Origin of the sequence: Halostella salina (assembly GCF_003675855.1) — an archaeon.
Lineage (GTDB): Archaea > Halobacteriota > Halobacteria > Halobacteriales > Natronoarchaeaceae > Halostella > Halostella salina.
Map to the genome: position 1 here is coordinate 1 of NZ_RCIH01000001.1, position 55,206 is coordinate 55,206.

Genomic DNA, 55,206 nt, shown 5'->3' on the forward strand with positions numbered 1-55,206 from the left:
CGTCGCCGTGCGTGCGCGAACGTGGTACCGAGAATTTCGTGAACTTGTCTTGAAATGTGTTGTTTACAACATCAAGCGAGCAGTGAAATCGTGAAATCAAGCACAGTATGGCGATTCACCAGAGCCGTCTCGACCGAAAGTGTGTGGTCGGTTCCGCGATACGCGTCGAGGTCGGTGTACCGAAGCCGCGGCGTGTGCGTTCCCCGCGTCGTCGTCTCGACAGTCTCGTCGACGAGCAGTCGTGTCTCCGTGATCCCGTGAGAGGAAAGCGACCACTCGCTTTGCCGCTCCGACGAGGCCGTATCGTCCGGAACGTCGACGCGATAATCCGCGGTTGCGAGCACGCTCCCGTTCGGTGCGACGTAGTGGGGTTGGTCCGTCCGTGATATCCGCGCCCGCGTCGACGGCTGGACGGCAAAGACGTCCACGTAGGCGTCGTTCACGAATCTGCCGTCCGACAGCGAGGCGTTCGAGGGATGGATCGAGACACCGGGATCGGTCTCGGGAAACTCACGATGGTCGCCGCTGTTCCACTGCTCGACCGCCTGCGGTGGGGAATTGTACGGGATGTCCGTGAGCCCCGCGAGTTCGGCCATGTCGGAATCGGCGCTGTCGGGGAGCGTCTCTACACCGGCGTCGGTATCACCGGACCAGAGCGTGTGAAACGTCGACTCGTTCACCCCGTGGTCGGTCTCGTTTGGCGGGGCAGTTCCCTGGCCTGCACTCACAGGGGTCCCCATCATCGCAAGTCCGACGACTGCGACGCCGAGGGCAACGAGCGGAAGCACTACTCGCGGGCTTAGAACCCGCAACTCGTGCCACCGGCGACGACGTTGTTGAGCAGGAACTGTACGATCGCCGTCCCGAGCGGCGCGACGATGATCCCCCAGACGACTGCCTGATTCCGTGCCTCCTTCAGTTCGAGTTTCTGGTCCGACCGCCTGATCATGGGTGTGACAACTGTCGCCCCGAGGGCAATGACACCGCCAAGCAGTGGCCCGCCGAACTGAATGAGCGTAAAGAGATTCTTGATCGTCTCCGCCATGTCCGTGTCACAGAACGCGGTGCCTGCGGACTGGGCAAGGACTGGTTCGACGGCGACCAGACTGAACGCGACCGTGGCGAGTGCGAGCCGGCGAATGCGTCGGGAACGAGAAAGCGGTCTATCTGAGGATCGATCCGAACTATCGGTGATGGAGTTTCGGCCTGGCATGTTGTTTCGGAGATATCACTCACGGCAGGTCCAGAGCCGAACTACAGTCGACCGCAGACTTACCGCCGAGCGACGTCGTACACGTTGGACTGGTGTATCAGGACATAAGCATTACCATTCATTCGATTGTTCACGAATACAGTATCAAGGTCGCCGGAGTCGGGTGTTTTCCCCATCGATGTATACGGGTGATAGCTAGAGATAGTTACCACCAATTTACCGAGATGTTGTGCAAGTTGTCCCTGTCGATCCCCTTTCTATGTAGTGAAGTCCATAGGTTTATGGCTATGGAGCTAATCACATAGGATAGTGGATGGCGTCCTACACGACGATCGTGGACTGGCAGGATGTCGAAGACGGCTACGTCGTCGATGTGACCATCCGGCAGACGGAGGATGAACAGTACCCGAGCGGGTGGGACTACAGCCTACACCTCGGAGCAGTCGGCGGCGACACCATCCTCCGCTACGACAACGCCCACGAACTGACGAAAGGCCACGAGCGCCACACCCGGGACGATGTCACACTCATCGAATTCCCCGGGATGGTGACGCTCTACGACCGCTTCAAACGCGAGGTCGAGGAGTTGTCGCCCGTCTCGTGGGGTTGGCCGGAGTAGGACGCCGCCAGGAGGGACACACCATGCCCACGCTCAAAGTCACCGTCGGCGAACGCAACCGGCTCGACCAGCGTACGCGCAGCCGCATCAAGGCCGCTCAGGAGGGTGAAGACCTCGACGACGCCCAGCCGGTGCTGAACTTCGGGTCGTATGCTGAACTCAGTCGGCTCCTCAGTCCGAAGAACCTGGAACTGCTAGAGGCGATCTCCGAGCACGACCCCGAGAGTATCCGTGAAGCCGCGGAACTGGTGGACCGGGACTACAAACAGGTCCACCGAAATCTCTCCGAACTCGAAGACATCGGCGTTATCGAGTTCGAAGGCGGTGGATCCGGGCAGGCGAAGAAGCCGATACTGGCCTACGACGGCCTCGAAATCGACATCCCCTTTTCGGGGTCGAACGGGAACGTCGGCGAAGCAGCGCTTTGACACGCTCCCGATGCAGAACGCGGACCGCCTCCTTCGCGGTACTTCCGTCGTACCCGAAATCGCGCGTAGCGACGTGTTTGGCAAGATTTGAACTCGCTTGAATCGCGTTCTCGAACATCCGCTCTACGGCACGCTGTTCGGTCGTGCTCCGGAGGAAGTCCTCGCGCGAATAACGTTTCCCGTTTCTCAGCTAGTTCGCCGTGGTACTGCTCAATCTGTCCGAGTTTAGTTTGACTGAGACAACTCGCTCGTCAGCCACGCAATCCATCCTCCGCAACTCGGTCGATCACGCTACGCTGCTGGCGGCGAAGGTCATCACGTTGCTCGGCGAATCTCGCTTCGAGTTCCGTTTTGTACTGCTCGAACATCTCCTCGTCACCACAGACGAACGTTCCGCTGACGGCGTCGTGTGCGACATCGAGCGGAAGCGTATCGATATCCGAGATATCGATGAAAGGCGAATCGTCCCGCTGGAGGTCCCCCGACAGGAAACACCGCTTGTCGAACCGTTCGCTCTCGGAGAGTTCCTCGGAGAACTTGACGGCGAGGTCGATATCGGACGCCCGGGTCGCCTCACCCGTGATCCGGGAACCGAACACGACCGCGAACTCGACATCGGTGTCTGCGCACACCGATGCTTCGAGGGCGGCGAACAGCTCCGAATCCTCGTCGCCCGAGTTCATACGAGAATCGACGGTGTATCGCCACAAAAGAATTCCGCTGCATTGGACTCCCCGGCGACCCCGGGTTGACCTCATGACAATTCCGATTCGAGTTCGTAGTAGCGCTTCCGGAGCGTGTTTGCACTCACGCCACCCGCTTCGGCCAGTGCCGCCTGCGTGAGGCCCGCCCCGTATTCGACGCTGGCGTAGTACAGACAGCCTGCGGCGACGCCCGCGGGATGGCGTCCGTTCGCGAGGCCGCACTCTTCCGAACGCGCCGTCAGTTCGATCGCGCGATGGCGCACGCGTTCGGACACGGGCTCGCGACAGGCCGACGCACACGTCGCGACGAACGCCTGTGGTCTGCGAACCGGTGTTTCCAGTTCGAGTTCGGTGTTACAGACGCCGTACGCCCGCCAGATGTCCGCGGTCGAACACGGCGAGACTGTTGCGATCGTCCTGACGGTTCGCACGGTACCTCGACACCGACACGCTGCGTACACGCTTGCGGCCGCCATCGATTCTATCGACCGGCCGACGAGCAGGCCCTCGTTCTGGACTTCCCTGAACACCTGACTCGCCTCTTCGCGGCAGGCAAACGAGAGGTCGAGGCTGCTGGTCAGCCGGGCGATCTCCCCGCAGGCGTGTGCAAGGTTTCGGTCCGCCGTGCTGTCGAACTGCCCGCGGCGCTGCTGGATCCGCAACCGGTTGAACGTCCGTCGTTTGCGTTGGCTCAGGCTTTTTCCGTGTCCGTCCTGTCGGTACCCGATCGTCGTCACGAGCCCGCGGTCGTGTCTCGACGGCGTTAACGGCGCGCCAGTCTGTTCGCGGGCGTCCGTTTCGTCGCGGTTTCGCGGCGTCGCCGCGTGGTCCAGCCGGTACTCGTCAGTGACGAGTCCACACTCCAGACAGGCCGTTTCGCCGTCCGTTGTGACGAGCGTCCCGGTGCATTCGGGACAGGTCGTCTCGGTCGTTGCGCTCGGTACTCGTTCCGTTTCCGGGTCCTCGTCGAAGCCACTGTCGTAGGTGTCTCTGAGCGACATTGTTCGTATCGAGACGGACGATTCCGTCCGCCCCGCACCCCCTCGGGGGCGATAAACAACTGCGGAGAGCGTCATCCGGTTTTGCGTGAGACCGTTCCTCGTTCAACTGAGTACGAACTTGAATCCCGTCAACTACCCCACGCTACGTGCTTTCGGCGCTTTGCGAGTGGGATTTGTCTATGAGCCCTACCGTTGTCTTTCTGGGAAAACGGTCACTCCGCTATCTTTTTTCAAGGCGAGAACCCCATCCTTTAGGGCGGGCGTGAAGCCGACAACTCCTACACGAACTACCGTCGGTTGCAGGCTGAGTACCCTACGACTGCATACCTTTATTAGAATTGGGTATATAAAAATTAGCACGGCCAAGTGAAGTACAACCTCGAAACCGGGTCGCACACGGTCTATGCGCTCCAATATCACTTCGTGACCGTCACGAAGTACCGCACAGACCTCCTCACCGACGAGATCGCAGAACGCGTCGGGGAGATTGCCAGCGATGTCTCAGAGGACTTCGGCGTGAACATCCAGAACGTCAACGGCGGTTCCGACCACGTTCATATCTTGTTCACGGCGAAGCCAACGACCGACCTCACCAAGTTCATCAACTCGCTCAAAGGCGTCACGTCCCGCAAGATCCGTGACGAGAATCCCGAGGTTCGGCAGGCGCTCGACAAGGGGTTCTGGCAACCGGGGTACTTCCTCGCCACCACTGGCTAGGTAAGCATCGACGTGCTGATGGAGTACGTGGAGGACCAGTAGCGATGTCCACGACCGTCACGAAAACGTTGCAGGCGACGTTCGCGCCACCCACCGCACAACAAGCAGTCGAAACTCAATGACCTGCTCGAAACCTACCGTGACGGTCTGCAAGAGGCGTTCGACGCCGGGGCGAGTACCATGTCGGCGGTGAGCGACATCGTGACGCCCTACGACCTGCCGTATCAGGCCAAAGCCGCGCTCTGCAACTACGTCCCCAAACTCCGCAAGACGTACAACGCACAAGAATTGGACGACGACCATCCGATACGGCTCACGAACCAAGCCGCCAAGTTCGACCACTCCGATGAACGCGACTACGAGTTCACGTGGTGGGTACCACAGCCCGGTCGGGGAACGAACTTCTGGATTCCGCTTCGTATCAACCCCGAACAGGAAGGCCTCTGGCACGACCTCGTGTCGGAGGACGCGAAGGCAGGCGAGATTCGGCTTCAGAACCACCGGAAGAACTGGGTACTACACGTCACCGTCGAGTACCCGGTCGAAGAACCAGCGACGGACGGTGACGCCACGCACATCGGCTTAGACATCGGAGAAACCGTCCTCATCACGGGCTGTGCCCTCAAGGACGGTTCTCCGGCTGACCCGTTTGTGTGTAGCGGAAGCAGAGCGAAGCATCTCCGCAAAGAGATGCACACCACCCTGAAACGACTCCAAGAGCGTGAGGCATCCGAGTGGCGGATTGAAGACCGCTTCTCGCACTACCAGAACGCGCTCACTGACATCGTGGAGAAGGCGTCTCGGGAAGCCGTCGAGTACGCCAGACAGTTCGAGAACCCGGTGTTGGTGATGGAGGACTTGACGTACATCCGTGAGCGCCTCGACTACGGGACGTACATGAACCGTCGGCTTCACTCGTGGGCGTTCGCCCGTCTCCAAGGGCGAATCGAGGACAAGGCGACGGAAGCAGGCATCCCGGTCGAGTACGTGAATCCGGCGTACACCTCACAGACGTGCCACTCGTGCCACCGTATCGGTCGGCGGAACTCACAAGCCGAGTTCCGGTGTCCGAACGACGACTGCCACGTTTCGACGTTTCAGGCCGACATCAACGCTTCCGCGAATATCGCACGAGGGGTTGACCCGTGGGGAGAGAGCGTCCCGTTTGACAAGGCGGAACGCGATGACTCGCCTCGGGATGGGAGCGGTTGTGACACCGCCACGACTCACCGTGAGAAGAGCGTACCAGCGCAGATGACGCTCACGGCGTTCCAAGAGTCGGAACCCTCTGCCAGCGACGACTGACTGGTATTCCCCATGCGTGGGAAGCCTCGCCGTTTACGGCGAGGAGGATGTCACTCGGCGGCACAATCTGAATCAACGCTCTGAGTCAGCCACACGGGGTTCTGCAGGTGGGTGATCCGTGGTGTTGGAACGCACGGAACTGTTCCCAATCCCTCTCAAATCTCGGTGAGGCCGAGACTGTATTCGAGTGCGGTATCGACCTCGTCCATCCGCTCTTGCGGAATCGAGCCGAGATTCTCGGTGATACGGTGTTCGATAGAGATGGTTCGAATCTGGCTACAGAGCGCGACTGAGTCTTCCCGAAGTGCACATTCCTCGGCGGGCACGAGCACTTCGAATGGGTAGAGCTGCTCGTCAAACGTGGTAGTGAATGGAACAACGATTGTTGTCGGTGCGTTTGCATTCCCGACATCGTTCTGCACGACGAGACACGGGCGCGTTCCCCGTTGTTCGGATCCCTGCGTCGGATCGAGTTCGACGATAACGACATCCCCTCGACGGGTAGACAGAGACATCCGCTACCACTCTGGGGCATCGCCTAGGTGTTCAGTTGCCTCTGCCGAGACGCCCTCCAGTTCCTCAGCGAGTTCGCTGGTCCGTTGGGCACGCTGGCGGTACCCCTCAGCCAACTCCTCACGGGTGACTGGCCGTTCGATAACGAGCTTCCCCTCCTCTTCGTGAATCACGACGTCGTCCCCTCCCTTTATTCCGAACCGTTCTCGGAGCTCTTTGGGGATCGTCACTTGGCCTCGCTCCCCGATTTTCCGGCGTTCACCTTCACTCATGCATATTCATATCATATTCCTACTTATAAGCTCTTTGCACGGAGCAGCTAGTATGTGCCCTGTCAGGAACAGATCGAACTCGACGAAATCGGTATCGTCGACACGTTGTGTTTTTGCCCGTCCGTTCACGGGTAATGTAAACTACCCTACCCTACTCCCTCGGCGCTACGCGCCTCGGTCCTTGAGGGTAGGGCCACCGATAGAGCTTCGCTCTATCGAGGCCTCGAAAGGCTTCGCCTTTCGGTGGCTTTGATGTGGACTCCTGGCAATCAGTCGCCAGCAACAGGCTGGTGACTCTCACCGTTCAACGTCCCACCATTCACACGCACGTCTACTTGTGCGTCTCCGCTCCCCGACTTGGGCGAGGAACGGAGTTTGTGTTGTCGCATCCGAGCGTACCGCACGCCAATATTCTTTGCGGCGTTGTAATCCGCGTTCACTTCATACCCACACTTCTGGCACTCGAACTGTTCACCGTGGCGGTTGCCGTCGTGTGTAAAGCCACAGTCCGTCCGAGAACAGCGTTGAGATGTGTGGTTCGGCTCGACCGTTTCCACGGAGACACCTTCCTCAGGTGCCTTGTAGGAGACGTACTCGTACAGGCGTCGGAACGCCCAGACGTGGTGCCACTTCGCGTGTGGAAGCCGCTCTCGAATGTCGCTCAAGTCCTCGAACGCGATTACGTCGCAGTCGTGTTCGACAGCTTCCGAGACGAGTTCGTTGGCGATCGTGTGGATGTACTGTTTGCGCTAGGCTTCTTCACGCTTTCCGAGGCGAAGCAGCGCGTTGTGTGCGGCCTGCGTGCCGCGTTGTTGTATACCACCACGCCGCTTCTCGAACTCACGACACCAGTGGTCGTAGTCGTCCCCCTGCCAAAACGTGCCGGTTGAGGACACAGCGAGGCTGTTAACGCCGAGGTCGATACCGAGGACCGTTTGGTTGGAGTGCCCGGTATCTTCCGAAACCTCATCGTCACTGTCTGTCCGCCGCGTCGAAATGTTGAGGTAGAACTCGTCAGTGGCCGCGTCGTACCGAAGCGTACTCTCGCGGAACTCGTAGTTCTCGGAGAGTACGTATTGCTCGTAGGGCGTCGGACTGTCTGCCGGGAGAACGAACGACGGTTCGACTCGGCCCTCAACAGTTGCCAGCGACACCTTGTTCCGGTAGAACGTCGCGCTTCGCGTGTCGTAGTCCATCGTTTCAGCGGTGAACGTCGGTTGAGAGACGCGCTGTCCCTTTTTCCACCGTTCGACACACGCTTTGACGGCTTCGACAGCGCGTTTGATAGCGGCTTGGACAAGTTGTGCTTGTAGGTCCGTCTCCTCCCGAAGTTCGGAATAGAGCGCGTCACGAACCTCTCGCTTGTTGGTCTCACACTCAGTGTAGGAGGTGTCGGACCAACAGTAGTCGGCGGTTCGGTTCGCGCAGTACAGGTATTGCTCTGCGGTTCGGTGGAGTGCGTCGCGTTGCTCGTCGGAAACAGCGAGTTTCACGACGGCGGTTCGACGCACGCCCATAGTTTCAGAGAGTACCCGACGGTACTTATACGCTTGGGAGTCAGTCGGTCGCTGTGTGGCGGTTGTGTCGTCCCATGTCGGTTTCCTCCCCGACCTACTCGCACACTCCGTTCGCTCCTTGAGGTCGGGGGCTCCACCTCGAAAATGCTGAACAGGACGTACAGGGGTTCTGCATCCGGTGGCATCTCTGACCACTGTACTTCCGCTGTCGTTCGTTCGAGATCGGAGTGGACGCCCTCACTCACGGGTGCGGAAGTGAAGTTCGAACTTCTGATTATGGAACTCATAATTATGGAAATGCAGATTTCTTTTTTGAGCCCGCTATGGATAGTATCCTGCCGAGGCGGATAGGGGAGAAGTATTCGTCCTGGGTCATCTCCTGCGCAACCGCTGATGTCACCGACCCCACCCTACTTCGCTCACCCTGAAAGGTGGGGTCGGTGACCGGGCCAGTTCTTTGTACTGACCACGAGAACTCAATATGTATCAGCTATTGAGGATTTCAACAGACTCTGCGAGATACAGAACGTATAGTCAGCAGTCTACCGTGCCGAAATAAGTTTTCTCACACTACCCCGGTGATAGTGGTCACAAAAGCCGTCACGCCAATACTACTGAGTAGTAGCCCAATAATCAGCAGAAAAAGAGCCCGTACACCTGTTTTCAACGTGGTGGTTCCTGGGTCATCATTCATCACTGTCAGATCTTCCACTTCAGGTGTCATGACTGCGTCTGCATCTACGGATACACTCTCCGGCGTCGTGTTGGGTTTCCCAACAACAGTTATATTCTCGCCAATGCTGATCGTTCCTTCCATCAGCTCAATGCGATCCTTGATCACGCCTGAGTCCCCTGTGTGGACCGAAGGCTCCAAATCAAGCTTCTCTTCAGCAACCTGTTCCAGCATTTCCTCCCCTCCCGTCACTGTCTTCCTTTCGTGTTGCAGTGAAAGACTATCCGCGGTAGGATCAATCAAGATCTCTGCTGTCTCATCAGAAATAATGAATGGGGTAGACTCGATGCCAGCGTCAATCGAAGGGTCACCGGGACCCTGTACTATCTGATTGATCTTGTAGTCGTATGCTACGCACTCTTTGTCTTGGATTGGTGATCTGATGGTATTATTCGGGTGGGACGGACGGACATGTCCTTGAACCTGAACCAGTTCATTGGCTACGACAGCCTCATCCATTGGAACAGAATCCGTGATCGATAGTCTCCACCAATCGTTCACACCCCTGACCCCGCCAATCGTCGCGGCCAACCCTACCCCAGTCGCAATAATTCCACCGAACAACCCAGGTAGCAGTCCATCGACAGACAGTATGAAGACTCCCAACAGACTAAGAAACCCGGGAGAATCACAGACAAACATATCTTCGTCTCGCTACCTCGTTAGTAGATACCGCAGGCCTAAGTCAGTATTATTATCGATTTCTTCTGCTTTGTTGGATCCGATGACTGCGTCGGATCACTGTTTGAGAGCCTGTTCGAGGTTATGACTGCGACGGTTAACGCGAGTTCGTGGGACTCACGGTACCAGAGAATGGTTTTTGGCCTCCTAACCAACAAACCATCCCAACACTCCCCTGACTGTTGGTTAAGACTGGGTGCGCATTCGATCGGTGATCTGGTAAATGGAGAGGCCTTAGTTGACGGAGTGGCAGGCGCTGGCAACTCCGTCGAACATCTATCGGGAGAACAGTTAGCGCACCGCCCGATTTCCAGCGCCACCTCACAAATCGAGTTTACGGATGCTTTCACGAGCGATTATACCCACTATTGTCTGGTCTGGAGTGCGTTAGACCCATCATCCAACTCGGCACTTGAACTCCACGCGTCAGAGGACGGTGGAGACACGTATGCGACGGGCACGGCTGATTATGCATACGTCAACGACTTCTTGGGAGAGACAGGGAACAGTGAGCGGACTGGGACCGAATCGTCACGAATCCGGTTGGCTGATGAGATTGGGGGGGGGGGGGAGACAGAGCGGACTGGGAGTGGCCATCTATTCATCCACGACCCATTAAACACCGAATCAAGGCTCGTCGTCGGTGGCCAATCTCGGTATATCGACAATAACCGGAATTTGTTTGCCGGGGATATTGGCGGACACTACAAGTCGACAAACGCCGTCGATTCAGTCCGCGTGCGGTTTGCATCAGCAGACATCGAATCAGGTGTCGTCAGTCTCCACGGAGTGATCTGATCATGCCAAAACACAGCATCAGCATCACGGATGGTGGAGGGATTAGCATCACAGTGACAGATGAGGATGATGTGGAACGCGAAATCATCCTTGAACCCAACGACGACGGGACCATCGACATTCAGGGGAGAGGACTAAATGGGAAAAGTCAGCGGGGGACCATTGCCCCCGGCAAAGGTGATCACCCACTTGGTAAGTAAGCCGTCTCATTCAACCTCGATTTACCGAGACGATGAGGGCAACGCTGTCGGCGTCAAGATCAACGTCACCGAGGGCGGTGACGAGCGAACCGTGCAGATAGCCGCTGACGAGAAGGGAAACCTTCAACTCGGTGGTGTCGGCCCGAACGGCGAGAAACGCGGAAAGGCAGACCCAAGCGGGAACGGCAACAACCCACTCGGGAAATAGATTACATCATCTTCACACCCGATTTTGGGTAGAACATTATTGGTGACGAGCTGCCGGGCTATTTTTGTTGTAACTCTGCTCCGTGATCGGGATCACCAATTCGGGGGCGAGCTGAGTGAACGAAGAGATCTACCGAGTTGACTCATACCGGAGAATCCTCACCGCCAATCTGTTTCACAAAAGCAATTATATTGGTGAGGTGAATGAGAACGATGTAACTGTGCTCGAATTTGGTAGCAAGTTGGCTACGAAAACGGGAGAAAGGATCTCTCAGGATGGTTTTGCATCAGCGATTGCTGGAGGGTTGCATTTTATTGGCAATAGAGTACAACCTGCCCCCGCAAAAAAGCTCGGCGAAAGTATATTTCCCTTCTCCGCACCGGACACTACAATCCAGGTACACGCTTACGGTTTGGGTGACTTAATGATCGTTCGTCAATTCGGGCGTGCAGTACAGCGATACTACGCTGAGTGTGGGGACCCAGAACTCGGCGATGTTGTTCTCGCATGTGGCTCTGGGACCGTGGCTGAGAACCCGGACCGCGGCGACATCAATTTGTGGTGGTGGTGGAGCTTTGGAGATTTCGACGGTTGTCCCGAACAGTACCTCAATCATTATATAAACGAAACTAAAGTCGAACCAGATGCGATCCTTTGTCCGTCGCAACGGTGCGTCAAAGAGACGGAACAAGCGGGGTACAATGCCCTCTACTTCCCGTTGGGGACGCAGGCATTCGAGCCGCTTGGATTTGATCGGAGCGGGATGGGATATGCAGGTTCAAAGAACCATAAACGATCGGAAAAGCGAGACAAAGTACTCGGCCCATATCGAGGTTCGGAGACTTTTGAGTGGGTCTCTCATTTTGTCTACCCGGAGCAGTTAAATCAATGGTACAATCAAAAAATGGTCACGTTTGGGCTGCACAAAGAAGGACAGCGCCAATATGGGATGGTCAACAATCGAGTCTTCGAAACGCTCGCTTCGGGGACGCCCTTCGTGTTAGAGAGCCATCCCACCGTCAACGACGTATTAGGGTTTGAGTTCCCCTATCAAACGAGTTCGGTTGAGGAAACCAGATCGCTTGTCGATCAGATTAGAAATAACCCTGAAGAGACGGTCGCGGAGTTTCAAGACTATGCCGAACTTGTGCGTGAAAACCACTCCTACGATGCTCGCGTGTCGGAGCTCATTGAGTTTCTCAGTTGAGCTTCAGCGGCCGATAGCTCAATACTGTGAGGCAGTTATATTCGGTGAAATTCAGGATAGGAGTAAGATTCTGACTCAATTGGTGAGAAATACCCGAACTATCGCTGTTTGTACCAGTCGACAAACCGCTCGACGCCTTCCTCAAAGTCGATATCGGGTTCCCAGTCGAGTTCTTCGCGTGCCCGCGAAATGTCCGTTACGTATACTTTTTGGTCGCTTTCCCGCCACTCGTCAAAGGAGATGTCGGGACGGTTATCGATCTCCTCTTCGAGCAAATCGAGGAATTCGAGCAGACTCGTCGTATTTTCGGGGGAGCCACCGATGTTGTATACTGCCGATTTGCCCTCGGGGTCGGAGAGGAACGCGTCGTAGGCTCGAATCAAGTCCTTCACGTTGAGGACGTCACGGACTTGTTTCCCGTCGCCAAAAATGGTCAGCGGTTCGTCCCGGAGTGTGCTGATGGCAAAGTGCGCCACCCATCCCTGGTCTTCGTTGCCGAATTGGCGTGTCCCGTAAATGCAACTCATCCGGAACGCCGCCGCGTCCACTTCACCTCGGTCGGCGTAGTCCTGTACATAGAGGTCCGCTGCCAACTTCGAGACACCGTACGGACTGTGCTCGCAGTCGTCGATAGACAATGATTCCGGGACGCCGTCTTGATACTCGGGGTCATCGTACCAGTACCGGGTTTCCTCCTCGCGGACGGGGATCTGGTTGACGTTGTCACCGTACACTTTGTTTGTCGAGGCCAGCACAACTGCAGGGTCGCTGTCTGCCTTCCGTGCGGCTTCGAGGACGTTGAACGTTCCAAGGGCATTCACTTCGAAGTCCGTCCGCGGGTTCTGAATCGACGCCGTGACCGCGACCTGTCCCGCTGTGTGGACGATCGCGTCGTGGCCTTCTACGACTTCCTCCAGAAGCTCCACGTCTCGGACATCACCCTCTATGAGATCGACGCCCGGATACTCTTCAGCGATATATTCCCAGTTGTACGCCGCCGTGTTGCGAGTCTCGTCAGCCGTCTCGAGCGTATCGACACGGCTGAGGTTATCGAGCGCAGTGACGTTAGCACCTTGTTCGGCGTAGTACTCGACGGCGTGGCTGCCCACGAATCCGGCTCCTCCAGTAACAAGCACCCGGTCTAACGAAGACATACGCTCACAGAATTGACAACTGTATTAATTTGTTATCCTTCTCATCGCATAGAGGCCAGCGAGGGCGGCCGTGACTGCGAGGTACTAACACACAGTTACCACCCAATTCAATCGTAGATCCGTGAAATAATCTCATCTATCTAATAGGTGATTCAGCGGTGATAGCTTGGAATCTGTCGGAGACTCCGGTCTTCCCCGACACTGGTAGATACAGAGGAACTACTGCACAAATTTCCGTCGGGCCAAGTCGAATCGCTTGAACCCCTGATTGCAACAAGTGATGACGATGACACGACCTCGCTAAATATGGATATCTCTGTTGGCGACTATGACGAGTATTGGGTTGGTTTAACTCTATATCCGACAGAGGACACGGGCAGTCCTCAGGAGATGCACGTTACTATCAACAGCGCTACTGGCGGCAACTACGAGCAAAATGAGTTAACCAATACGGGGCCCAACTTCCGCCAGTCGGACAATTGGGAATTGGGTACTACGATAGTGCTGGACACCCGTACAGAGTAACCTTCCGAATCGGAAACGGCGACGGGACGGGCTCGAACTTCCCGAGTATCGCGTCATATCTCGTCCCCGACCCGAGACAGCCCGCTCCGATTAACGGCTACTATAGCCCCGACAATGACGAAGCAAATGGTATCTCTTCAATCCAGATCACGTCAACCAGCCACGCAACCGCCGAGGTGACGATCAAAGGAGTGACCAAGCCATGACGTGGGGGCTCGATGAAGAAACGGGGGTGGTCTGGGAGGACGACTCCGAATTTTCTGGTGTCGTGAGAACCATCGATGTGTCAGATGGATACTCTCTCCCCGATGACGTAAAAACAGTCATGCGGGACACGTGGGAAGAAAACGCCAATCTCGGGAATAGCCCAGTGATGGATGTGCGAGCGGGCTATATCCTCATGGATATGGCGACGGAAGACATCGAACTTGGTCCTTCCCCCGAATAGCTGTTATTCGCAATTTACCCGTTGAATGGTCCGATAATCTCCCTATGGATTTAAGCTACACTCACTTATTCATAATACTATGAATATGCGGAATGCTGTGGGTAAGTTTCGGGATAATTGGACTCGTCCTGAATGGTGGTTACACGCTTATAGCTACCTTGCCAAGGAAATCAATACGGAAGTACACCAAAATCTCCCACGTTCGTCTTGGGACATTTTTGATGAATCTTGGGACACACTCTGCTTGCTTGACGCATGTCGATACGATCTTTGGACCGATGCTGACACGAAGTGGGAAGCTGACCGCCGCCGATCCCCTGCATCAGCTACAAAAGAATTTCTTGAAGAGACGATTGCCGGCCGAGACTTATCAGACACAGTCTATGTGACGGCAAACCCCAATATAGGCGGTGGTTGTCAGATAACCCATTTCACGATGCAATTGATGTTTGGAAATTAGATTGGGATTCCAAGCACAGTACTGTGGTTCCAAGTGCTGTTGCTGATAGAACGATAGAAGCCCACGAGGAATACCCAAACAAGCGGTTACTGGTCCACTTCATGCAGCCTCACTATCCGTTCATTGGAGACAGGGGAGAGTCACTGTCTGATCATAGTGGCATCGAATTAACCCGAAGGGCTGTGGAGGGTCAATCCCCCACCCGCGATGCACCAACTGTTTGGGACCAATTACGGAATGGTGAAGTTGGAAAAAATGCGGTTTGGGGAGCTTATCGAGAAAACTTGGAGATTGCGATTGACGAAATCAATCGGGTTCATGAGTCCGTTGATGGTTGGACAGCGATTTCTTCCGATCACGGCAATTATGTCGGGGAAATGCAATACCCTCTACCAGTCAGGCGATATGGACATACACCAAATTCACGATCCCGTCCCGTAACTGAAGTTCCTTGGACGGTCCTTGGGAAAGATAGAAAACGACGGGAGATCAAAGCAAGCGAGTCATCATCCGGTGAGAGCCAAACAACGCAGGAGGTAGAGGACCGTCTCAAACAACTCGGATACCGATAGGTTTTGCATAGTGGCTTACTGATCTGTAGCAGAACTTGAGCTTCAATGTTCTGTGAAGTCAGCACCCAAAACAGCTATCATCGCTATCAATACGACAATACCGGCGCGTTGCAGTGCATGGTAGACATATGCCCAGGTAGCGGTTCGTGCTCCTGGATGTGTCACGCCCCAGTTAATGAGTGTTACACCGAATCCGAAGAGAAGGCCAGCAACAAGGAGACCAGTCATGGTCTCCCTGAATGAGGCGTCCGACTGCTTCACAAGGTAAATCGCAACGGCGGCGGCAAGCAGGGGAACTCCGATGATTTCGATTTGGCTGGAAATTGTTGCCGTCGGTTCCATCCACGTCTCCAAATATGGCTGTCGCTGGTCTGGAGCGAGGACAAACCGGGGAATGAGATAGATAATAGTTGTCGCAAGCAGACTGATAGCGATCCCGGTAGCACCGATACCAACCCCGGCTCTGATGGGTTTGGATGAATATGACATAATATATCCTCATCAGGTGAGAACAAATAATTTATCCGTATCTACCAGTGTCGGGGAACGACGGAGTCCCCGACTGGTTCCAAGTTCTCCCATTCTGAATTCCCTGTTGGATACAACGTGTACGGAGAGCGTCCGCTCGGCGTGGAACCGTTCGAAAAATCGAGAGTGTTGTCCATCGCTGTGAGCGACAGGCGTGTCGCAGTATTACTGCCGGACGACGTTCGTCGCGCGCGGGCCCTTGTCGGCCTGCTCGATATCGAACTCGACTTCCTGACCTTCCTCCAGGTCAGGACCGCCGACGTCCTCCATGTGGAAGAACACGTCTTCGTCATCGTCGAGGTCGCCGTCGTCAGTCGAAATGAAACCGTAGCCGCCCGTGTCGTTGAAGAAATCAACTGTACCGTTTGCCATTACAACAAAACGGAAGGCCGTCCGGGAGATAACCCTTCCGAGGGGCAAGGTACCACGACACCCGATACACTGAGAAGTGGTACGCCCGCAGCTCGGTTTCCCGATCCGAGTACGGCAACTCGTTGGTACCGAGCCGCCAGGTGACCCGCTCGCGCTATCTTTCCCACCTCACCGATTTTCGTTCGAAAGCGTACGATACCCCGTTCGCACGCACTCCCAGCACGGAAACTCGGTGGTGAGTTCGTCACAGTCACAGTCAGTCGGTGGCTCCGTATTCTTCGCTGTCACCGAGGATGTGTCGGCTGCATTCCGCTGTTTTCGTGGCGTGCCCCCGTCCGCAGCGACCTGCCTGTCTAACGCAGCGTCGAGTACGGGTCTTCGAATCGCGACGGCAACGCGGTGTTTGCACGCGCCGTCGTATGTGGCATTGGCAGGACACTCACAGTCACTGGGAAGTCCATCCGCCACCGTCACGAGGTACTCGTGATTCTCGGGGTTGGCGTGGCTGCCGTTTCGAACGCGAACGCCGGTATCTTCGATCGAAAATTCGAAGGCTTCGTACTGGGCGCGTTTGACGACTCGCTTCGTAACGTCCAATCTGGCTAGTGGGGCTGTCATTGTACTGTGCAGGCGAGGCGTCGCCCGCACCCCGTAGGGGGCAGAAAACATCGCGTGCTGTCGCGTCCGAAGCCAGCGAGCCAGTTTCTCAGCCGCCTTCCGACTCGGTGATTGAACCGGTATCGGAACCACTCGAACCCGTTTCCACCGATTCTTGAACCGGCACAGATGTTACCTGGTGTCGGCTCTGTCCGCGAGCGCTTATCCGATTCGGAACCGAACTTAGAGCAAACACAGGAGAAACCCCACGGCTTCAGCCGTGGGATGAGTCAGTAAGCTGCGTGTCACAAACCAAACAATCACTGCCCATCATCCACCGTGCTCACAGATACACCCGGAATCCACCACATCACAGGCATCGTCCGTCGCGCACAGGCGAACGTCGACTTCTACAGAGACGTCCTCGGGCTCCGCCTCGTCAAGCAGACGGTGAACTTCAACGAGAAGTTCACGCGGCACCTCTTCTACGGTGACGCAACTGGATCGCCGGGCACCGCCCTGACGTTCTTTCCGTATCCCGCGGAGGACGAGGGCCGTCCCGGGAAGCCACAGATCAGCACCGCTGCGGTGACGATCCCACGTGACTCGGTGCCCTACTGGCAGGATCGACTCGCCGACCACGACATCTCCGTCGATGGCCCGTTCGACCGATTCGACGAGACGGTCCTCCGGATTTCGGATCCGGACGGGACGCAACTCGAACTCGTCACTGGCGAGTCGGACGTCGAACCGTGGGTGGATGGCACGGTGCCAACCGAGCACGCGATCCGCGGTATTCACGGGGTGACGCTGCTCTCGACGAGCGTCTACGTCACTGCGAGCATGCTAGAGACGCTGGGATTCGAACTCGTCGACCAGGCGGGCGACCGGGTTCGATATCGGGCCGCGGGCGACCGTGCAACAGTCGTCGATCTGCTCGACCGGGACGCCGAGTTCGGCCGTGAGGGTGCTGGATCCATCCATCACGTCGCCGTGCGCGTCCCCGAAAAGGACCAGCTCTTCGAGTGGCACGACCTGTTTCGGGAGCGCGACTACGACGTCTCGCGAGTGAAAGACCGGCATTTCTTTCACTCGCTGTACGTCCGGGAGCCCGGCGGGATCCTGTTCGAACTCGCCACGGAGACGCCGGGGCTCGCTGCCGACGAGGACCCCGACGAACTCGGGGAGTCGCTGTTCCTGCCGCCGTGGCTCGAAGAAGACCGGGAGATGATAGAGAGCCAACTGCCGCCACTCGACCTCTCGCGTGCTGGCGAGACAGAATGAACGGGAACCCGGATTCGTCCGGCCCGAACGAGCGTCCGCATCACGGACAGCCGATCGAAACGGCCGGCGCACCGCCACAGGCCGCAGAGACAGCGGTCGTCATGCTACATGGTCGCGGCTCGACCGCCCAGAACATGCTCACGCTCATCGACGAGTTTCTCCACCACGGCGTGATGTATCTCGCCCCGCAGGCGGCACACAGCTCCTGGTATCCCTGGTCGGGGGAGGCACCGCGTGAAGACAACGAACCGTGGGTCTCCTCGGCGCTCGCCAGTATCGAACGCGCGATCACGATCGCCGCCGATGCTGACATTCCACCCGAACGGACGGTGTTTCTCGGCTTCTCACAGGGCGGCTGTCTCGCCAGCGAGTACGTCGCGCGAAATCCCCGTCGGTACGGTGGTCTCATCGTCCTATCGGGGAGCCTGCTGGGACCGGAAACGAGCGCCGAGTACGACGGCTCTCTCGATGGGACGCCCGTGTTCTTCGGCTGTAGTTCCGAGGATCCCTACATCGCCGCCGAACGCGTTCGCGAGTCCGCGGACGTGTTCGACCGGCTGGGCGGTGACGTGGAGAGCAGACTCTACGACGATCTGGGCCACGCGATCAACGACGACGAGATCCACGAGATCAACGCGATCATCGAACGACTGGGCTGAACGAGTGACGCTGCCGACGGAGGGAACTCGCCGGGTCTGCTATTTCCGCTGCAATCGCCACCAGAAGCGCGGTTCGACAGCGCTGCCGGCCTCTATCCCGGACCGTCCGGTAATTCACGTGAGATGGTATCTATGAACACTCTAATCTACAGCCGGCGCGTATCGCGACTATGCCAACCGAAGACGCCGACGAACTCCGTCGGATCCTCGAGTACGACCGCGTTGCAGTGATCGGAGCGTCGACGTCACACGAGAAGGCAGCGCACATCGTACCCGCGTATCTCCAGCGACACGGGTACGAACTCCAGCCCGTCAACCCAACCGCCGAGGAGATCTTCGGCAATCAGGCGTACGACTCGCTGGCTGATGTCCCGGAACCCATCGACGTCGTCGAGATCTTCCGGCCGAGCGAGGAGGTCCCCGAGATCGTCGAACAGGCACTAGATCGTGGGGACGTACAGGCGATCTGGATGCAACAGGGGATTCAACACGACGAGGCAGCCAGAAAGGCCGAAGCAGCCGGCCTGGACGTCGTGCAGGACCACTGTATGAAGGTCGAACACGGCCAACTGATCCGGAACCCCATGGACTGATCCGGAAGCGCAGGCAGTCTCCTCGCCCCACGAGTGTCTGGACCCACTCGAATCCCGGCGTGAAGTCGCCCCTTTCGAACTCGGATGGGCGTCTTCTCAGCGTCCATACGGGAGTCGATGGAGTACGGCGAGTTCATGAACCGGGTCTCAACGGGCGGGGATCGCCAAACTCCACGCGCAGATCCGCTACAAGGCCGTCGAGAAGGGTATCCCCGTCGAGACGGTGACAGCAGCAATGATGTGAAGGTCTCTCACAGGCTGGCAAGCTTGAAATGTTGCGCCTGCGACCAGTAAGCCGAGATGGATGCCGCACTCGACCATGTGATGTTCGCGTGCGAGGACCTGGACGCGATGCGGGACACGTTCGACCGTATCGGACTCCCGGCCACTTACGGAGGCGTTCACGACGAGGTCCCGACGGAGATGGCGATGCTCGGCTTCGATAACGGGACGTATCTCGAACTCATCGCGCCGGTCGAGTCGGACCATCCCCCGGACGACTGGCCGGACGCGATGTTCACTGCCGGCCCCTGTCGGTGGTGTCTCCGTACGGACGAGATCCACCGCGAACTCGACGGCCTGGAAGCAGCCGGTGCGACCGTCCACGGGCCGACGGACGCCGCCCGTGAACGTCCGGACGGGACTGTGGTGGAGTACGAGGAGGCCGTCTATGGTGCCGACGAATCGTTCTGGCAGTTTCCGTTTCTCGTCTCGGATATCACGCCCCGCGACCAGCGGATCGTCCAGTCCGACTGGGCTGCCGAGAGCCCGTTGAGTGGCATCACAGAAGTGGTGATCGCAGTCGCCGACCTCGACGACGCAATCGACCAGTTCCGCCGCCTCCACGGGTACCAAGCACCGAAACGATCGGAGCACGTCCCGTTAGACGCAACGATCGCATCATTCCCCGAGACGCCAGTGACGCTCGCCGAACCGCTCAGCGACGACACACGACTATCGGCTCGGCTTGAGAACTTCGAGGAGGGACCGTGCGCTGTCCTGCTCGGTGCCCGGGACTTCACTGCAGCGACTGCGACGTTCCCGACGACTCCCGCCGAAGAGTGGAACAACTCACGGATCGCATGGTTCGATGTCCCGGAACTCGAACAGCGCGTTGGTATCCTCGAACAGTAACTGTAAACGAGATATCCCTCGTTATCGGGTCTGGGAATCCTTGGCACTCGGGGCTTCGATGAGGCGGTCGAACACTTCCGTTCGGAGGAGGGTTCTCACATCGTCCGTGAGTCCCTCTATCTCTCCGGTCGTCTCGTGTTCGCTTGCTCCCATTACAGCAAGGAGGATGAACTCCGCGTACGCGTCACTGTCGATGTCCGCTCGGAAGACGCCTTGCTCGATGCCATCGTCGAGGATGCCAGCGAGGAGGGCGAAGTTCTTGCGGTCGTGGTCAGCTACTTTTCTCCGGAGCTCCTCGTTCCGGAGCGCCATCATCTGCAGTTCGAGGAATGCGACTTGCAGACTCTCCGGGTAGACCTCAGTCCCGACCGTGAAGTAGTCGAGAAATTCGTCGAGGCGCTCTCGGGGATGAACACCTTCTGTGTCCTCGATAGCGTCATGTAAGAGGCCGATGAGGAAATCCAGATAGGACTCGATCAGTTCGTCCTTGGTATCGTAGTGATAGGCGAGGAGTGAGTGGCTTTTCGATGACTCCGCGGCGATTTTCCGCATCGTCAGATCAGCGTACCCATGTGTGCAGAGTGCCTGGTGGGTCGCCCACATGATCTCCTCGTGGCTCTCTGGACGGTCTGGATCGTCTGTCATCTACACTCAGGGCCGGTCAGGGGTGGTCATGTGATAGAGGAACTCCACGTCGGCGACGAAGGGCTCCCCGGTAACCACGTCCTGGAACTCCGCCAAGAAGTCCTCCATCCCCTCTGTTTCACCCTGCGGGTCGGCCATGATATCCTGGTAGACGTCGTAGACCTCTTTGCCGTCTTCGGCTTCGATGTAGTAGAGAACGTGATCTCCATCCTCCGCTCGCTGGAGGAACGCGGATTCAGTGTACACTCCCTCTTTTTCCAACACCTCTACTGCTGCGTCGGTGTTTTTGAACTCTCCAACGGCTCGAAACACGTCTTTTGCCTGTTCTGTCTTCCCGGGCTCGATCTCCTGTTTCACGAGGATTGTCTCAGCCATACGACTGAACAGTTGGTTAGTAACAAAATAAATATTTTGCTTGTAGGTCTCGACGAGGGTGGCGCGGGCCGGGATGCGCTATCACTTCCTGTCTCTATGTAGTACTGAAGGAGCGTCTGAGTACACCTGCCGCCAATCGGAGAAGAATCACGTTGCGATGGGTAGAGAGGGCGTAAGACCCATCTCGATCTGGTTTTATTAATGACACGTATGGACGTTACTGACCCCCGAGAACAGTATGATGACCTCATTCAGGACCACATCGAAGAAGCGGTTGACGCAGAGACGTTCGCGGAACTTGGAGAGAACGAAGCGTTTAGTGCTGGGTGGGTTGTCGCAGCAGTCGTCTTGGATGCGACTGATCGAGTCCTGCTTGCCTACCATCGTGACGACGGCGCGTGGCTCGTACCTGGTGGGAGCGTTCAACCAGGAGAATCACTCCGCGAAGCCGTCATCAGGGAGGTTCATGAAGAAACTGGCGTCTCGGTCACGCCTGACCGACCCTACGCTATTGTGGAGAATATCGTTCAACACAGCGGGGATTCGCGCTCGTTCCGCTTTGTGATGTTTTCAGCACAGGCAAAATCACCTGAGATCGGAAACAAACTGGGAGAGCCCGGGGAACCGATTGCGGATGCAGATTGGTTCGACAGCCTTCCCGACGAGATCTTCAAGCGAGAACTCGCAGAACAGGTACTGGAGCGGGTTCGAGAGCGAAACTAATCCCCTGAAGTGATGGTGTTTTCGTCCCGGCAGTCAAAACGAACCCGTCGGAACAGACGACAGGTACCCATCGTGGACAATGTGACGTGCAGAGTACGTCCCTCTCAGCGTGGTCGGTAGTATACGACTTCGGTAAATTCGTCTCCAGCGTGCGTCGTGGTGGTTGTCCCCGTTTGCTCGAATCCTCGGCGCTTGTAGAAGGCCCGTGCCTGCTCGTTCTCCTTGAGGACACAGAGCGAGAGACCAGTCACATCCGGTGGTAACGTAGCAACCGCTTCGTCAAGGAGTTTCGTGCCGATGCCTTCGTTCCAATCGGCAGGTCGAACGTGAATGGCTTTCAGCTCCGCATCGGATTCTTCGACGAAGTCATCGGTAGCCTTCGGCTGCCAGATGAGTTCTGCGAAGCCAACGACTGTGCCATCACTGACGGCGACCAACATGGCTTTCTCCTCGTGGGCGATGGTCGCCTGAATGAACTCGTGGAAGCCTTCAGGAGCTTCGGCCTCCCAGTCGAGGGCCGGCGGCGGGAGTATTCCACCAAATGCTTCCCCTCGACTCTGACGCATCACCGCATAAACCTGGGTTGCATCGGAAGGGGTAGCACGTCGTATGGTACTATCCAGTGGCACAAAGTGCGGGTCAGTCGCTGCTCACAAAGAGTTACTGGGATGATCAATCCGAGTACAGACGAAGCAGTCTATAGACCGTGCTATTGATGGAGAGTGTTGCCATGTCTGCTTCTCAGTATGGTGCTCCGCGTTGCCAGCACGTCTACTCGAGGAGGGGAACGGCTTCATCCCACAGTTCCTGAAACTGGCGTTCGAATTCGTCAACGATGTCGCTGTCGGTTACCGCAACAACACCGATACGGTCTGTGCCCATCTGTGGATGAGGAATATCGATAGTCGTTACTGTCTGGTCGATTACGTCAAAAGAAACTGGAATCTCAGGAAGGACTTTGATTCGCACCTCTGCTGCTTGTTCCTCTGGTACTTCAAAGAGCGTCTCGGGATTCGTTTCAAGAACCTGCTCGCTGACCAGTATCGAGACGGAAATATCCGGCTGCGCGCCAGCAAAAAACGCATCAACCTCCTGTTTGAGGGATTCCCACGAAGCAGACTCGTAGGGCGGCCCAACTGTGGCACGAACTGACTCTGTTGCGGTCCGTATATGCTCTTCAAGCGCCGTTTGCATCTCCTGACTTCCGAGTGTTCCCAGCCAGATGCTCCCCTCAGATGGCAATGCTGGGAGGAGATTCGAACGAACAGAGCCAGCTACGTCACGATATCGGGCCAATTCCTGTTGTAGTTCAGCAATGCGCTCGGCGAGGAGCCTGTCAACGACGGTATCGGGTTGTTCTGCGACATATCGGGTGGGGTCAGTCGTCTGTGTTCGGATGAGTTGACGAGCGTTGAGGCTGTTGAGGACATCATAGATTCGGCCTTTAGGGACGCCACTGGCATCGGACAGGTCAGTTGCCGTCGCTGCACCAGTCACCAGGAGCGTCCGGTAGACCTGCTCTTCGTAGCTTGAGAGTCCAAGTTCACCGAGGTTGGTCATTGTCGACCGCTACTGAGTTCCAACAGTTAGAATGTACGTGAAATCGCCCCGCGAAACTGCCGCTACGTGTCCGTTCTCCCTGGCGTGTTGAAATCGGCGGGTGAGAAATGGACCGCAAGTGGCAGTTAGTTTCAGAATCATCATATCCGGTATCGAAGTAGTGGCACCTATGAATCCGTACGTGTTGCTCGGAGGTGCAATCGTGTCCGAACTCGTCGGAACGACCGCGCTCAAACTTTCAGACGGGTTTTCAAACCCGATTCCGAGCCTCGGTGTAGTCATCGGATACGGCGTCGCGTTCTATCTGGTCTCATTGACCCTGGAAGAACTCCCAATCGGTGTTGTGTATGGTACGTGGGCTGCTCTCGGCATCGTCGGCGTTGCAGCTATCGGTGTCGTTGTATTCGACGAACCCCTCGACCTAGCTGGTGCTCTCGGTATCCTTCTCATCATTGCCGGCGTGTACTGTGTGAATATCCTCTCTAAGGTATCAGCACATTAGATGGACCCGGTAAAGGGTACTGGTTAGCTGGCTACGCTTCCCACCATCGACCCCGCTCGGGGAAATGCACGGTGCTCCACCCAGTCAAGGCTACGGAGACGCGCCCGTGATACCAGTTCTTCGCAGCCCCGTGAATTCGAACGCGCTCACCGTCTTCGATCCACGGAGCATCTGATGCTTTCCAGCTAGTGAACTTCGTTTTCCCACTGTCGTCTTCGATGAGGCCGACTTGAGAAATGGCTGGACTCGACGGCTCCCACAGCACCGTCACGCGACCTTCGATGCTCACCTCCTTGCGGTCGATGTTTTCGAGTTTCCCGATGGGAACCACCTGTCCGGGTGCTTGCGCTAACTCCTCGTACACCCCGACGACCGCGCTCATGAGCCCCGTCCCGCCCGCAACCCGCTCGGCCAGCCGCCGACTGATCGCCGCCCGTGACCATCCGTCCAGTCGCCCATCTAACCGCATCGCCTGCTCGTTCACCGCCCCGAGTTCTTCTTGTGACAGTTCCTCTCTGGGGTCCGGCCGCTCCGGGTCTAACCACGGGTCCACGCTCCCTGCTCGCCGTTCGAACGACTCACGCCACCCTGCGCTCTCACGTCCCATCGCCTGCCTGCTCTGCACCTCTCTGTCCGACTCCTGATCCCTGTCGGCCCGCGTTCTCGTCCGCTCGACCTCCCACTCACGCGCTTCCAGCCGTTCCTGTGCTTCCAACGTCTGTCCGAACAGCCGCCCCTCGACCGCCCGTTCGTCCGCGTAGTCGACTTTCGCCTGGATGTCCTGCTCGACGCTCGCTCGCAGTTCCAGCCGCACCTCGGTGTCCGCACCGTCTCCAACGCCCGCTTCGTGTTCACTCGCCTGTGCCTGATCCGCACGTTCATTACCGCGTAGATTCGTACTTGACATTGGAATCTCACTGATTCCGAAGGCGCTCACCGCGCCGACGACCGCGACCCTAATCGCGGTTGTTCGACACGACCCCGACAGACACGTCTTCAGCTCCAACGGCGTGCGCGCCGCTCGCGCCTTCGCGAGCGCCCCTGGGCGCGAGCGGCGCGCTCCCGGGACAGACCCAACCAGCACCGCGAGCCGGGTGCCCGCCGCGAGCGGCCAGCACACAAGCCGGTTTCCGGTCGAGTCCCGTGGCGTTCTGCGCCACGGTCAGTTCGAGCGCAGCGAGAACGGACGAGACCGACAGCGCGCTTGGTGCTGGCGTCGAAGCCACACGCCCGGACCGTGGCCGAGCGACGCGAGGCCGCGAAAGCCCGGACTGGTCGGTCGCGAGCGTCCCGAGTCACGGCGGTCGTGACTCGGCTGCGAACGGCGACTCGTCGCCGTGAGCAGTCGGCGGGCACAGGAGGCGCGCGGGGCGGGCGAAATACAGAAGCAAACTGTTCACCGAGCACTCGCAGTCGACATTCTCGGTGTCCAGTGAGGGGTCTTCCGACGCTGGCAATGATATTCCCCCGCCACTGGAAAGCGGGGCAGTCGAATTTCTCGGGAAACTATTCCTTGAGACAAGAACTATATCCTTAGAGCTACAATGTCGAGTATGTCCGGGACAGACGCCGCCGGTGGGCCACCCCCCTTCGAGGACGCGTTCGACAGTGACGACGTTGAACAGCGCATCTACGGCACCATCCTCCAGACCCGTGAGCCGACGACTGCGAGTGCGATCGCCGATGCCGTCGACTGTGATCCAAAGACAGCCCGGAAGTACCTCGGGTGGTTCACAGAGTTGGGCATCGTGTCCCGGCATGACGGCCATCCGGCCACCTACGAACGGAATGACGCGTATTTCGAGTGGCGACGCATCAATCAACTCGCAGCCGACCACTCCGTCGAGGCACTCCAGGAACGTGTTCGTGAGCTGACGACGCGCATCGCCGGGTATGAAGACAGGTACGACGCTGCGTCACCGGCCGCCGTCGATGCCGTTGTCGTCGCGGAGGCCAGCGACGAACGAACTATCGACGACGTGTACAGCGACCTCGCCGACTGGGTGACCGCTCGTGAGGAGCGTGAGCGCTACGAACGGGCTCGCCAGCAGCGCACAGGTGGCGAACGCGAACAGGCCTCCGGGTAGTCCGCTCGATGGTACCGCCGTCAGGCGATGGTGGGAGCCCTGCCCCCATCGATCGCCCCATCCTCAAGTTTCTCCAGACGCGGCTCCAAGCGACGAGGCAGGTCTCCCGAGCGACCGTCACGGACGCCAGTGGTCATCTGGAACTTCAAATCGTCTTTGGCCCGTCGTACTACCCGGCGACCGTCGACGAGGCACAGTTGACGGTTCGCTGGTACACGAACGACGACTTCAAACTCCATTATCGAGAGCAGCATGAGGACCACGCTTGGGAGTGCCGATGGGACTGTCACCCGAATCCGCACAATACGCGGGAGCATTTCCACCCCCCGCCTACTGCCCCGACACCCGGGGAAGATACATCGTGGCCAGACGACCACCGTGATGTCGTTGCGCTCGTCCTCGACGAGCTTGAAGAACGGATCGCAGCCCTCTGGGACGAGTCGGAGGTCCGTTGAGTTTCTGGGACTATCGAATACAGGATATACTCATTCAGATCTGGCCACTAGTTCTGGATCGAGGCGTTGGTAAATACCGTCGAAATCGTCGTCGAAGCTCGCGATTCGGTCAATGGAACGCAACTGGCAATGAGCAACGGACACAGCATCGGTGAAACTCAGTGACTGGTCGGCGTAGGTTTCGAACACATCGAGTGCAGCGTCGAAGACGTCGGGTTCGACGAACTCAAACTGGAACACGTCCGGAAAGCCATTCCTTCCGAGGATCCGATCACCAACTGTGCGTGCCGCCTCAAACTCACCAGTTCGTTTTCGGGTGAGTGTGGTGACTTCGTCGAAGACGTAATCGTTCGTGTAGGGCTGGCCGAATTCCCCAGCAAGTAGCCGCTCGAAAAACCCATGTGCTTCGTCATGTCGGGCCGCGTCCGCATCGTGGTGTGCATACAACACCCCTGTATCGATGAAAACACTCATTCGTAGAGGATATCGTCGATATCCGATTCGTCAGTTTCTTTTCCTGACTCGACTGTCCCCTCGTGAAACGTCGCTTTCGCTGCTTCCGAAACCGGCACGCGTTCCTCGCGAAACGACTCGATCAAGTCCGTCTTCGAGGCGACTGCTTCGTTGACGAGTCGTTCAAGTAATTCCTGCTGGGTGACTTTGGTCCCCGTCTTTACCCGGATCTCCGCCTGTAATCGTTCAAGACGGGATTTCGTTTCTTCGTCCATCTTCACGGAGGTCGCCATGTTCTACGGTAGTACGTTCTACCAAGTAACGTTTTCTACCAGCACCTGTTCCGCCGACCGTGGACGAGCTCAGGACTAGTTCTTTGTTGACTCCTTCAGGATCGTTGCCTGTCCCTTCTGAGACACTCGTACGACTTTTGGATCCCGGATACTACTAGCCATTCGTAGTAAGATCTAACCCTCTCTGTATTACTAAAGCTATCACAATCAAAAATCACCAGTCGTCGCCGATGCGCTCCCGAGCGGATTCGTATTCCCCATTCGTCTCCCAGTACTCGCCCGTTTCGACGTGTTCGACGACGTAGCGTGCTCGGCAGGCACCACACCGCCGTTTCTGGGGTTCGGTCACGGCTTTTGATGCTTGATGCCGATCAGCACTCCACGAACACGCTGGATCCGTACACCGAAGCACCACCCTCGCATCGCTGAACGTCCGGCAGTGTCTCGGTACGTCGAGTTCGGCTGCTTTCGTCCGGAATCGGTCGCCGTGACTCGACTCGCCGTAGTGCTGGAACTCCCAGGCATGGACGAGTTCGTGCCGTATCACGTCGGTGAACTCTGCCCAGCCGTATTTCTCGTAGGCCGCCCACGTGAGTCGGATCGTCACCGTCTCTGTCTGCCGGTCGTACAGACACACGCCCGCCCGGCGCTTGGCGCGTTCGGAGAGTTCCCACTGAATCGAGTCAGTGTCGACCTCGATATCTACCGTCTTCGCATACGTCCGGACTCGGTCGAGGAACCGTTCTCGGGTCGCAGGTGCTGTCTCGTCAGCCTGCATCTCTGAGTCCACAGTATCGGTCGTGTCCGGGTCCATCCGAAATCGGTCACTCGTCAGTGTCGTCTGCGTTGTCCCTGTTAGATCTATCGGTCGCCCCGTCGAGGGTCGCGTCATTCGTCCGTCCGCCCCGGGTCCGTGAGTTCCGCCGCCCGGCGTGCAAGTTGCTCCAGGACGGCCAGGCGATTCTCGGTGGCATTCTCGTATGCGACACACGCCCGCAGCGTGGCCATATCGTTGATCGTTTCGATCCCTGCTCTACAAAGCCGCGGGTTCGATGCCAGTCGCTTCGCGGGTGAGAGTGTCTCGTCCGGCTCCGCCTTGCTCGATGTAGTCGGCATGTCTGTTGTGCCTCGCCACGTGAGGCACAGATAGAATTGGCACGCGAGTTTCGAGGCACACTCTGAGATTGTGAGTACAAACCCACGGCGCTGGTTCCAGAGATGCCCAACCGGCGTTGCTTGGGGCTACCTCTTACCTCTGTTGGCCAATCGCTAGTGTCTTTTCTCGATGGTTTCGACTGTCTCCTTTGGTAGCTCGGAGAATAGGAACCGTCGGAACGCATAAGTCATTACCGCAGTAATGATTATCTAAAGAATGACCTTCTACGATAGAACCGACGAACTAGCAGCACTCGAAACAGCATTCGAGTCACACAGCAACGAGTTTTACGTGGTCTATGGACGGCGGCGGGTTGGCAAGACCGAACTACTCAAGGAATTCTGTGCAGACCGCCCGCATATCTACTTTCTCGCGGCACAGGAGGCGGAATCCCGCCAGCGAGCAAAGTTCGTCGAACAGATCGCCGATCACTTCAATGATCGCGTTCCGCGTATCGACGGCTGGGACGATGCCTTTGCGTACCTCGGTGAAAAGATCGCGGGCGAGCGGCTCATAATTACCATTGACGAGTTCCCCTACTTAGTCGACGAAAACGATTCGCTACCATCATACGTCCAGTCGTTCGTCGACGAACGTCTGTCAGACACTGAATCGATGCTCGTCCTCTGCGGGTCAAGCATCAGTACGATGGAATCAGAGGTCCTCGGCCATGAGAGCCCTCTGTATGGCCGTCGCACTGGACAAATCGATCTGCAACCGTTTTCGTTCACCCAGTCTCGTAATGTCATCGAGTACGACCTTGTAGATGCGATCCGGTCGTACGCGGTAACGGGGGGGTCCCCGATGTATCTCACACTCTTCGAATATTCCCAGGATCTTGCAAGCAACATCCAGGCGAAGATACTCTCGCCGACGGCTGTCCTCTACAACGAGCCTGAGTTCCTGTTGCGTACCGAGTTACGGAGCCCCGCTCGATACATGAGTATTCTCGAAGCGATCGCGACGGGCCACACGACCCCGAACGAGATCGCTGGTGCAACTGGGATCGATTCGGGCCCGTTGTCGAAGTACCTCCAGACGCTTCGTCGACTGAGGCTCATCGAGCGAACGGTGCCGGTGACTGCATCCGCCAAGCAATCGAAGCGCTCGCGGTACGGTGTCGCCGACGAATTCCTGCGCTTTTGGTTTCGCTTCGTCGAACCGAACCGATCCAGCATCGAAGAAGCACCAAATATCGTGTACGACGGCACGATCGAGCCGAACCTGCCAGACCACGTCGCAGTGACGTTTGAGGATGTCTGCCGCGAAGCTGTGTGGGAAGCGATTAGACGTGGCGACCTCGGTCCCTATTCCGAGGTCGGCCACTGGTGGTACGGAGAAGACGAGATCGATATCGTTGGTCTCTCGCCAAATGACGAACGGGTACTGCTCGCGGAATGCAAGTGGACGACAGACCCCGTTGGCCACGGACTTGCCGAGTCGCTTCGGGAGAAAGCTGAACGTGTGCAATGGGGGCCTGCAACACGAGACGAGGAGTTCGCCCTGTTTTCGAAAAGTGGGTTCGTTGACGGTCTCGCTGCGGACCTCGGCGATGACTGGTCATTGTTCGGTCCAGAAGAGCTTGACCAGCTGCTTTCATCCACTGGAAGCATCGGGGCTTAACCCCGAGGCAATTCGTGTTAAAATAATGGATAACCTCCGTTTGCGTGGGCCACTTCGACGCATGCTCAAATATATTTGACCGATCCGAAGATATATTGAGAGTACTCACCTACAGATAGATATGACCGAGTTCGATCCGGCCCCACCGTCCGACGATACCGAGCGACGGTGGCAGACGGGAACAGACACGTTTGGACGCGTCTATGACGTTGTCCTCGGAATCACGTCTCCGACTGCGTACACCGAGATCGCCGAGCTTGCGGACTGTTCGCCAAACAGCGCGAAAAAGCACCTCGACCGCCTGGCGGAGATGGGGATCGCCCGGGCCGATAGAGACACCCGTCCGGCGACGTACGAACGAAACGAAGGGTATCTCGAATGGCAGGACGCCAGTCGAATCGCAACGGAGCTCTCCACCGAATCGATCATCGACCGCGTCGAGGCGCTTGAAGCACAGCGGACCGAATACGAAGCGGAGTTCGGGACGACAGATCCGACGGCTGTCAACGTGTTCGAGCACGGCGATCACGAAACCATCCACGAGCGGATGACCGCAGTCAGCGAGTGGCAGGGCGTGATTCGAGATATCAGGCTGTACGAACTTGCCCGCCAGCTCTCCCAGAACGACGGCCATCTGATACCGGTATAGATGAGTCCGCCACCGGAAGATAACGCCGCACATTCGACAGGTCCACCGGATCGACAGACGTTGCGCCTGTTAGAGCGACACCTATCGTCGGATTCGCTCATCGCTGAGGCTGCTTTTGACCCGGATTCCTATGAACCTCGATTGCTTCAAGGATTGCTTGCGGCTGAGCGATACCCGGACTCGGTGACAGCGGCCCGACTCGATATCCGATGGTTCACAACGGGCGATTTCTCGGTCCACTATGTCGAAGAACACGAGGACGGGGTACGTTGGGAGTGTCGCTGGGACCGACACCCGAACACGCACAACACTCGGTTGCACTTCAATGAGCCACCATCTGCTACCGAAATCACCGACCTCGAACTCCCGTCACTTCACCCACTCGAAGTCTATGCAACTGTGCTCACGGCGGTTGAGGAGCGTATCGAGACACTGTGGTCTTAATCCAGCTGTCGGTGCTGCACCAGATTCTCTCGGAGGCAGTAACCGTCGCAGGTTGACGCATTGACCTCCTCCCACCCCTGAAGGGGTGGGATTCCCGGGCGTTGGGATATTAGGGTTTGCAGTCTCCCTGTTCTCTCGGTGTGAACCATCCGCTCTCGCGGTCGAACAGGAAGACTCCGGGCTGGGCCAACCAGCCGTTACTCATATCCTCGGTTGGGGGACTCTGAGTTATCTTTCGTCGGATGTTCACCGCACCGTTCACGTCCGCATTCATCGTCGTCTCGCACGACGAACAGACGTACAACCCACGCTCCACGCGGTTACTCTCTCGAATCTGCCCGCAACGCGAACACGTCTTCGAGGTGTTCTCCTCGTCTACACGGTCAACAAGGATGCCGTATTTTTCGGCCTTGTATTCAAGCAATCGAGTGAATCGATCGAACTCCCACCCGTGCAACTTCTTGTTCCCCGACCGGCCCCAGTTCCGCGAATCACCGTGCTCGTCTTCGCGGATGTCGCTGAGGTCGCCAACCGCGATCTTCTCCACACTTTCTTCGACACACCGTTGTACGATGTGTTTCGAGAGAGTGTGGAGGAAATGGTCTTTGCGCCGGGAGAGTTTTCGACGAGCCTTCCGCGCACGGTTCGACGGGCCGTTCTCGCCTTCAGTCTGGTACTCCTCACGAGTGAAGTAGTGCTTGTCCTCTTTCAGTACGTTCCCCGGATACAACTCCGAGGGGCCGTCCTCGTAGTCGATGGCGAGGTAGTTGCTGATCCCGAGGTCAATGCCCGCCGTCGTGTCGCCGGGCGCATCCTCGACTGGAATTTCTTTCTTGCAGACGAGGTGGAGTTCCCACTCGTCGCCGTTCCGGACGGCACGCACCTGTTGGATGTTCTCCACCTGCACGTCCGGCCGAGTTTCGTATTCCGCGAGGATGAAGTCCGACCGCCCGTCTTTCAGGTTCCACCCTTTCGAGAGGCGGACACGGTTGTGTTTGGCGTCGTGTCTGATGCCTTTCTGCTTCCACGTCACGGTGGAGCGCGGGTGTCGGTCGCCACGTTTCCGGTAGCCCGGTGGGTTGTTGCCGTCGTCGGAGTTGTACCAGCCGGTGAACGCCTCAGCAAGCTCTTCGAGAACTCGCTGACTTGACTGCGAATGCAGGTCACTGTAGCGTTCGTGGTCTTTCAACTCCGACTTCAGTTCGGCTTCATCGGGTATCTCGCCGTCGTCATCCCACCGCTGTTGGATGTAGTAGCGTCCGACGTTCCACAGCTTGGATGCCGAGAACCCGCACTGGTCGAGGTCGTCACGAACCTGCTGGTGGTTCGTGATACGTGCGACGTAGGTGCGGGTCGTCTCCAGCATCGTACTGCTTCCATAACTAGTTATGAATAAGAGAATATTAAAGACTATGTTTGACGTGGAATATCCGGGCGACTGTTTGAGTGTGGTAAATCACCCAGTTGTCGGCTTCATCCCACGGCTAAAGCCGTGGGTTTTCGCCTCGCACTTTCGATAACACTGTAGAGCGACACATCACCGTTCGGGAGATTTATGCGATACTCCGCGAAGGGAGATGTACTCGCCGCCGTCCGCCGCGTCGGTAGGTGACCCACGTTGCAATGTCAAAACGGAACTCACCACCCAACTCACCCGAGCAGTATCGAGACGTTCTCCGCGACCCTGACCGAGTCCCATCGTCCGACCCGTCTGAAGTGACCGACGACGATTCCACAGACGTGTCCGACCAGCCACCAGCCACGGACGAGGCGACGCCGACCGACGCAGAGACTGTGGACGACACGGACCAGTACATCCGGGTGATTCCGACGGACGCTGCCGTCTCCCCAAGCACGGTCGTCACACACCTGAAGCGACTGCACGCGCTCGCGACGAACGAGACCGACGCCGGCGGCCTTCGTCGGTTCTTCGGCGCTGTTGACCCGGAGACGATAGAATGTCTGCTCGTTGCAGACGGCGCTGCGGACTCGCCGGTCTCGTATTACTTCGGGATCTCTGATCCTGCTCGGCTTGACGCGCTCGAAGGGATCCTCGCTGGGCTCTTTCCGGACACGTACGAACTGCGCCGTGACAACCGCATCGCTACCGCGATTCCTGGCCTTTTGGGCTTCTCTGATGCCGAGGACACCGCAAATCCCGACCCCAGCCCCGCCACTGCGGACGGAAAACACGACGGGACGATCGAGCCGCCCGAACGGACACAAACGGCAGTCGAATTCCAGGCTTCGCTCGAACGGCGGGCGGACTGGCAGACGCAGTTAACGTCGTTCGAGACGGTGGGCGAGACCGAGGAGGGGCGGATTCCGCTCGCGAGCGTCGTCGAGACCATGGCCAGCCATTCGGGGACGATGGTGTATCAGACGCTCCTCCGGCCGAAGTCGGACTGGACCCCCGCGGCCGAACAGCGCCGCGAGGCACTCCGGACGTTCCGTGACACCTACCGTGATCAGTTGAGTTCTGCCGTGTTCGGGTCGCCGGACCTTGACGACGAGGACGTTCGTCTCTCCGATACTGACGAAGCCCGGCGCGAGGAGATCGCTGCCCGGGAGACGGCCCATTGCTTCGAACTCACCGCTCGCGCGGTTGCAGTCTCTCAGGGTGCTACTTCCCAGTCACTCGATGCCAGTGCCCTTGAAACGGTGCTGTCGCCGGTCAGCGGGCAGCACCACAGGATTCGATCCCGTGTCTCAACCGACGAGAATGCACGCGCCGTCGCCGAAGCGATCCGGATGCGGACGGTTTCCCCGCACTCGGGGTCACTTCGGTCACGCCTGCCCGGCATGCGAACTCGGACCGACGCGATCGTCACCGACCCGAGCGAGGTCGGCAACTTCGCGCTTCTCGATGGCAGCAAGCTGACCACGGACGCGAGACGTGCCCTCGCTGGCCCCCCGACCGAACGCACGGCCATCCCGCGGCCGCCGGGCAGTGAACTCACGCCTTATCGGACGGAGGGGATGACGCTCGGCGTCCCGCTCTCGGAGAACGGGACTGCGAGTGCCTCGCCCGTTTCGTTGCCCCCGGAACTGCAGGCGTTACATCTCGCGTGGTTCGGCAAAACAGGGTCGGGAAAGAGCATCGCGCTGGTGAACGCCATACTCGACAATCACGCCGCCTCAGACGGGGCGACAATTCTGGTCGACCGGAAGGGAGACGGCATGCCCGAGACGTACATGCGAGCTCACAAGCGCCGCTACGGCTCGCTCGACGACGTGTATTACTTCGACTGTACGAAGCTCCTGCCCGCGATCTCGTTTTTCGACGTTCGGGATCAGCTGGCGGCGGGCATCAGCCGGACGACGGCGGTCGCCGACGTGGTCGACCACCACATCGAGGTCTTACAGGCGCTCATGGGTCGCGAACAGTTCGAGCGGGCGGTCCGCTCGCCCGACATCATCCGCTATCTCGTGAAGGCGCTGTTCGACCCGGTCCACGGCTCGGACGCGTACACGTACGACGACCTGCTGGCTGCCACGGACCGGATGCGAACCACGCGTGACCCGCCGACGGTGAGCGACCCGAACCTCGACGCGATGCTGGCTGGCGTCACCACGGGTGACCAGCGCTCCTACGACGCGGTCATGAAAGGTGTCTCGAACCGCATCGAGAAGGTCCCCGTCGACGACCGCCTGGCACAGCTGTTCAATCACGTCCCTCGCGGTGACGATCCCAGCTTCGACCTCCGGCGGCTGCTCGATGCGGACGTCGTCATCGTCTTCGACACCGGCGGACTCCGAACCGAGAGCCAGCGGGCGATCACGCTTGTGTTGCTCTCACAGCTCTTTACGGCGCTCAAGCGGCGGGACACGGAGGCACGCGGACACGACTTCGAACGGGTAGCGGATCTGGAAGGGAGGGACACCGATACGGACGGCGACGCGGATCTCTCACTCGTGAACCTCGTCGTCGAGGAAGCCGCGGGCGTCGCCACGACCGGCCTGATGGCCGACCTGCTGGCACAGTCCCGGAGCTTCGGCCTCTCGGTGACGCTTGCGATGCAGTTCCCCGGGCAGCTCCGAGAGCGCGACCCGCAGGCGTACGCCGAACTGCTGAACAACGTCTCGACGGTCGTCACGGGCAACGTCGCCGTCGACCGCGACCTGGCCGAACGGCTGGCGACTGCGGACATCGACGCCGCGGAGATGGGCACACGACTGCGAGCGGTCAGACGCGGCCAGTGGCTCGTGAGCCTGCCCGCGGCCTTCGGCGAACCCGAACCCCGGCCGTTTCTGGTGGAGTCGGTTCCGCTCCCGCCCGGTCATCCGGAGGGTGCGGATCCCTACTCGTCGGCAGACGAGCGAGCGTTCGAGGCGGCGCTCACCGTCGTCGAGAGCCGGACGAAACTTGAGTGTGGTATCGACGTTACCGGCCCGACTCGCAACGTGGCGACTGGGTCGGGGACTGAGTCCACCACAGCGACGGCTGGCGACCAGTCCACGGCGCGTGCTCCCGCCGACAGTCGGGTTGACGGTGCCGATACCGAGCCGCCGGTCGCCGCTCCGAGCAACTCGACGCTGCCGTACACGAAACGCTTCCCCGGCTGTCTCGAATACGACCGGGCGGCCCACGCCATCTGCTGTGGGGCCTGTGAACGGCGATACGACGCGACACTGGAGGGGCTCGTCTGGGCGGTCGAATGCTGTCACTCCCTGGATACCGTCGACCGTGACGACATCCCGATCCTCACCTCGAACGTGACGCTCACGCCCGGCGAACGAACCGACCGCGGCCTCACCGGCCGCAAACCGTACTTCTTGCAGGCGGTCTATGCTGCCCAACACGGCCAGTACGACGCCGATCTGGAGTACGACCTCGTCGCCGACAGCATGGTGCGACTGCAGGAGTACGTCGGCATCGACGACGAGGCAGTCCAGGAACTCATCGACGACGGCCTGCTCTCACAGGACGGCAACTACCCCCACCGGCTGTACACGGTCACGCCTGAGGGCAGAGACGCGATGGGCATCAGCCACCGTGAGGGGATCGCGTACGGCGACGGCAAGGGCGACCTGAGCGAGTCGAGCCTGCACGTCCTGATGGTCGAAGTCGGCCGGCGCTACATCGAGCAGGCGTTCGCCGAGGACGAGCACTCGGACGTGGTTGAGGCCGTCTCGTACTACGAGGTCGGCGAACACCGCCTCGACGCCGCGGGCATCGACGAGCACGGCAACGTGATCGTCACGCTCGAAGCCGAACGCATGAACAACGACCGGGCTCGGGCGGTCCCCGACGACTACGACAAGATGGCCACGCTGGCACCCGAGGAAGCCATCTGGATCGTCAGGAACCGCGACGCCGCCCACGATATCCTCGAGGCACTGAACGACCCGCTCGATGGCCCGCCACGCGTCGAGAAGACGTACTCCAGGAACAGCCCGCCACAGCGATTTACCATCGACACGCACGGATTGACCGATATTCACACGGTACAGTACGTCCGGGACTCGTTGCTGTCCAAGTAGAACTACTATCGCAATCTACAGGTGGTACGAGGCGAGTGCCTCGGGGCTTGACCCCGAGGGTGAAGCCGACAGTGGCCGACCAGCCGCCGGGTTGTCTCTCCCGGCCCACAGGCTCACGGTATCGAAACGTTTACTTCGAGCGGATCAGAATAAGTGTGTATGGATCAGACAGAGATGGAATGTTATCCGACTGTCCGTGACCGGGGACAGGTCACGATTCCCGAAGATGTGCGCGAACCGCTCGGTATCGAACCGGGCGACCGAATCAAACTCACTGTCGAACGACTGGACTAACTCGCATGGACGTAACGCTTCGCTGTCGTGCATATCCCGACGAGGAAACTGCCAGCGAAGCGTGGCGTCACATCGAAATCCCTCGGCAGATGCGGAACCACGCCATCCGCGACTACTACTCACACGACTATGGAAACCGGCCAACCGCCTACGACCAGCACCGCAAACTCACCGACTGGAAACAGCGGTGGCCGCTCTTTTCGGAAGTCTCGGCACACGCCGCTCAACAGACCGTTTCGGAGATTCACAAGAACGTCGAGACGCAGAAGGGGCGGCGGGAAAACGGCCACAAGACAGGGCAGTTGAAGTGGCAGGGAAGCGGCGAACGTCGGTCAGTCGCGTATCAGTCCGAAGGCTTCGACGTGAATCACACCACGGGCCAAGACGGATACGCAACACTCCGACTCTCGAAAATCGGGTACATCCCGATTCGAGCGCACCGAGAGCTTCCCGCGACAGAGAACATCAAGCGCGTCGTGTTGAAGAAGGAGCGAACCGGCGACTGGTTCGTTTGTCTCGTCACGGAACGCCCGGACGAGAACCTTCCGAAAAAGCCCGACCCCAGTACGCTCAACCCTGCCGACTGCGTGGGTGTAGACCTCGGGATTCTCTCGTACATCCACACCAGCGACGATACGGCGGTGGATATGCTCGACCTGTCCGACGAGTACGACCGCTACGGGCGCGAACAACGGAAACTCGACCGGAAAGAACACGGGTCGAACAACTGGGAGAAACAACGACAGACCGTCACCAGGGCGAAGCGGCAAGTCAAACGGAAAGTGCTGGACTATCAGCACAAACTTACGACGTGGCTGGTCCGAGAGTACGATTTGGTGGCCGTCGAGGATTTGGACGTAAAGCCGATGCTGGAAACCAGCCAGAACGCCAAGAACAAGCAGGACGCCGCATGGTCACGGTTTCTGGATCTCTTGGAGTACAAAGCCGACCTGCATGGGACTCACGTCGTTCGAGTCGAACCAGCCGGGACAACCAAGGAGTGTTCGGAGTGCGGTGTGGAAACGTCGAAACCACTCTGGATTCGAGAACATTCCTGTCCGGCGTGCGGTCACACCGAGGACAGGGACCTAAACGCGGCGAAGAACATCCTTTCTCGCGGTCGCTCACAGATAGGGGCGGGACGCTCCGAATCAACGCCTGTGCAGACTGCGCTCCCTACGGGAACCCGCTCGGTTCCTGCAAAGCGCGTCGTGGAAGCAGGAAGCCCCGAGGCTTGACCTCGGGGTGTGTTCACATCTCGAATGTTCTAGGCTCTTCTATTGCTGGGAAACCGATCGACTTCACGGGCCAGTTCCCCGATAGTCCCATCAGTCGAGCGAATGATCTCGTCGACACCGATGCGATCACCCTGCCTCTACCCAGAGTGGTCCGACCCAGGCGGTCCCGGGATAGCGACGGTCACTCGCCTGGCGAACCCGGACTGTGTAGACGTCGCCTTCGGGACCGGAGGCGTCGCCCCCATCCGTCCCCGTCAGTGATGTCTCGTCGGTCCACTCGGCAGCGGCGGTATATGCGTCGAGACCGGCATCGGCATCCGTTGTTCCCTCGAGTGTCCGCCACGGTTCGGTATTCTTGACCACGGTGATACGCTCGATCGGTTCCGTCCCGGCGACGTGCACCTCGACCGTTCGTGGTGTCTCACGCGAGTCGACCGTGATACCTTCGGACTGGCTTGCGACGTCGACGCCGTCGATGCGAAAGTCGACGAGTATCCGATGCGGTTGGGTTGTCGCGTAGACAGACCGGGAACGGAGTGCGTCGAAGATAGCGGATCGCGAGAGTTCGGGCGCGAGAAACGCCGTGAGGCCACCCGGGTAACTCTGTTCGTCCCAGACGCGCCAGATGTTGCCCCACCCGACGCCGTCCCTGCGCCACTCGTGTATCGACGGGAGGTGTGGCTCGGTGTGGATGAGCGAGTGGCCCGGGTGTGGACCGTGGTAGTCCGACCCGCCCACCATCCCGACGCGGTACCCTAGTTGATGCGCGTCCTGGACGTAGTGGCCGTCCTCTCCGATCTCGCCCTGTCCCATCGCGAGTGGGAACCGGTTGTTCTCGCCGCCAGGTTGTTCGCTGGACCCCCACTGGGAGTACACCTCGACTAGCGGAGCGAGCTCGTCGTCGTAGTCGACGGCCGCGAAGTCGAACGGATACATCGCCTCGGCGGGGTGATGCGGAATCGTCACGACGCCCGAATCGTGACCGTCGTCCCATTCCCGGAGTCGTGACCAGAGTTGCTCGTACGTCCGTGATTCCGAAGCGATGGAGTCGAACAGTTGAGCGTCCTCCGGGTCCTCGAAGTAGACGTTGATGTGGCCACCCTGGTTTGGCTGTTTGGTCCATTCGTAGCCGGGGAGCGAGACGAACTCATCCTCGTCCGTGAACTCCTGTGAACGCTCGAGGAGGCGGTCAAAGAAGCCCCCGTGCATCCGGGACCGCTGCCACGACGGCGGGATGAAAAACCCCATCGTGTCGTGGTCAGTGTAGGCCACGACGTCGAGGTCCATGACATCGCGTCCGTACCGATACCCCCACCCAAGGCTTCCCGTCCCGTCTGAGAGGCGCGAGTGGAGGTGAATATCACCCCAGTAGACCTGCTGGTCGTGGTCGGAATCGACGCGGATCGGGTTCGAGATGAACTGTTCGCCCGTCCGGTCGACGGTCAACGTGAGGTAGTGGATGCCCGGTGATGCAAACTGAATGCCGGTCTGTCGGACGACACCGTCGCTGGCATCGGCGAAGGAGAGCGTATCAGGATGCACCGCTTCCGGGTCAGTCGTCTCGAGCGTCACGGTCCCATCGAAGTCGCCGTACAGTCGCTCACACTGGTCCCAGACCTGGACAGTCACCGACAGCGATTCTCCCGGTTCGACGGTCGACGGGCAGATGGCGTGGAGACGGTCGAACTGCTGTCGCCGGTTGCGGAGAAGCGTTCGCGGTGACGGTGCATTCTTTGCAAACACCTTCACCGTCTCTTTCGCTTTCAGGAGCGGGCCGAACGATGGCATCACTGCCGGCGACCTGGCTCCCACGGACTCTTTGCGGACCCAGTCGGACGGCCATCGTCGAATGCAACGCGTGCCCGGGAGCCGGTATACCCATCGTCACACAGGAGTATGTCGGGGGAGACGACCGGGTCCGGCCCGTCCGATACTGACCCGGCGTCCGAAACTACAGTATCCATTCGACAGACAGCAATCGCCCGTGACTAATCAGGGTTTCGTCCAATGCTATCACGTCCCATGACCCATGTCAGTGGGCGTTCTCTGTCGGAGTACCCCAGAGAGGTTCGACACTGCCCCCCAGATACGCCGATCACGTGCGTTCGAGAAGTTTCGTCTCAGAGACTTCGTTGAAATGGGTGATTGTGACGGAGTCAGTCGTAATGTAGATGCTGTGTCCCCGACGACCCGTCCGAGGAATCCATTCTCGAATGCCGGATCGTGTACTGAAATTCGCTGTGGTCGGACCACCCATACGCCTGTTGCGATTTCAGTCCCTCTCGCTCGCTGTTGCGGAACGTGAGCGAATCCTCTGCGTTCTAACTTGAATTGCAACAGGCCCAACCATCGTTTCGATTGCGTCCCTTACCGGCGGCTGATCACCCGTCGGAGGACGTTCCACACTCGTGACTGGCGTCGTCCGCTCGACTGGTCGGCTTCGAGTTCGTCACACCGGTCGCGTGCGGCCTGTCGCTCCCTCGCGAGCCGTTCGTTCTGCCGTTCGAGTTCGGTGAGACGTGCTTCTAATTCCGCTATCGTTTCCAGATGCGCTGCGTTTCGTTCCTGGAGGTCGATGAGTGACGCCTCCCCCGCGGTCACATCACCGCCGATACCACTGGACTCGTCCGGTGGCTCACTGGCGTTCGTCGAATCGGGTTGGGGCTCCGACTCAGACTGGGATCGACGAGCGTCTGTCTCCGCTCTCTCGCCTTGGGTCCCCGACTTCTGCCGTCCTGCCGGCTGGTAGTACTCGCTGGTGCCCGAGATCGCGCGTTCGACGGTCTTCTCGCCGTAGGTCGACCCGTCGCTGAAGTGCACGTCGTCCCACTTCGTACGGTGCAGTCCAGAACTCGTGAACAGGCGGTTCATCCGGGTCGCGTCCCCACCGGTCCAGAAGGCAAGCAACGAACACAGCGCCATGTCGGCCTCGGAGTGGCTGTCGTAGCCGCTCGTGTCGCCGCGCCACAGTCGATCGAACTTCGCGCCGTTTTTCGCCGCCTGAGCCCGTTCAAGCAGGGCCGCATCGGAGAGAGTCACTGCTGTCGATGGCTGTGGCTGTGCTGGTGACGTCGACTCGGGGTCGACGTTTGTCTCTTCGTCATCGGGCGCGATATGGTCCGTGTACACCGCCTCGAGTTCGCCGTCTCGCGCCTCGATGGATTCGGGCGTCCCCGCGACGTGGTCGCCGGTGACGGTGAAAAACCGTGCATCCTCGTATATCTCGACGCCCCCGCGTCGGTTTCGCTCCCCCGGGAGCGTCCCCCGGAGGAGGACGTGATACCCCGTTCCGGAGGGGCTGACTTCGGTGTAGGACGCAAGCGTCGAAATCACGGTCTTTGCCCACGCCTCGGGCCGACCGGTGTCGGAGTCACGACAGCTATCGAGGTCGACGCCGACGAACGGGTCAGCGTCGGTGAACACGAATCCCAGGCCGTCTGCGATATCGGTTTCGAGGGCTGTCCGTGCGCTCTGGTATGTCCCCCAGGTTTCGGGGTCAGTTGCCGAGGCGTACTGGCCGGTCGCGGGATCGATCGGAATCTTGGTCTCGGTGCCGTCGCGGGGCTGTGTACGCCAGCAGAGCCACTGGTCTCGGTCTCGCAGCACTTCGGGAATCGGTTCGGACGGGGAGGCTGGCTGTGTCGAGGTCATTGTCGGTGGGCACACTCGCCCGTCGGGTGGGCGACAAACTGGCTTCTCCATCGACGCCTTCCTGCTGATCTAGTCACGATCGTGGGGGTGTACATCGAGGCGATACGGGTCGATTCGCGCGGTGGCGCTTGACTGTTTCTACACCCCGCTTCTGTGGCGATAGCGCGGTTGTACGGGCCGTATCAGCTGTCTAGCGTTCGCTCCATCGATGTACATCTCCAGTATTCTCCGGACAGAAGCCCGCTGTAGGGTGATCGTATGGACTGGGTCGGGTTTGCGTTCGTCTGTCCGATACTGGACGGGATCCAGCCATCCTGAACCGCGCTGAGACGCCCCTACACTGCCAGTTTCAGGACCCGACCGTTTGTTATCTCGGGATTAGACAGGTTCGAGAGCGGATCCGAAATCGCCAGACAGAATCAGATTGTACAAGGTTCGAGTGCCGCCAGCTGGGGGTACCTCTCCAGATTAGTACATTTCGGGGGATCGGCGGTGATCCGCTATTCGGACGACAGGGTGGCGAGTGAGACCGTTTTCGGCTGTGTTGGACGTGCTGTCGGTTCGAATGACATATGGGAGAATCTGCGGATATCGGCCGTCTCAGGCCGATCGTACGGTGCATATTCGGTTTTTGGGGTGCTGTGTGTTGGTGCTATCGTTCGATAGTAACTGCGTGCTCTGATCGTCGTCTCCTATTCGAAGAGTGAGGTGCTGTTTCGGCGAATTTAGGGCGTTTCGCGGTTCGCGATCGATTTTGCAATCTGGCCGAGTTGGGATGCGAATACAGTCGAGTACACGGGGTGAGGCGTTAGATTAGTGCGGATGAGCAGGTTCTGTGTACGATACACACCGCGTCCGCACCTGACCTCGTACTCGGTAACGCCAGCCTGTCCGCAGCACGGACTTGCGTTGCCGATATCGCCACCCAACCACTTCCACCCCGGTACCCGGAGCTATATGCCGGATGCCGGCGTATCCATCCGTACACACGGACAAGCGACGCTTTCGGTGATCCCCGATGAACACGAACACGGATTCGCTCGGCGACTGCCCGCGCTGCGAAACGACGCTGACCAGCCGGCACGTCCTCGTGGAGTACGAGACCGCCGCCGAAACGCGTCACTACGCCGAGTGCCCGCAGTGTCGGGATGTTGTCCGGCCACAGACGGGGTAACGGACGTGCCTACCTTCGATGTCGACCGCGATCGGATCAACCTGTTTCACGTCGGTCCCGAGTACATCTTTTCGGAGTACTTCGAGGGGGACGAACTCTTCAGCGACCTCGAACCGTACTACGACGCTGACGAGTATCGATTCGCCGTGCCCGAGGCGGACATCGACGATGTCACGTCCCGACTCGAGGACGCCTACTACGACCCGGTCCTCGTCGAGGACCTCGAACCATACTGCGTCGTGAAGGAGAAGTACACGAAACACGCGGACATCCTCCGGGAGTCGGTCGCAACCTGGGAGCGGCGCGGGAACCTGTTTTTCCTGCTTCCGGACGAACTCACGGTGAAGGAAGCGCTCGAAGACGGTGCCACACTGCTCGCAGACACGGAGTACGTCGTCGGACTGTAACTGTGCTGATGAGCTGACACGCGAAGAGTTCCCTGTACGCACTGCTACCAGTCGTCGCCGATGCGTTCCGATGGATTCGATTCCTCGCTCGTTTACCCGGCTGAACGGCGCTAGAACGGCTTTACTCGGTGCGGACCGTACCCAGTCCAATGCCGATCAGGCCGAACGTCGTCGAACGACTGGTCTTGCTCCGCCTCAACCGGGGCCCGGCACCGATGCTCGACCTGTTCGGCGCGGCGGCCTTCGAATCGGTGTCCCTCGCGCTGGACCTGAACCGCTTCGAAGCGCTCGCGGCCGCCGAGGGTCCACTCGCCGCCGAAGCCCTCGCCGACCGCATCGACGCCCACCCCGAGGGGACCACGGTACTGTGTGAGTTCCTGGTGGCCGAAGGATATCTGGCCACAGCGGGTGATGGCTACCGGCTCACCGGGATGACCGAAAAGTGGCTCCTCGACGACGTCAGGACGAACATGGGTCCGTGGCTCGCCTTCTGGAACGAACTCGTCTTCCCGTTCTGGGAGCGCGAACTCGAACCCGCGGTCAGAACCGGCGAGCCCAGCCTGTCGATCTACGACTGGTTCGACGAGGAACCGGGTCGCTGGGCGGTCGCACAGGCGGGGTTCCGGGCGAGCGCGTCCCTGCTCGTCGAGGACGTAACGGAGGCGGTAACCGTTCCCGACGGGGCGACGCGGGTCCTCGATGTCGGGGGTGGCCACGGGCTGTACGCGATGGAGCACTGCCGACGCCATCCGGTGCTCTCGGCGACGATATGCGACCTGCAGGGGGCCGTCGATGCCGTCCGCGACGAGATCCCCGCGGATATCTCGGACCGCGTTCGGACGCGAGTGGGGGACTACCGAACCGACGACCTCGGTGACGGCTACGACCTCGCGCTGGTGTTCATTTTCATTCACGGGATGGCGATGAACGTTCCCCATATTCCCGGTTCGATATCCGATCGCTTCGGGGTGAACATCCGCGCTCTCCTACCCTGCCCGCCGGTGGAGCCACGCGGCACAGACGAGCGCGACGAGTCCGCTCACGGCGGCGACGGCGAACGCGACGCGATAGCCAAGCAGCGTGTACACGCGACTGCCAGCGACCGTCTCGCCCGTCCAGAAGACGTCAAGTGTCCATCCCATGACGCCCGGTAGGACGGCCGCGCCGAGGAAGCTCATCCCGTTTATCGTCCCCGTCGCGGTCCCGGACCGCGCCGCCGTGTGGCGCTCCTTGATCACGGTGTAGGAGAGCGTGAACCCGCCCAGCAGGAACATGACGGCGAAAAAGACCACGCCGACGTACCACAGCGGCGGCGTCCCGAGGACGACGATGCTCGTGTACGCGACGAAGTAGATCACGGCGGCGACGAGGATGATCCCGGTTCGCTCCTCCAGTCGGTCGGAGAGCCATCCGAGGATCGGCGACCCGAAGACGAGGCCGGCGTTGCCGACGAGCGTGTACAGCGACGCCGTCTGGACGGACACGTCGTAGGCCTGGACGACGTAGGGGACGCCCCACAGGCCCATGACGGTGAAGTTCATCCCCGCGGCGAAAAACAGCATCGCGCCCATGATCCAGGTGTCCCGTCTGTCGAACACCGCTTTGACGCCCTCAAACACCTCCGAGAAGGTCTGCTCGGCGGACTCGGGCGTTCCCTCGACGGCCGATAGCCCGGCGTCGGACGGCGTGTCCCGCACGAGGACAAACACCGCCGCGGTGAGCGCGAACCCGGTCACACCGACGCCCAGTAGTCCGTCGCGCCAGCCGACGGCCGCGACGAGGATGGCCAGCGGCGTCGCCGCGAGAAGCCCGCCGACCGCCGACGCCGAGAGCGTCAGCCCAGTCACGGTCGCGAACTCGTCGCGCCGGTACCAGTTCGCGCAGTAGCGCAGCGTCGCGATGTAGATGACGCCGCCGCCGAGTCCGATGAGCAAGCGGGCGAGAAATCCGGTGGCGTACGTGCCGGCGAACGAGAACCAGACGACGCCAAGCCCCATCACGGCCGAGCCGACCGTCGCGACACGACGCGTGCCCCATCGGTCGGCGAGGATCCCTGCAAACAGCTGCATCGGCGCGTAAACGTAGAAGAACGCCGAGTGGAGCAACCCGAGCTCCGCGCCCGTGGTGTCGAACACCCGGCTGAGGGTGTCCGCGAGGACGGCCGTCGAGACGCGGTGGAAGTTGACGAGGACGAACGCGCCGGCGAGCGCCGCCCAGCCGATCCACCGGCGCTTGGTCGGGTCGCTCCAGATGCCACGGACCATGTTATCGCGATTCATAATCACACTGTCGAATATAGATATCGGACAACTGGCGGGCCCCACCGCCCCCGACCGTGGAGTCCCTGCCTGTCGGCGGGTTGCTCTCGACCGTCGAACCGGCGGTATGCACCTCGTCACGACTGCCGCTATCGGGTCACAGCGGAGGTCTCTCGAAGAAATCCCCTTCTCCGCTCGGTGTTAGCTCGACGAGCTAGCCGGGGGCCGTCACCCGAGGAGGTATCGGGTCCAGGGGTACCGTTCGACCAGCGGCTGTCCGCCGACCTCGTACTGTTCGATGTACTGGTCGAGGCCGAGGATCCGGCCGGCACCGAACGCGGCGACGGCGAGGAACACGAGCATGTACGCGAAGTCCCCGTTGATGTACCCGTGAGAGATCTCCCAGTTCCCGAGGTAGAACAGCAACATCATGAACGCGCCCCAGAACGCCGCCAGTCGGGTCAGCGCGCCCACGAGCAGGCCGAGGCCGATGAGTATCTCCCCCCACGGGACGGCGACGTTGACGAAGTCCACGAACCACGGCGTGTTCCCCATCGACACGAAGAGGTCGGCGACGGGGCTGTTGTTGGCCGGCGGCGCGTTCTGCAGGTAACCGGCCGCACCGAAACTCCCGGACAGCACCTTGTCGAACCCGCTCTGGAAGAACGCCAGCCCCATCATGAGACGGAGCGCGAGGATGAACCACACGCTCAGCGTGTGGAGCTTCCCTTCCGCCGTGAACCCCGCAACGGTGCTCCGTATCGTCACTTCTCGTGTGCTCATGGTTCACCCATCGATGTCACATGGTAAATAGTATCCCCCTATCTGGCAGGTCGACCCTGTGGTCCCCAGCAGTGCGTTCTGTCCGGGGTCGGCGGGTTCGACTCCGACGGCGACCACCACGGACACCGCGACTGGACGGCGCTCGCGCTCGCCGGCCTCGCGCTGACGTGTATCGCCGCCGGTGCCGGGATCGCGCTGGTGTAGGCGACGCCCACTGCCCCGCGTCCGACCCGTCTCGGATACCCCTCACGTGTGTCGAGCAGGTGCCCCGGAGTGTCTATCAGCGCCGCGAATCGCTTCGCTGCCGGTCGGGGCACTCGACGGCGCGCGCCACCGCAGTCGCTCGGCGGTAAAAGAAGCGCTAACACTCCGGGACCGGCTCGAACTGGAACCCCGTCGTTCCTGCTTCGTGAAGCGTGTACTCGATCCCGACACAGGGTTCACTAATATCGAGATCGGCGAACTCCGACGGATGAAGGTGCGCCACCTGGGTGCCGGTGTCGATGTCGACCGAGTAGCGTCCCCGGGTTTCTACCGGATCGTCGACTCGGACCGTCGCCTGGTCGGCTGTCGTCCCGAGCCGGTAGGTCTCTCCGAACACCTCCTCGTCGTTTCGTTCGATGGCCACGTCGAGGGTGTGGGGTTCGTCTCGGTTGTTCCGGAGACGCAGCCAGGCGATCGTCTTTTTCGGTGGCCCGATGCGTCCGAGACACCCACTCGTAAGGGTGGCCACGCAGAGACCGAGCCAGATTCGCCGCCGCATATGCGATCGGGCTTCCCGTAGACGTAAAAACGACAGGAAGATTAAAACTATAGTTTGTGCTACGCTCCCTCCACGTAGCAGAACCACAATCTCGCCATCGGCGTCCCCCTTCGGGATGGGAATACACTCGACCGTACATCTCTCGGCGTGTTCGACGAGTGTCTGGCCGGTCCGGTGTTCAGTAGCGATTCAGTACTACAGGTCGGCCCCGGCGAAGCGGTAGTATCCGACGGCAAACGGCACGACGAGCCACGCTGCGAGGATCACGATACCGACCTCCGGGGAGAGGTAAAACGGGTCAGCGCCAGCGGCCGTGACATCGACGCCAGCGTCGGCCCCCACGGGCTCGGTTCCGACCCCGCCCGTCAGGTCGGGCAACAGCGCGGTGACCGTCGAAAAGTACGCCGAAGAGGGAGATACCTGCATCACTGGGTACATCCAGTCTGGGAGTTCCGTGGGGAGAGTAAACCCCTCGACGACGTACACTACCCCCATCGGAACGACGTCCCAGAACAGCTCGAACACGACGAAAAAGCCGAGCGCGAGGGTCGTCGCACGCGAGGTCGACCCGGTCGTCGCCGAGAGGCCGACCATGATCCCGGCGTAGACGGCGACGAAGACCAGCGTAACGAGAACGAACACGGTCGCACTGACGGCGTCGACGCTCCCGAGCAGCGCAGCCCCGACCCCGAGCCCGACGACGAGGCCGACACCTAGGCCGAACATCAGCACCGTCGCGCGCCCGAGAACCTTCCCGGCGAAGACGTTTGCCCGGTCGGTCGGCAGGGAGAGCAGCAGTTTGATGCTCCCGAGCTCACGCTCGCCTGCGAGGGACTTGTAACAGACCACGATCGCGGCGATGGGAACGAACAGCCCCGTGATCCCGACGGTGAACAGCAGGAGTCCGTCGAACGTTGCGCCGCCCGACCCGCCGAAGAGCTCCGGAACCTCGACGTACGCGTACGTCGAAACGACCGAGAGCATGACGAACGTGCCGACGAGCGCCCAGAGGGCCCGCGACTGCACGGCGTCCCGGAAGTCCTTCTTCGCGACGACCAGCCAGGTCATGTCCGGACCTCCTGTTCGTCGTTGGTGTAGCGACCGAACAGGTCTTCGAGCGACGACTCGACAACTGAGAAGTCCTGAACGGGCGAAACGTCGGCATCGATCGCGTGTAGAACGGCGAACTTCGAGACGCCGTCGACGGTAACACGGAGCCTGTCACCGTCGATGGAGACGCTCCCGACCCCGTCGAGGGAAGCGACTTGCTCGACGACGGCCTCGCTGTGGTCGGCCACGTAGACGAACAGTGTTTCACCCGTCTCGGTCGAATCACGGAGGCCGTCGATCGTGTCGACGGCGACGAGCTGGCCGCGGTCGATGATAGCGACGCGGTCACACACCGCTTCGACCTGTTCCATCACGTGGCTGGAGAAGAACACCGTCGTTCCGCGACTGTTCTCCTCGCGGATGATCTCGCGCATCTCCCGTGCGCCGTTGGGGTCCAGCCCGGTCGACGGCTCGTCGAGCACCAGCAGGTCGGGGTCGCCGGTCAGCGCCATCGCGAGCACGAGCCGCTGACGCATGCCCTTCGAGTAGCCGCCGGCCTTCCGGTCCGCAGCGTCGGCGATCCGAACCCGCTCGAGGAGCGCCGAGAGGTCCTCGTCCACCCCCTTCAACTCGCGCACGAACTCCAGGTGTTGACGGCCCGTGAGGCGGTCGTACACGTGGTAGGCGTCAGGGAGGACGCCGGTCCGTCGGCGGACCGCCCGGCCGTCCGCCTGTGCGTCGTGGCCGAGGACGCGTACGCTCCCGTCGGTGGGGCGGATGAAGTCCAGCAGGATGTCGATCGTCGTCGACTTCCCCGCGCCGTTCGGGCCGAGGAAGCCGAATATCTCGCCGTCCTCCACGCGGAGGTCCAGCCCATCGACGGCGCGGACGTCGCCGAACCGCTTCGTCAACCCCTCGATCTCAATCGCCGCCATAGAGGGCACCTCGATAGCTCTCGGGGTCGGTCCAGCCGACTGTCGCAGTGGCGTCTCCCATAGCCTGCGTTGTGCATCCGCCGAGATAAGTATTGTTGTCTGATTGATATTTTGACAACGAGGCAACTCAAAGATGTTTGAGAGAGCAGTCCGTCAGATCGGATTCGGTCGGCAGGTATCGCTGTCGGGGTCTACCTCTCGCGGTGGGACCGCTACTCGGCAGTACGGAGCACAGGTGCGCTCCCGTTGGCCCCGTCGATAGAGAATCGCAGAGTGATATCGTCCAGCGTGACGGTGACTTCGAGTTCGATCGGGTCCGAAGCGACAGTTTCGGTCGTTATCACGTCGCCGACCGTGTACTCCCAGAGTTCCCACAGTGGGGTCGTCGGGAGCGCGACTCCCGCGTCCCAGAACGCCCCCATCGCTGCCGGGTGGAACGCGACCGCCGCCTCGACCGGGATGTGGACCGTGAACCAGCACTGCGGGCAGGCGCTCGTGTACGTATGAAGGGTTTTGTCACCGCGTTCGTGCGTCTCGATCCCCGTCTCGACGGGCCCGAAACACTCCGGGCAGACGTTTCCTCGAACCTGGACGTAGGTGCCCCAGATACGGTGGCCGAAGCTGTCGACGATCTCCCCCGGACTGCGGTTTCGTGCCTGACTCCGCGGGAAGTAGTCGGTGATCAGCGTCGAGTCACACGCAGTGCAACGGATCGTGAACTGTTCGGATTCGAGCGTCGCGACCAGTGAGGCCGCCTCGCAGAGTACGCAGACGCCGTCGACCTCCTGCCTCTCGAAGCTCGGCGAACTCTCGTACACGCCCGAGCGGACCGCACGCACGATCTTCCGACCGCTGTACGTCAGCTGGTACCCCTCGGGCGTCTCGGTGACGAACTGGCCGACGAGCTTCCGGAGGTGGTAGGAGAACTGCGAGGTGCTCCCGATGTCGACCGCTTCGTAGAGTTCGGTAAACGATCGCGTCAGCCACTGCTCCCGCTGTGTCCGTTCGGCCTCGGCCAGAGTGAGGAGTATCTGGAGCCGGTTGTCGTTCCCGAGTGACCCGAGCGCGGCACCGATATCGGTATCGGCTCCGAGTTGATCGTCTGTTAAACCCATCTCGATCCCTCGTAGGATCCCGTCCGAGAAGAAGGGGACGGGCACGGTGCAGGGGCCCCCGGCATTGCAGCCGCTGCATCCCGCGTGGTTCGGCAAGACCGGGCCCGGCGAGCATCGCGATGGGCCCACAGGCGTTGCTATGGCTCACTCGACTGTCCGAGCCGTCCGCAGGCTATGGTTTTCGATCCCGGAGCACAGCACGCGGGCATCGGTCGCACCCGTCGGTCGCCGGCGCACTGGTCACTTCAGGAACCCCGAGAACACGCGGGACTCGATGGCCCGGAGGTGGTCGCCCACGGTGCTCGACGTGATCCCGAGTTCGTCTGCGATGTCCCCGTGGGTCGCCTTCCGGGGGTTCTCGTAGTATCCGGCCCGGAGCGCGGCCTCAAGTACCGTCCGCTGGCGGTCGGTCAGTCCCGCAAAGACCCCCTCCGCGTCGGGAGCGTAGGACCCGGTCGACACCAGCTCGATATCGACTGACTCGGGCAGGTCGAACGGCCCGCCGGCGAAGTCCGTCTCGCGGCCGATCATCGTGACCCGCTGGCCGCCGTCGTCCGTGTACTCGATCGGCATGTCGACGACGAACTCCGCGGTCCGCTGCTGGTCCAGTAGCTCGGACAGAAGCGGCGTCGCGTCGACGCGGCTGTAGCAGTACCCCGACGAGTCGCCCGATACGGCGTACTCGTACACGGCCGGTGACGACTCGGCGATGTCGTGATAGCGGGCCAGGTCCCCCTCCACCTCGGCGAGCATGGCGACGGTCCCGTCCGCCAGTTCCTCGAACGCGTGGATCGCCTGCCGTTCGAGCGCGGAGGACTCGGCGAGCTGTTGCTCGACCGGATGCAGTGCCTCCGGGTCGGGGTACAGCACGACGGTGACGTACCGCATTGCCCACGACCTGCGCGGGGACGGATATAAATCCATCCCGAATACGGGCGGCCAGCACTAACCCGCCGTCGACCGAACACCGACGCATGAGCGACGCGTCGACGCTCCCGTCACCCGAGGGCCTCCCGGTGCTCGGGCACGGCATGGCGTTCTCACGCAACCCCGTCGAGGCGATGGAGCGATGGGCGGCCCACGGCGACATCGTCCGGCTACAGTTCGTGGGCGAACCGATGTACATGGTGACCGGTCCCGAACACATCGAGCGGATCCTCGTCGACGAGCAGGAGGCGTTCACCATCGGCCCACGACAGCGGACGACGTTCCAGGGGGTCGAGGACGACGCGATGACGACGGCGACGGGCGACCGGTGGAAGCGCCTGCGCCGCGCGGCCCACCCCGCGTTCACTCGCGACCGGATCCACCAGTACGGCGACCGCATGGCGGCCGTGACCGCCCGGTTCGTCGACGAGTGGGCCGACGGCGAGGCGGTCGACCTGCACGACGAGATGCGGCGGCTGACCGTGCAAATCCTCGGCGAGACGCTGCTTGACGCGGACCTGCGCGGTCGGGAGGACGTGGTCATGGACGCGGCCGACGCGCTCGTCGCCCGGACGAACTTCCGGCGGCCCGGCCTGCTGCTTCCGGACTGGGTGCCGACCCCCACCGACTACCGCTTCCGTCGCGCCGTCGAGCGGCTCGACGCGTTCGTCGACGACCTCCTCGCCGAGCGGCGGGCGTCGGCCCCCGAGCGCGAGGACGTGTGCTCGGTCCTGCTCGACGCGCACCAGCGGGGCGACCTGTCGATGGACGAGGTCCGGGAGAACGTCGTCGCGTTCCTGCTGGCGGGCCACGAGTCGCCCGCTGGCGCGCTCACCCGGGTCTGGTACCTGCTCGACGACCACCCCGACGCGGCCGCCGCGGTCCGCCGGGAGGCCGAGCGCGTGGTCGACGGCGGCCGGCCGACTGCGGCGGACGCCGACGACCTCGAACGCACGCGCCACGCCGTACAGGAGGCCCTCCGGCTGTACCCCCCAACGACCGGCGTGAACCGGCAGGCGACCGAGCCGGTGACGGTCGGCGGCCACGAGTTCGACGCCGGCGCGCAGTTCATGATCCCACAGTGGGTCCCCCACCGAGACGAGCGCTACTGGGACGACCCCGAGACGTTCGACCCGTCCCGGTGGACGCGCGACGCCGACCGCCCGGAGTACGCCTACTTCCCGTTCAGCGGCGGCCCGCGGCGTTGCATCGGCGCGGACTTCGCCCGGCAGGAACTGACGCTCGCGCTGGCGACGATGGCCGGCCGCGTCGAGCTGGACGTGACGGCGTCCGGCCCGCTGACGTTCGTCCCCTCGGTCCAGCTCCGGCCCGAACCGGACATCACCGCGACCGTCCGTCGGTGAGGCGGCTGGACGTGGTAGCCGCTCGCGTCGCCCGCGGCGACCGCCGGCGCTGTTTCTCTTTCGGAAACACTGCTGTACCGCTCTTGTATTCCCGGGCCCATCTCGGGGTATGGACGACTCCGCGGACGCGCGGCCGTGTGGTGTCGGCATCAGAGGCGTCGCGATGACGATCGACTCGGCGGTGTGGCTGCTCCTGTTCGTCGTCGCCGTGTCGGCCGTCGGCGCGCTCACCGGGCAGATGGAGACCACCGCGACCGGCGTCGAGACGGACCTCAGCGGACCTCCCGCGGCGCTGGGGCTGCTCCTCTGGCTCGGGCTGTCGGTCGGCTACCACACGCTGTTCGAGTGGCGCTTCGGGAAGACCGCCGGCAAACACCTCGTGGGGATCCGCGTCACCGGCGACGACGGGTCGCCGCCGTCGTTGCGGGCGGCGTCCGTTCGGAACGTCCTCCGGATCGTCGACTGGCTCCCGCTGTTCTACGCCGTCGGTATCGCGGCGCTGCTGACCTCCGACCGACATCGGCGGCTCGGCGACCGACTGGGGGAGACGCTCGTCGTGCGAGTGTAGCTACGGACGTGGCTTCGTCCCGGAAGGTCGGTGGTAGACTCCAGCACCGCTGCCCCGGTTTTCGGGACCCGAGCGACCGGCCGACCGTCCGCTCGGGGCTGGCGTTCACCCGGGCGAACGGCTACCCGTCCCCGCTCGCCGACCCGTCGTCCGACCCCTGTACGACCAGTTCGACCCCATCCCCGCTGAACTCGACCACGATCTCCTCACACACCGCCCAGTACTCGGCGTGGTGGTGGCCGTTCGAGTCGTACACCGTCGCCGAGTCCACGAGCCCGGCCCCTTCGAGCCGGTCGAGATGGCGGTACGCGGTCACCCGCGACACGTCGGCCAGTTCGACGACCTCCCGGGCGCTTCGCGGCTGGTCCGCAACCGCCTCCAGCACCCGGCGGGTCGTCCCGTCGCCGAGCAGCGACAGGAGATCCGCCGGATCCGCTCCGTCCGTCGTCGCTGCTCCGTCCGCGTCCTCGTCGTTCGCCGTCTCGTCGTCCGGTGACCGATCGATGGAGGGCTGATGCGTAGTCATCTGCTGTGTCCGACGGTCGTACGTTACACTGGGGAGTATCTGTACTCTATCGAGATACTCTCTACACAACCCGAACTACTATAGTATCAGTACTATCTATACTATCGACAATGGCGACCGAGTCCGCCCTCCACTCGATCGACGAGGTCCACATCGCACCGCTTGGCTACGAGTTCGACCGGATCAAGGTCCCCGTCCTCGAATACGGCGCTGACGTGCTGTACCTGCTCGGCGACCGGGAACTGCACCGCACGTCGTACCACGAACGCCTCGAAGCGGAACTCACCGACTGCGGCGTCACCGTCCACCGTGATAAGGTCGACCTGGACGACGTGTACGACGTGCTGGGGAAGATCACCACCATCGTCGACGGGTACGACGACGACATCGTCAGGGTCAACGTGTCGAGCGGCCCGAAGCTGACGGCGGTGGGTGCCGCGCTCGCCTGCATGGCGACCGACGCGAGCGGCTACCACGTCCACCCCGAGTCGCGGTCGCATCCGATCGCGGAGACGCCCCGCACCGAGGGCATGGAAGTCGCCGAGCCGCTCCCCTCCTACCCGCTGGAGACGCCGACGGCCGACCAGGTGCTGGTGCTCGACTACGTCGACCGCGAGAGCGACGAGACGTACACGCCGAAGAAGAGCGACCTGATCGCCTTCGCCGAGGACCACGACCTCGAGTTCATGCGCCGGGCCGACCCGGCAAACGAGAAGGCGAAGTTCGCGCTGCTGAACAACCGGATCGTCGACCCGCTCGTCGAGCAGGGGTACGTCCGGATCGAGTCCGTCGGCCGGACGAAGCAGGTAACGCTGACCGACACTGGTCGGAAGGCGCTGCGCGCGTTCCGGCACAAACTCTGAGTACGTCCGGAAGCCCAGGTAGGCTACGCTCCCTCAGCCGCCGAGGTAGCCCCCGATGGCTCCGAACCCGGCCGAGAACAGCAGTCCCCACAGCACCAGCGAGAGGCCGAGTTCCGGTCCAATGCTCACCCCGGCCTCCTCGACGGTGAACGCGACCGTTCCGGCGGCGAGCACCGGCACGTAGCCGACGGCGACGCTCGCCCCCGCGACCGCGTTCGCCTCGTCGGAGAGCGGTTCCTGCACCCGTCTCGCGACCGCGAACCCTGCGAGGAACAGGATGACGGCCGGGATGGCGTTGAACACGAGCGGGTCGAGCTGGGGGATCTCCTCCAGGTAGTTTATCGAGGTCGACCCGACCGACGTCGTGATGTCGACCTTGTGGGCGTTGTAGAACGGCCA

56 protein-coding genes and 6 pseudogenes (1 of these 62 only partly in view) are annotated in these 55,206 nt (G+C 60.4%); 29 read left to right on the plus strand and 33 right to left on the minus strand.

What is annotated here, in order from left to right:
• Positions 1-94: pseudogene (locus tag D8896_RS00005) on the plus strand (IS5/IS1182 family transposase); the annotation flags it as partial.
• Here the strand turns inward: D8896_RS00005 and D8896_RS00010 are convergent.
• Positions 72-788 carry a hypothetical protein gene (locus tag D8896_RS00010; RefSeq protein ID WP_162991362.1) on the minus strand — a complete coding sequence of 239 codons (717 nt, stop codon included), beginning with the start codon at positions 786-788 and terminating at the stop codon, positions 72-74. The pseudogene D8896_RS00005 and the gene D8896_RS00010 sit on opposite strands and share 23 nt — an antisense overlap.
• Before the next feature lie 11 nt (positions 789-799).
• Entirely contained in the window at positions 800-1,045 is a 246-nt protein-coding gene (locus D8896_RS19785) for a hypothetical protein (RefSeq protein ID WP_240451976.1), read from the minus strand.
• Between the two features lie 481 nt (positions 1,046-1,526).
• On the opposite strand from D8896_RS19785, the gene D8896_RS00020 reads away from it, so the two are divergent.
• Both D8896_RS00020 and D8896_RS00025 read left to right on the plus strand, forming a co-directional pair.
• Positions 1,527-1,832: a toxin-antitoxin system TumE family protein gene (locus D8896_RS00020; RefSeq protein ID WP_121820033.1), complete on the plus strand. Its 306-nt coding sequence runs from the start codon at positions 1,527-1,529 to the stop codon at positions 1,830-1,832.
• Positions 1,833-1,855: 23 nt separating this feature from the next.
• Positions 1,856-2,260, plus strand: a complete 405-nt coding sequence (locus D8896_RS00025; RefSeq protein ID WP_121820034.1) for an HVO_A0114 family putative DNA-binding protein — start codon at positions 1,856-1,858, stop codon at positions 2,258-2,260.
• A 52-nt stretch (positions 2,261-2,312) separates the two neighbouring features.
• On the opposite strand, the pseudogene D8896_RS19790 reads toward D8896_RS00025, so the two are convergent.
• The 3 genes and pseudogenes from D8896_RS19790 to D8896_RS00040 form a co-directional block, all read right to left on the minus strand.
• Positions 2,313-2,378, minus strand: a pseudogene (locus tag D8896_RS19790) (type VII toxin-antitoxin system HepT family RNase toxin); the annotation flags it as partial.
• Between the two features lie 133 nt (positions 2,379-2,511).
• Positions 2,512-2,943 (minus strand): nucleotidyltransferase domain-containing protein, encoded by a 432-nt coding sequence (locus D8896_RS00035; protein WP_121820035.1) that lies wholly within the window; start codon positions 2,941-2,943, stop codon positions 2,512-2,514.
• 71 nt (positions 2,944-3,014) lie between these two features.
• Positions 3,015-3,965 carry a transcription initiation factor IIB gene (locus D8896_RS00040; protein ID WP_162991363.1) on the minus strand — a complete coding sequence of 317 codons (951 nt, stop codon included), beginning with the start codon at positions 3,963-3,965 and terminating at the stop codon, positions 3,015-3,017.
• Between the two features lie 366 nt (positions 3,966-4,331).
• Here D8896_RS00040 and tnpA point away from each other — a divergent pair, with 366 nt between their 5' ends.
• On the plus strand, positions 4,332-4,682 hold the full coding sequence (tnpA, locus tag D8896_RS00045; protein ID WP_121820037.1) for an IS200/IS605 family transposase: 351 nt from the start codon (positions 4,332-4,334) through the stop codon (positions 4,680-4,682).
• A 44-nt stretch (positions 4,683-4,726) separates the two neighbouring features.
• Positions 4,727-5,987, plus strand: a pseudogene (locus tag D8896_RS00050) (RNA-guided endonuclease TnpB family protein).
• Between the two features lie 155 nt (positions 5,988-6,142).
• Here the strand turns inward: D8896_RS00050 and D8896_RS00055 are convergent.
• The 4 genes and pseudogenes from D8896_RS00055 to D8896_RS19030 all read right to left on the minus strand — a co-directional run bounded on the left by D8896_RS00055 (position 6,143) and on the right by D8896_RS19030 (position 9,664).
• Positions 6,143-6,502 carry a type II toxin-antitoxin system PemK/MazF family toxin gene (locus D8896_RS00055; protein WP_121820038.1) on the minus strand — a complete coding sequence of 120 codons (360 nt, stop codon included), beginning with the start codon at positions 6,500-6,502 and terminating at the stop codon, positions 6,143-6,145.
• Between the two features lie 3 nt (positions 6,503-6,505).
• On the minus strand, positions 6,506-6,772 hold the full coding sequence (locus D8896_RS00060; RefSeq protein WP_121820039.1) for an AbrB/MazE/SpoVT family DNA-binding domain-containing protein: 267 nt from the start codon (positions 6,770-6,772) through the stop codon (positions 6,506-6,508).
• A 269-nt stretch (positions 6,773-7,041) separates the two neighbouring features.
• Positions 7,042-8,289, minus strand: a pseudogene (locus tag D8896_RS00070) (RNA-guided endonuclease InsQ/TnpB family protein).
• A gap of 565 nt (positions 8,290-8,854) precedes the next feature.
• A complete protein-coding gene (locus D8896_RS19030) occupies positions 8,855-9,664 on the minus strand; it encodes a hypothetical protein (protein ID WP_162991364.1) in 810 nt (269 codons plus the stop codon).
• A 975-nt stretch (positions 9,665-10,639) separates the two neighbouring features.
• On the opposite strand from D8896_RS19030, the gene D8896_RS19035 reads away from it, so the two are divergent.
• The gene (locus tag D8896_RS19035) at positions 10,640-10,909 is read left to right on the plus strand and encodes a hypothetical protein (RefSeq protein WP_162991365.1); all 270 of its coding nucleotides are present in this window, start codon (positions 10,640-10,642) and stop codon (positions 10,907-10,909) included.
• A gap of 115 nt (positions 10,910-11,024) precedes the next feature.
• On the plus strand, positions 11,025-12,116 hold the full coding sequence (locus D8896_RS00085; RefSeq protein WP_162991366.1) for a glycosyltransferase family protein: 1,092 nt from the start codon (positions 11,025-11,027) through the stop codon (positions 12,114-12,116).
• 98 nt (positions 12,117-12,214) lie between these two features.
• Here D8896_RS00085 and D8896_RS00090 read toward each other — a convergent pair whose 3' ends face one another.
• Positions 12,215-13,270 carry an NAD-dependent epimerase/dehydratase family protein gene (locus D8896_RS00090; protein ID WP_121820044.1) on the minus strand — a complete coding sequence of 352 codons (1,056 nt, stop codon included), beginning with the start codon at positions 13,268-13,270 and terminating at the stop codon, positions 12,215-12,217.
• Positions 13,271-13,997: 727 nt separating this feature from the next.
• Here D8896_RS00090 and D8896_RS00095 point away from each other — a divergent pair.
• Entirely contained in the window at positions 13,998-14,243 is a 246-nt protein-coding gene (locus D8896_RS00095) for a hypothetical protein (RefSeq protein WP_121820045.1), read from the plus strand.
• Between the two features lie 1,074 nt (positions 14,244-15,317).
• Here the strand turns inward: D8896_RS00095 and D8896_RS19040 are convergent.
• The 3 genes from D8896_RS19040 to D8896_RS00110 form a co-directional block, all read right to left on the minus strand.
• Complete coding sequence (locus D8896_RS19040; RefSeq protein ID WP_162991367.1) at positions 15,318-15,764, minus strand: hypothetical protein; 447 nt, start codon at positions 15,762-15,764, stop codon at positions 15,318-15,320.
• A gap of 204 nt (positions 15,765-15,968) precedes the next feature.
• Complete coding sequence (locus D8896_RS00105; RefSeq protein WP_121820047.1) at positions 15,969-16,175, minus strand: cold-shock protein; 207 nt, start codon at positions 16,173-16,175, stop codon at positions 15,969-15,971.
• 168 nt (positions 16,176-16,343) lie between these two features.
• Positions 16,344-16,844, minus strand: a complete 501-nt coding sequence (locus D8896_RS00110) for an SWIM zinc finger family protein (RefSeq protein WP_310732959.1) — start codon at positions 16,842-16,844, stop codon at positions 16,344-16,346.
• A 267-nt stretch (positions 16,845-17,111) separates the two neighbouring features.
• Between D8896_RS00110 and D8896_RS00115 the strand changes: the two genes are divergently transcribed.
• The 5 genes and pseudogenes from D8896_RS00115 to D8896_RS00135 all read left to right on the plus strand — a co-directional run bounded on the left by D8896_RS00115 (position 17,112) and on the right by D8896_RS00135 (position 20,442).
• On the plus strand, positions 17,112-18,056 hold the full coding sequence (locus D8896_RS00115) for a ring-cleaving dioxygenase (protein ID WP_121820049.1): 945 nt from the start codon (positions 17,112-17,114) through the stop codon (positions 18,054-18,056).
• On the plus strand, positions 18,053-18,715 hold the full coding sequence (locus D8896_RS00120) for an alpha/beta hydrolase (RefSeq protein WP_121820050.1): 663 nt from the start codon (positions 18,053-18,055) through the stop codon (positions 18,713-18,715). Before D8896_RS00115 ends, D8896_RS00120 begins: the two co-directional genes overlap by 4 nt.
• A gap of 170 nt (positions 18,716-18,885) precedes the next feature.
• Positions 18,886-19,308, plus strand: a complete 423-nt coding sequence (locus tag D8896_RS00125; RefSeq protein WP_121820051.1) for a CoA-binding protein — start codon at positions 18,886-18,888, stop codon at positions 19,306-19,308.
• 105 nt (positions 19,309-19,413) lie between these two features.
• Positions 19,414-19,534: pseudogene (locus tag D8896_RS20100) on the plus strand (RNA-guided endonuclease TnpB family protein); the annotation flags it as partial.
• A gap of 74 nt (positions 19,535-19,608) precedes the next feature.
• On the plus strand, positions 19,609-20,442 hold the full coding sequence (locus tag D8896_RS00135) for a VOC family protein (protein WP_121820052.1): 834 nt from the start codon (positions 19,609-19,611) through the stop codon (positions 20,440-20,442).
• A gap of 21 nt (positions 20,443-20,463) precedes the next feature.
• Here D8896_RS00135 and D8896_RS00140 read toward each other — a convergent pair whose 3' ends face one another.
• Positions 20,464-21,087, minus strand: a complete 624-nt coding sequence (locus D8896_RS00140) for a TetR/AcrR family transcriptional regulator (protein WP_121820053.1) — start codon at positions 21,085-21,087, stop codon at positions 20,464-20,466.
• A 6-nt stretch (positions 21,088-21,093) separates the two neighbouring features.
• On the minus strand, positions 21,094-21,462 hold the full coding sequence (locus D8896_RS00145) for a DUF6176 family protein (protein WP_121820054.1): 369 nt from the start codon (positions 21,460-21,462) through the stop codon (positions 21,094-21,096).
• 210 nt (positions 21,463-21,672) lie between these two features.
• Between D8896_RS00145 and D8896_RS00150 the strand changes: the two genes are divergently transcribed.
• A complete protein-coding gene (locus tag D8896_RS00150) occupies positions 21,673-22,185 on the plus strand; it encodes an NUDIX hydrolase (RefSeq protein ID WP_162991368.1) in 513 nt (170 codons plus the stop codon).
• A 104-nt stretch (positions 22,186-22,289) separates the two neighbouring features.
• On the opposite strand, the gene D8896_RS00155 is transcribed toward D8896_RS00150, so the two are convergent.
• Both D8896_RS00155 and D8896_RS00160 read right to left on the minus strand, forming a co-directional pair.
• Positions 22,290-22,814 (minus strand): GNAT family N-acetyltransferase, encoded by a 525-nt coding sequence (locus tag D8896_RS00155; protein WP_121820056.1) that lies wholly within the window; start codon positions 22,812-22,814, stop codon positions 22,290-22,292.
• 142 nt (positions 22,815-22,956) lie between these two features.
• Entirely contained in the window at positions 22,957-23,745 is a 789-nt protein-coding gene (locus D8896_RS00160) for a TrmB family transcriptional regulator (protein ID WP_121820057.1), read from the minus strand.
• Positions 23,746-23,914: 169 nt separating this feature from the next.
• On the opposite strand from D8896_RS00160, the gene D8896_RS00165 reads away from it, so the two are divergent.
• On the plus strand, positions 23,915-24,247 hold the full coding sequence (locus D8896_RS00165) for an SMR family transporter (protein ID WP_121820665.1): 333 nt from the start codon (positions 23,915-23,917) through the stop codon (positions 24,245-24,247).
• A 31-nt stretch (positions 24,248-24,278) separates the two neighbouring features.
• Here D8896_RS00165 and D8896_RS00170 read toward each other — a convergent pair whose 3' ends face one another.
• Positions 24,279-25,154 carry a DNA-binding protein gene (locus D8896_RS00170; RefSeq protein ID WP_121820666.1) on the minus strand — a complete coding sequence of 292 codons (876 nt, stop codon included), beginning with the start codon at positions 25,152-25,154 and terminating at the stop codon, positions 24,279-24,281.
• A 646-nt stretch (positions 25,155-25,800) separates the two neighbouring features.
• Between D8896_RS00170 and D8896_RS00175 the strand changes: the two genes are divergently transcribed.
• Complete coding sequence (locus tag D8896_RS00175; RefSeq protein WP_121820058.1) at positions 25,801-26,334, plus strand: DUF7342 family protein; 534 nt, start codon at positions 25,801-25,803, stop codon at positions 26,332-26,334.
• An 8-nt stretch (positions 26,335-26,342) separates the two neighbouring features.
• Entirely contained in the window at positions 26,343-26,789 is a 447-nt protein-coding gene (locus tag D8896_RS00180) for a hypothetical protein (protein WP_121820059.1), read from the plus strand.
• Between the two features lie 30 nt (positions 26,790-26,819).
• Here D8896_RS00180 and D8896_RS00185 read toward each other — a convergent pair whose 3' ends face one another.
• The 3 genes from D8896_RS00185 to D8896_RS00195 form a co-directional block, all read right to left on the minus strand.
• Positions 26,820-27,263: a type II toxin-antitoxin system VapC family toxin gene (locus D8896_RS00185; protein WP_121820060.1), complete on the minus strand. Its 444-nt coding sequence runs from the start codon at positions 27,261-27,263 to the stop codon at positions 26,820-26,822.
• Complete coding sequence (locus D8896_RS00190) at positions 27,260-27,535, minus strand: hypothetical protein (protein ID WP_121820061.1); 276 nt, start codon at positions 27,533-27,535, stop codon at positions 27,260-27,262. Before D8896_RS00190 ends, D8896_RS00185 begins: the two co-directional genes overlap by 4 nt.
• 214 nt (positions 27,536-27,749) lie before the next feature.
• Positions 27,750-28,349 (minus strand): SprT-like domain-containing protein, encoded by a 600-nt coding sequence (locus D8896_RS00195; RefSeq protein ID WP_240451977.1) that lies wholly within the window; start codon positions 28,347-28,349, stop codon positions 27,750-27,752.
• A gap of 558 nt (positions 28,350-28,907) precedes the next feature.
• Here D8896_RS00195 and D8896_RS00205 point away from each other — a divergent pair.
• From D8896_RS00205 to D8896_RS20105, 3 genes are all read left to right on the plus strand, one after another.
• The gene (locus tag D8896_RS00205; RefSeq protein ID WP_121820063.1) at positions 28,908-30,314 is read left to right on the plus strand and encodes an ATP-binding protein; all 1,407 of its coding nucleotides are present in this window, start codon (positions 28,908-28,910) and stop codon (positions 30,312-30,314) included.
• A gap of 121 nt (positions 30,315-30,435) precedes the next feature.
• Positions 30,436-30,963 carry a DUF7342 family protein gene (locus tag D8896_RS00210; protein ID WP_121820064.1) on the plus strand — a complete coding sequence of 176 codons (528 nt, stop codon included), beginning with the start codon at positions 30,436-30,438 and terminating at the stop codon, positions 30,961-30,963.
• Complete coding sequence (locus D8896_RS20105) at positions 30,964-31,407, plus strand: hypothetical protein (RefSeq protein ID WP_121820065.1); 444 nt, start codon at positions 30,964-30,966, stop codon at positions 31,405-31,407. It begins immediately after the preceding gene.
• Between the two features lie 109 nt (positions 31,408-31,516).
• Here D8896_RS20105 and D8896_RS00220 read toward each other — a convergent pair whose 3' ends face one another.
• Complete coding sequence (locus D8896_RS00220) at positions 31,517-32,773, minus strand: RNA-guided endonuclease InsQ/TnpB family protein (protein WP_121820066.1); 1,257 nt, start codon at positions 32,771-32,773, stop codon at positions 31,517-31,519.
• 350 nt (positions 32,774-33,123) lie between these two features.
• On the opposite strand from D8896_RS00220, the gene D8896_RS00225 reads away from it, so the two are divergent.
• The 3 genes from D8896_RS00225 (at position 33,124) to D8896_RS00235 (ending at position 38,423) form a co-directional block, all read left to right on the plus strand.
• The gene (locus tag D8896_RS00225; protein WP_205596730.1) at positions 33,124-36,891 is read left to right on the plus strand and encodes an ATP-binding protein; all 3,768 of its coding nucleotides are present in this window, start codon (positions 33,124-33,126) and stop codon (positions 36,889-36,891) included.
• A gap of 174 nt (positions 36,892-37,065) precedes the next feature.
• Entirely contained in the window at positions 37,066-37,185 is a 120-nt protein-coding gene (locus D8896_RS00230; protein WP_231512863.1) for an AbrB/MazE/SpoVT family DNA-binding domain-containing protein, read from the plus strand.
• A gap of 5 nt (positions 37,186-37,190) precedes the next feature.
• A complete protein-coding gene (locus D8896_RS00235; RefSeq protein WP_121820067.1) occupies positions 37,191-38,423 on the plus strand; it encodes an RNA-guided endonuclease InsQ/TnpB family protein in 1,233 nt (410 codons plus the stop codon).
• Between the two features lie 126 nt (positions 38,424-38,549).
• Here the strand turns inward: D8896_RS00235 and D8896_RS00240 are convergent, their stop codons facing one another.
• Positions 38,550-40,211 carry a DUF3604 domain-containing protein gene (locus D8896_RS00240; protein ID WP_121820068.1) on the minus strand — a complete coding sequence of 554 codons (1,662 nt, stop codon included), beginning with the start codon at positions 40,209-40,211 and terminating at the stop codon, positions 38,550-38,552.
• Between the two features lie 579 nt (positions 40,212-40,790).
• Positions 40,791-42,074: a phage NrS-1 polymerase family protein gene (locus tag D8896_RS00245; RefSeq protein ID WP_121820069.1), complete on the minus strand. Its 1,284-nt coding sequence runs from the start codon at positions 42,072-42,074 to the stop codon at positions 40,791-40,793.
• Positions 42,075-43,092: 1,018 nt separating this feature from the next.
• On the opposite strand from D8896_RS00245, the gene D8896_RS19045 reads away from it, so the two are divergent.
• The 3 genes and pseudogenes from D8896_RS19045 to D8896_RS19800 all read left to right on the plus strand — a co-directional run.
• The gene (locus D8896_RS19045; RefSeq protein ID WP_162991369.1) at positions 43,093-43,248 is read left to right on the plus strand and encodes a DUF7837 family putative zinc-binding protein; all 156 of its coding nucleotides are present in this window, start codon (positions 43,093-43,095) and stop codon (positions 43,246-43,248) included.
• A gap of 5 nt (positions 43,249-43,253) precedes the next feature.
• Positions 43,254-43,655, plus strand: a complete 402-nt coding sequence (locus D8896_RS00250; protein WP_121820070.1) for a hypothetical protein — start codon at positions 43,254-43,256, stop codon at positions 43,653-43,655.
• A gap of 215 nt (positions 43,656-43,870) precedes the next feature.
• A pseudogene (locus D8896_RS19800) lies at positions 43,871-44,536 on the plus strand (methyltransferase family protein); the annotation flags it as partial.
• Positions 44,537-44,641: 105 nt separating this feature from the next.
• On the opposite strand, the gene D8896_RS19805 reads toward D8896_RS19800, so the two are convergent.
• From D8896_RS19805 to D8896_RS00290, 7 genes are all read right to left on the minus strand, one after another.
• Entirely contained in the window at positions 44,642-45,919 is a 1,278-nt protein-coding gene (locus D8896_RS19805; RefSeq protein WP_121820071.1) for an MFS transporter, read from the minus strand.
• A 222-nt stretch (positions 45,920-46,141) separates the two neighbouring features.
• Positions 46,142-46,696: a DoxX family protein gene (locus tag D8896_RS00265; protein WP_121820072.1), complete on the minus strand. Its 555-nt coding sequence runs from the start codon at positions 46,694-46,696 to the stop codon at positions 46,142-46,144.
• A gap of 361 nt (positions 46,697-47,057) precedes the next feature.
• Positions 47,058-47,459 (minus strand): hypothetical protein, encoded by a 402-nt coding sequence (locus tag D8896_RS00270; protein WP_121820073.1) that lies wholly within the window; start codon positions 47,457-47,459, stop codon positions 47,058-47,060.
• A 195-nt stretch (positions 47,460-47,654) separates the two neighbouring features.
• The gene (locus D8896_RS00275) at positions 47,655-48,527 is read right to left on the minus strand and encodes an ABC transporter permease subunit (RefSeq protein WP_121820074.1); all 873 of its coding nucleotides are present in this window, start codon (positions 48,525-48,527) and stop codon (positions 47,655-47,657) included.
• The gene (locus D8896_RS00280) at positions 48,524-49,444 is read right to left on the minus strand and encodes an ABC transporter ATP-binding protein (RefSeq protein ID WP_121820075.1); all 921 of its coding nucleotides are present in this window, start codon (positions 49,442-49,444) and stop codon (positions 48,524-48,526) included. The genes D8896_RS00275 and D8896_RS00280 overlap by 4 nt, the downstream gene beginning before the upstream one ends.
• A 212-nt stretch (positions 49,445-49,656) precedes the next feature.
• A complete protein-coding gene (locus D8896_RS00285; protein ID WP_121820076.1) occupies positions 49,657-50,559 on the minus strand; it encodes an ArsR/SmtB family transcription factor in 903 nt (300 codons plus the stop codon).
• Between the two features lie 240 nt (positions 50,560-50,799).
• Positions 50,800-51,447: a helix-turn-helix domain-containing protein gene (locus D8896_RS00290; RefSeq protein WP_162991370.1), complete on the minus strand. Its 648-nt coding sequence runs from the start codon at positions 51,445-51,447 to the stop codon at positions 50,800-50,802.
• Positions 51,448-51,533: 86 nt separating this feature from the next.
• Between D8896_RS00290 and D8896_RS00295 the strand changes: the two genes are divergently transcribed.
• Both D8896_RS00295 and D8896_RS00300 read left to right on the plus strand, forming a co-directional pair.
• On the plus strand, positions 51,534-52,850 hold the full coding sequence (locus D8896_RS00295) for a cytochrome P450 (protein ID WP_121820078.1): 1,317 nt from the start codon (positions 51,534-51,536) through the stop codon (positions 52,848-52,850).
• Positions 52,851-52,959: 109 nt separating this feature from the next.
• The gene (locus D8896_RS00300) at positions 52,960-53,418 is read left to right on the plus strand and encodes an RDD family protein (protein WP_121820079.1); all 459 of its coding nucleotides are present in this window, start codon (positions 52,960-52,962) and stop codon (positions 53,416-53,418) included.
• 121 nt (positions 53,419-53,539) lie between these two features.
• On the opposite strand, the gene D8896_RS00305 is transcribed toward D8896_RS00300, so the two are convergent.
• On the minus strand, positions 53,540-53,944 hold the full coding sequence (locus D8896_RS00305) for an ArsR/SmtB family transcription factor (RefSeq protein ID WP_121820080.1): 405 nt from the start codon (positions 53,942-53,944) through the stop codon (positions 53,540-53,542).
• Positions 53,945-54,054: 110 nt separating this feature from the next.
• Here D8896_RS00305 and D8896_RS00310 point away from each other — a divergent pair, with 110 nt between their 5' ends.
• A complete protein-coding gene (locus D8896_RS00310; RefSeq protein ID WP_121820081.1) occupies positions 54,055-54,807 on the plus strand; it encodes an HFX_2341 family transcriptional regulator domain-containing protein in 753 nt (250 codons plus the stop codon).
• Between the two features lie 33 nt (positions 54,808-54,840).
• Here the strand turns inward: D8896_RS00310 and D8896_RS00315 are convergent, their stop codons facing one another.
• Positions 54,841-55,206 carry the 3' portion of a hypothetical protein gene (locus D8896_RS00315; RefSeq protein WP_121820082.1) on the minus strand. It continues 234 nt past the right edge of the window, so 366 of the gene's 600 nt are visible here — the last part of the coding sequence; its start codon lies beyond the right edge, outside the window; its stop codon occupies positions 54,841-54,843.

What these genes read in the sequence shown, in the direction of transcription:
- D8896_RS19785 (WP_240451976.1), bottom strand. Translation starts at nt 1,045, where the DNA reads ATGGCGGAGACGATCAAGAATCTCTTTACGCTCATTCAGTTCGGCGGG.
- D8896_RS00020 (WP_121820033.1), top strand. Translation starts at nt 1,527, where the DNA reads ATGGCGTCCTACACGACGATCGTGGACTGGCAGGATGTCGAAGACGGC.
- D8896_RS00025 (WP_121820034.1), top strand. Translation starts at nt 1,856, where the DNA reads ATGCCCACGCTCAAAGTCACCGTCGGCGAACGCAACCGGCTCGACCAG.
- D8896_RS00035 (WP_121820035.1), bottom strand. Translation starts at nt 2,943, where the DNA reads ATGAACTCGGGCGACGAGGATTCGGAGCTGTTCGCCGCCCTCGAAGCA.
- D8896_RS00040 (WP_162991363.1), bottom strand. Translation starts at nt 3,965, where the DNA reads ATGTCGCTCAGAGACACCTACGACAGTGGCTTCGACGAGGACCCGGAA.
- D8896_RS00055 (WP_121820038.1), bottom strand. Translation starts at nt 6,502, where the DNA reads ATGTCTCTGTCTACCCGTCGAGGGGATGTCGTTATCGTCGAACTCGAT.
- D8896_RS00060 (WP_121820039.1), bottom strand. Translation starts at nt 6,772, where the DNA reads ATGAGTGAAGGTGAACGCCGGAAAATCGGGGAGCGAGGCCAAGTGACG.
- D8896_RS19030 (WP_162991364.1), bottom strand. Translation starts at nt 9,664, where the DNA reads ATGTTTGTCTGTGATTCTCCCGGGTTTCTTAGTCTGTTGGGAGTCTTC.
- D8896_RS19035 (WP_162991365.1), top strand. Translation starts at nt 10,640, where the DNA reads ATGGGAAAAGTCAGCGGGGGACCATTGCCCCCGGCAAAGGTGATCACC.
- D8896_RS00090 (WP_121820044.1), bottom strand. Translation starts at nt 13,270, where the DNA reads ATGTCTTCGTTAGACCGGGTGCTTGTTACTGGAGGAGCCGGATTCGTG.
- D8896_RS00095 (WP_121820045.1), top strand. Translation starts at nt 13,998, where the DNA reads ATGACGTGGGGGCTCGATGAAGAAACGGGGGTGGTCTGGGAGGACGAC.
- D8896_RS19040 (WP_162991367.1), bottom strand. Translation starts at nt 15,764, where the DNA reads ATGTCATATTCATCCAAACCCATCAGAGCCGGGGTTGGTATCGGTGCT.
- D8896_RS00105 (WP_121820047.1), bottom strand. Translation starts at nt 16,175, where the DNA reads ATGGCAAACGGTACAGTTGATTTCTTCAACGACACGGGCGGCTACGGT.
- D8896_RS00110 (WP_310732959.1), bottom strand. Translation starts at nt 16,844, where the DNA reads ATGTTTTCTGCCCCCTACGGGGTGCGGGCGACGCCTCGCCTGCACAGT.
- D8896_RS00120 (WP_121820050.1), top strand. Translation starts at nt 18,053, where the DNA reads ATGAACGGGAACCCGGATTCGTCCGGCCCGAACGAGCGTCCGCATCAC.
- D8896_RS00125 (WP_121820051.1), top strand. Translation starts at nt 18,886, where the DNA reads ATGCCAACCGAAGACGCCGACGAACTCCGTCGGATCCTCGAGTACGAC.
- D8896_RS00135 (WP_121820052.1), top strand. Translation starts at nt 19,609, where the DNA reads ATGGATGCCGCACTCGACCATGTGATGTTCGCGTGCGAGGACCTGGAC.
- D8896_RS00140 (WP_121820053.1), bottom strand. Translation starts at nt 21,087, where the DNA reads ATGACAGACGATCCAGACCGTCCAGAGAGCCACGAGGAGATCATGTGG.
- D8896_RS00145 (WP_121820054.1), bottom strand. Translation starts at nt 21,462, where the DNA reads ATGGCTGAGACAATCCTCGTGAAACAGGAGATCGAGCCCGGGAAGACA.
- D8896_RS00150 (WP_162991368.1), top strand. Translation starts at nt 21,673, where the DNA reads ATGGACGTTACTGACCCCCGAGAACAGTATGATGACCTCATTCAGGAC.
- D8896_RS00160 (WP_121820057.1), bottom strand. Translation starts at nt 23,745, where the DNA reads ATGACCAACCTCGGTGAACTTGGACTCTCAAGCTACGAAGAGCAGGTC.
- D8896_RS00165 (WP_121820665.1), top strand. Translation starts at nt 23,915, where the DNA reads ATGAATCCGTACGTGTTGCTCGGAGGTGCAATCGTGTCCGAACTCGTC.
- D8896_RS00170 (WP_121820666.1), bottom strand. Translation starts at nt 25,154, where the DNA reads ATGTCAAGTACGAATCTACGCGGTAATGAACGTGCGGATCAGGCACAG.
- D8896_RS00175 (WP_121820058.1), top strand. Translation starts at nt 25,801, where the DNA reads ATGTCCGGGACAGACGCCGCCGGTGGGCCACCCCCCTTCGAGGACGCG.
- D8896_RS00180 (WP_121820059.1), top strand. Translation starts at nt 26,343, where the DNA reads ATGGTACCGCCGTCAGGCGATGGTGGGAGCCCTGCCCCCATCGATCGC.
- D8896_RS00185 (WP_121820060.1), bottom strand. Translation starts at nt 27,263, where the DNA reads ATGAGTGTTTTCATCGATACAGGGGTGTTGTATGCACACCACGATGCG.
- D8896_RS00190 (WP_121820061.1), bottom strand. Translation starts at nt 27,535, where the DNA reads ATGGCGACCTCCGTGAAGATGGACGAAGAAACGAAATCCCGTCTTGAA.
- D8896_RS00195 (WP_240451977.1), bottom strand. Translation starts at nt 28,349, where the DNA reads ATGGACCCGGACACGACCGATACTGTGGACTCAGAGATGCAGGCTGAC.
- D8896_RS00205 (WP_121820063.1), top strand. Translation starts at nt 28,908, where the DNA reads ATGACCTTCTACGATAGAACCGACGAACTAGCAGCACTCGAAACAGCA.
- D8896_RS00210 (WP_121820064.1), top strand. Translation starts at nt 30,436, where the DNA reads ATGACCGAGTTCGATCCGGCCCCACCGTCCGACGATACCGAGCGACGG.
- D8896_RS20105 (WP_121820065.1), top strand. Translation starts at nt 30,964, where the DNA reads ATGAGTCCGCCACCGGAAGATAACGCCGCACATTCGACAGGTCCACCG.
- D8896_RS00220 (WP_121820066.1), bottom strand. Translation starts at nt 32,773, where the DNA reads ATGCTGGAGACGACCCGCACCTACGTCGCACGTATCACGAACCACCAG.
- D8896_RS00230 (WP_231512863.1), top strand. Translation starts at nt 37,066, where the DNA reads ATGGAATGTTATCCGACTGTCCGTGACCGGGGACAGGTCACGATTCCC.
- D8896_RS00235 (WP_121820067.1), top strand. Translation starts at nt 37,191, where the DNA reads ATGGACGTAACGCTTCGCTGTCGTGCATATCCCGACGAGGAAACTGCC.
- D8896_RS00240 (WP_121820068.1), bottom strand. Translation starts at nt 40,211, where the DNA reads ATGCCATCGTTCGGCCCGCTCCTGAAAGCGAAAGAGACGGTGAAGGTG.
- D8896_RS00245 (WP_121820069.1), bottom strand. Translation starts at nt 42,074, where the DNA reads ATGACCTCGACACAGCCAGCCTCCCCGTCCGAACCGATTCCCGAAGTG.
- D8896_RS19045 (WP_162991369.1), top strand. Translation starts at nt 43,093, where the DNA reads ATGAACACGAACACGGATTCGCTCGGCGACTGCCCGCGCTGCGAAACG.
- D8896_RS19805 (WP_121820071.1), bottom strand. Translation starts at nt 45,919, where the DNA reads ATGGTCCGTGGCATCTGGAGCGACCCGACCAAGCGCCGGTGGATCGGC.
- D8896_RS00265 (WP_121820072.1), bottom strand. Translation starts at nt 46,696, where the DNA reads ATGAGCACACGAGAAGTGACGATACGGAGCACCGTTGCGGGGTTCACG.
- D8896_RS00270 (WP_121820073.1), bottom strand. Translation starts at nt 47,459, where the DNA reads ATGCGGCGGCGAATCTGGCTCGGTCTCTGCGTGGCCACCCTTACGAGT.
- D8896_RS00275 (WP_121820074.1), bottom strand. Translation starts at nt 48,527, where the DNA reads ATGACCTGGCTGGTCGTCGCGAAGAAGGACTTCCGGGACGCCGTGCAG.
- D8896_RS00280 (WP_121820075.1), bottom strand. Translation starts at nt 49,444, where the DNA reads ATGGCGGCGATTGAGATCGAGGGGTTGACGAAGCGGTTCGGCGACGTC.
- D8896_RS00285 (WP_121820076.1), bottom strand. Translation starts at nt 50,559, where the DNA reads ATGGGTTTAACAGACGATCAACTCGGAGCCGATACCGATATCGGTGCC.
- D8896_RS00290 (WP_162991370.1), bottom strand. Translation starts at nt 51,447, where the DNA reads ATGCGGTACGTCACCGTCGTGCTGTACCCCGACCCGGAGGCACTGCAT.
- D8896_RS00295 (WP_121820078.1), top strand. Translation starts at nt 51,534, where the DNA reads ATGAGCGACGCGTCGACGCTCCCGTCACCCGAGGGCCTCCCGGTGCTC.
- D8896_RS00300 (WP_121820079.1), top strand. Translation starts at nt 52,960, where the DNA reads ATGGACGACTCCGCGGACGCGCGGCCGTGTGGTGTCGGCATCAGAGGC.
- D8896_RS00305 (WP_121820080.1), bottom strand. Translation starts at nt 53,944, where the DNA reads ATGACTACGCATCAGCCCTCCATCGATCGGTCACCGGACGACGAGACG.
- D8896_RS00310 (WP_121820081.1), top strand. Translation starts at nt 54,055, where the DNA reads ATGGCGACCGAGTCCGCCCTCCACTCGATCGACGAGGTCCACATCGCA.